We start from the raw sequence: 57,671 nt of genomic DNA, 5'->3' as shown, positions 1-57,671 counted from the left end.
CGGTGAATGATATCAACATCGACAGCAGCTCCGCCACGCAGATGGTGATCAATATTCCTGACGCCTCCACCACGGTAAGGGGCGTGGTGAACCTCCTCAGCGGACAAACCTTCGCCGGTTATAAGAGCTTCCGGGATTCGCTGGCAGTCGGCGTAGCGGAAGGCACCAAAGCCAACTCCAGTTTCCAGGTCAACGGCTCTATGTCTACCAACCTGACGAAGGTGACGAGCAGCTATGCCGTCACCGCGGGCGACAATACCATCCTCGCTGATGCTACCGGCGGCGCGCTGACTATCACGCTGCCCAGCCCTGGCACTATTGCCGGCCGCATTTATACCATCAAGAAAATCGGCAGCGGCGGTATCGACAAAGAAGTGACCATCGCCACCAGCGGGGGCACTATAGACGGTTCCAGTAACTATATTATTTACAACGACTGGACGTTTGTGACGCTGCAGACAGATGGCACAGACTGGTACGTGATTAAGAAGTAGTGATGTATTGCTACTGCTTTCATCATTCAACTAGCTGTTATGGGAAGTACATTTCATGTGTGCCGTCTGGTGGTTTTACTGCTGCTGCTGCCGCTGTTTGTTGTTGCGCAACAGTTAAAGCTGGGCAGGAACCCCGCCGTCATCAATAAATCATCTGTGCTTGAGCTGGAAAGCCAGTCACAGGGATTGTTGCTGACCCGGATACCGGATACGACAGTAGCTCCGTTGACCACAGCACCGGATGGTTCCATTCTCTTTTATCAGGGTGATAAGAGTCTGCGTGTGCGTAGCAGCGGCGCCTGGAGAAAAGCGCTTTTTGCGGTGGATACTACTGATATAGCAAATTTTTTTCTTAAAGTACGCTCCCTTTTTAGCGCCGGTAGCGGGATAGTTTACAATAATGTTACCGGGGTTATTTCGGTGTCAGGTTCTGCGGGAGGAGCGTGGCTGCTGGGCGGCAACGGAGTAGCAGCTTTGCAGAACCTCGGCACCACTACCAATTTTGACCTGCCAATTATCACCAACAATACCGAGAAAATGCGCATCAGCGCCACAGGCAGTGTAGGCATTGGTTCCAGCGCCTTCAATGCTACCAACCCGGAACGCCTCCTGGTGGACGGTGGAACATCTACTTCTAATAACCTCATACGCGGGCAGGGCAACGTAAACAGCAATTTGCAGCTTAGCATCCAGAATCTTCATGGAGGCCAGAGTGCCCGGACAGATGTTGTGGCTTATGCCAATAATGGTAACACTTCCAACAACTTCATTGACATGGGCATTAACTCCGGAGGATACAGCAATGCTACGATCATCGGCAGTACCAATACCGCTTACTTATATGCTACCGGGAATAATTTTGTGATCGGTAACGCCAGCAATAATAAGAGCCTGATATTTATTACCGGTGGTATCGCCGCTGCTAATGAGGCCATGCGGATAGACGGAAGCGGTAATGTTGGTGTCGCTAATACGGCTCCGGCAGCAAAACTGGATGTTGGGGGGAATTTCAAACTGGGCGCCAGTGGCACCGTCATGAGCAGTATGATCAAATCCAATTTTTCATTGTCAGACAATGTCACTAATATCACGAACACGGTCAGTCTTACGAAAACGGCAACTGTTACCGGCGCCAATCTCAATGCCTCAGTGATCGTGAACCCACGGAGCGCACTGCCACAGGGACTGGCCATCGCTTATGCCTTTGTGAGCGCGGTGAACACCGTTACCATCAATATTATCAACAGCGGCGCAGGTACCAGTGGTAACCAGAAGCTGGGTAGCGTCACCTTCGATGTAACCATTATCAATCCCTGATGCGTAACAGTATCATTCATATGGTTGTATGGCTCTTAACAGGAGCGAACGTATGCGTTGCGCAGACAGGCGTATATGTGCCGCAGGGAGGTGATATCAGCGTGCATGCACAGGATACGGTGGCCATCTTCAGTGATGTGAAAAATGATGGCCGTTTTGGCTCTTTGAAAGGAAGTGTGGTGAATTTCTACGGGAATAAATGGGAAAACGCCAACGGGGCGGTTTTACCGGACGAAAATGAATATAACAACACTCACCAGCAATATATGGGCGGTACCTTCCGCTTCCTGCAGGTAAAAGGTATTAACAACGGAGCACAGCATATCTACGGGGGCTACAGCGCCAGCGCCAACGCCGGTGCGAGCTTTCCCAACCTTAGTATTGGTAATGTGAATGATGTTTACCTGGATGATTTAAGCGACCTGAAAGTGCGCTATCATCTCAACTTTGAGACGGGACACCTGCTGCTGAACGGTTGGAACCTGGTGGTCGGGGATGGTCATCCCGGTGATATTACCGGTTATTCTGACAAATCCTTTGTCGTAACAGGTTCCCAGCCGGGCGGCGGTTTTCTGTTCCGGGAACAGATCGGCGCTGCGGACAGTATGGTAGTATTTCCTGTTGGCACCACGACCGGCAGTTATTCGCCCATGGCATTGAGGAACAATGGCAGTACACCGAAAACCATACAGGCCAGGGTGTTTGACAGCGTTTACCGTTACGCGCTTTCCGGGAATATGGACGCATCCGGGTTTGTGTTAAAAACGTGGCATATCAAACAGGACTCCGGCGCACTGAACAATGTAACCGTAGTGTTACAACATCAGGCGGCAGATGAAGGCAGTAATTTTTCGCTTAATCGCGACAGCAGTTATATCACCCGCTATGACAGCGGGGCCGGATGGGACACCGTGGCACCTTCCGGTGTGAGGACTCCCGGAACATTGACCAGCGGCACGCTGCAACGGAATACCTACCTGAATGGCCGTACTTTCCGTGATGGTGGAGAAATCAACACATACCTGTCGGTAGCGACATTTAAGAATTTCACTTCTGACGTGGCGCTCTTTTTTGAAGCTTACCGGGAAACCATTCAATGGGTAGGCACCCATTGGCGCTCGACGAAAGAACTGAACCTGGACCATTATGAAGTACAACGGCGACGGGAGAACGAAGACAGTTTTTATACCGTGGCAAGCGTTGCGCCACATAGCCTGAACGGTACCAGCAACGGTCCGCTGGACTATTATTACCGGGACGACGACATGTATGACAACTGGACCTACTACCGGCTTAAAATATTCGGTCGCGACGGCAAAATATCTTACAGCGCCATTAAGCCGGTACCATGGCTGATCCAGGTCAATATATCGCCTAATCCCAATGACGGTAATTTCCGGATAGAACTGGTGGGCATACATCATCAGCTGCGCATGGTGATGCATGATGTGGCCGGCCGCGAAAGGGACAGCCGGATTATTAACAGCAATATTACCATGATATCAAAGGCAGATTTGCCTTCCGGATTATATATCCTGACATTTTATGACATAGAAGACGAGAATCGTGAGGTAGTGACCAGCAAAGTGGAAATTGTTCATTAATCAAATGAATGTGCGGTCAGCGTAGCGCGGAGCCATCGTCTGACCTGTATTTTCAAAAATTAAAATAAAAACCACTCCTAGTAAAACCAGCAGTAAGCCCAAAAAAAAGCCTGTGTACCATCACAGGCTTTGCTTTTTTTGTAAATGGTTAGGAATGTTAACATTTATTTTTAAATCAATTTTTTGTTTTTAAAATTTATTCTATATTTAGAATGAACTACTATTCCGGATAATAGCCATTAATCAAGACTCAATAGCCCGATCATTGACGAAGCCCTTTTAAAATTTCCTGGTGAATCCCTCAAATGCACAACCCTCAAATGTCTGTCAAACTCAAGCAGGAAAGAGGTCCTCTTTCATGCATAATAAACATACACGCAGCCCCATTGTTTCTGCATCTTTCCGGTTGATTGTTCCGTACGCATGGACGGACGAATAACAATGCCTTTTTATTGCTTTTATGTCATGTGCTGCTGACGTGCAGCCGCAGGGTAGCTCATGCCCTGAAGGCGGCACTATTGGCTCCCGCCTGAATATCTCACCTATATAAATATCGCTTATGGACAAAACAACAGCAGGACTGAATGAATTCCTCGCTATTTCAGTACCGCTCACAGGCTACCCGCGGATATCCCTGATAGCCACCGGAATGGCGGATGCGTATCTGAGTACCGTTCGCCGTATAACCGGCGAGGAGATGACCAATGAGTATCTGACCCGGACAGCCGTCATTTTAGATGTTGTGGGCGGCAACGAACCGGCGCTTGACCGGGAGATCCGGCAGCAGTTACTCGCCAGCCTGAAATACGGGCCTCTCACCCGTAATATCATCCAGATGTGGTACTGGGGCGCGTGGCTGCCCTTACCGCCTGCATGGATGGCGAAGTATGGCAAGGACCACAAAGGAAATGAAAACCACTTTGTGTCCCCGGAAGCTTATCAACAGGGGCTGATATGGAACGCCATGGGCAGCCATCCTGAAGGCTCCAGGCAGCCCGGCTTCGCTTCATGGAGCATAGCTCCACTGCCGGAATAACGATCAGGTATAAACGGATACATCTTACTAAAATCACCACAACAATGGAAAACAAAGAATATGATGTAGTCATCGTAGGCTCCGGCATTGCCGGGTCTATCGTCGCCAAAACCCTTACACAGGCCGGTAAGCAGGTATTGCTGCTGGAAGCCGGTCTGGAAGCCGGAATGGCCTTCGATACCGAAGGCGCGTATAAAAATTACCAGGATTACATGCGGTCGTATTATACGGCGCTGGCCAAAGTGCCCAATGCGCCCTATCCGGACGTAAAAGACGCACAATCGCCCAACGTGCTGGACATGGCGCAGATCAACGGTACGCTGGACAAAGGATACTTTGTGCAGAAAGGCAAGTTGCCTTTTGCCAGCGATTACGCCCGTGCGGCTGGCGGCACCACCCTGCACTGGCTGGGCACCTGCCTGCGTATGCTGCCCAATGATTTTAAAATGCGCAGCGTATATGGTCAGGCGGTGGACTGGCCTATCAATTACGCCTATCTGAAACCTTATTACGAAATGGCTGAACGGGAAATCGGTGTCGCCAGCGATGTAAGTGATCAGCGTTATCCTAATGTGGGGGATGATTTTTTTGGCAAAGAGTATGTATTTCCCATGTATAAAATTCCCCAGAGCTATATTGACAAATCCTTTATAGAAGGGCTGGCTGGCCTGGAAATTTCCCTGAATGGCGATACCTACCTCCCATGGTGTACCAGTACGCCACAAGGCAGAAATTCCACGCCTAATGAAAAGTACCGTCATGCTGCCACCGTATGGAACACGACGACACAAAAGCTGGAGCTCCAGGCTTTCCCTAAAAAAAGCGATGTGTACGTTCCCGTGGGCGCCATCTGGGACCCTTACGCCGGGCAGCGCTGTGAGGGCAATGCCAGTTGTGTGCCCATCTGCCCTGTCCAGGCAAAATACAATGCATTAAAAACATTGAAGAGCGCTAAAAAAGAACATCTGACGCTCATTAGCCAGGTAGTGGCCACAAAAATTAATATCGATACCAGCACCGGCAACATCACGGGCGTAGCGTATAAAAAATATGAGCATCCTGACAGTAAGAACTATACAGAGGGTGTGGCCAAAGGCAAGATTTATGTGCTGGCAGCCAATGCCATCGAAAATGCCAAAATACTGCTGGCGTCAGAAGCTTGCAAAAACAGCAAAGTGGTAGGATGTAACCTGATGGACCATGCCGTATTGCTTACCTGGGGACTGATGAAAGACAAAGTATATCCTTTCAGAGGCCCCGGCTCCACTACCAACATTCCTACTTTCCGGGACGGTAAATTCAGAAAAGATCATGCTGCCTGGATATCACCTATTGACAACTGGGGTTGGGGATGGCCTACCGGTTCTCCTGACACGGACCTTGACCATGCCGTGTCCACGCTCAACTTGTATGGTAAAGACCTGCGGAAGCACATTGGTGACCAGTTGTCCAGGCAGTTACTGCTACATTTTGAATGTGAGCAGTTGCCGGAAAAAGCCAACCGTGTCACCATTGATAAGAATTACCTGGACAACATCGGCAACTACAGACCGGTCATCACTTATAACGTGGATGACTATACGCTGAAGGCGTTCAAAGCCTCCAAGTCGGTGTCTGACCAGATTTTTGCCGGCATGGGCGTGCAGGATTATACCAACTATCCGTCTAACGAGCCTGACTACACGACCTTTGATAAACAGGGATACGTTTTCCGGGGCGCAGGACATGTGGTGGGTACGCATTGCATGGGCACCACCAAGGAAAATTCCGTGGTGAACGATAAACAGCAGGCATGGGACCATCAAAACCTCTACCTGGTAGGAGCGGGCAATATGGCCACGCTGGGGACTTCCAACCCAACGCTTACGCTGGCGGCATTATCATTCGCAGCGGCAGAAAACATTTTGAAGGCACTTAAATAATTGTTTATCTAAATACCATTGATATGGAGACCAATCAACTCATTTCAGGCATCCGTCACCGGTTGATGCGAAGCGGAGAACCTACCCTCACGGGGTTTAACCAAATCACTACTATAAAAAGTTTACGTGAACATCTGCAAGTGGCCATTGAGCTGGAACATTCTACTATTCCGCCTTACCTGTTTGCTTTGTACTCTATCCGGGAAAACACTAACGACGCCTCCGCCCGGGCCATAAAAGGGGTAGTAATGGAGGAGATGCTGCACATGATACTGGCCTGCAATATCCTGAACGCTATCGGTGGAAAGCCAGCTATCTCGCATCGGGACTTTGTTCCGAAGTATCCTACTTATCTGCCGCACAGTAATGAGGCTTTTAAGGTGAGCCTGCAGAAATTCTCCCGCCCGGCGGTTGACACATTTCTGAAAATAGAAAAGCCCGGTGGAAAGGATGCTCGGCCAGAGCCCGACCATTATGCGTCCATCGGGCAGTTTTATGAAGCGATTGTAGATGGACTTAAAAGGCTGGCGGCCCAGGGGAACATTTTTACCGGCGACCGTTCCCGGCAAATCAGGCCGGAGCAGTTTTATGGGGGCGGCGGCGGCCTGATAGAAGTATACGATCAGGCAACTGCGGAAGAAGCGATCTTTGAGATAGTAGGACAGGGCGAGGGAATAGATGGTACCATTGAAGATAATAACCACAAGCTTTTTGGTGAAGATGTGGAATATGCGCACTATTTCCGTTTTAATGAGATCTATAAGGAGCAATATTACAAGCCTACAGATACACCAAAAAGCGGCCCTACGGGCGATAAGTTCCCTGTGGATTGGAACCAGGTGCATAATGTCAAAGAGAACATCAAAATGAGTGACTTCAAAGAAGGAACAGAGGAGAGGAATATGATGCATCAGTTCAATAAACGTTATTGCGACATGTTGCGGGTGATACATGAAACGGTAAACGGGAAGCGGGAAAAGCTGGAAGAGGCGGTGATGATCATGTACCAGCTGAAATACCTGGCACAGGGACTGATGAACGTGCCGATGGGCAATGGCCTGTATGCGGCGCCCAGTTTTGAGTATGTGGAATAACAGTCTGTTTGGCTGAAACGTCAGTAAATAAAGTGCCCCGGAAAGCATTCTGCTCTCCGGGGCCTTTTTGTGTTGCAGGTGTGGGTTGACTAGTTCCAGCCACCGCCGAGCGCGCGGTAAATATTCACCATGGCGTTCAGCTGTTGTTTTTTGGTTTCGATCAGTTCAAATTTTGACTCCAGTGCGTCGCGCTGTGTCAGCAGCACTTCCATGTAATCTGCACGGGCGAACTTGAACAGGTCGGTGGAAATGGTGATGGACTGCGTAAGCGCGGCCACCTGCTTCGACTTCAGGTCGTAGCTTTTTTCCAGGTTGTTGATCTTCGCCAGCTGGTTGGCTACTTCCACATAGGCGTTTAAGATCGTGCGTTCGTAGTTATAGACCGCTTGCAGTTGTTTGGCATTGGCACTGTAGTAAGTGGCTTTTATCGCGTTCCGGTTGACCAGCGGTGCCACCAGTTCCCCGGCTACGGAATACAGCATGGATTCCGGTGTTCTCAGCAGGTAGCCCGGATTAAAGGCGTTATAACCGAAAGAGGCGGTGATGCCCAGTGACGGGTAGAACTGCGCTTTGGCCACCTTGATGTCCAGCTGTGCTGCCGCCAGTCCCAGTTCCGCCTGTTTGATATCGGGCCGGTTGGCCAGCAGCTGCGAAGGCAGACCGGCATGGATAGAAGCCGGCACCAGTTCCTCGAAATGTTGTCCATCTCTTGGCACCGGCTGCGGGTACCGTGCCAGCAGGAAGTTGATCCTGTTCTCTGTTTCAGTGATCTGCTGCTGGATATCGTATTGCAGGCTTTGTGTTTTCAGCACTTCGGCCTCAAATTTACGTACAGCCAGCTCCGTTACACGGGTAGCTTCTTTTTCCAGTTTCACGATATCGAGCGCGTTCTGCTGGATGGCCATATTCTTTTTCACGATTTCCAGCTGGTTGTCCAGCGCCAGCAGTTCGTAGTAGGAGTTGGCCACTTCGGCCACCAGGTTGGTGATGACGAAGTTGCGGCCTTCCACGGTGGAGAGGTAGCGGGCAACGGCTGCTTTTTTAGCGTTATGCAGTTTATGCCAGATGTCCACTTCCCAGTTGGCGTACACCCCTAACAGGTAGTCGGGCAGCGGGTCGGGCATTTCCTTTCCTGGCTTGATTTCCGTGTTTTCTTCCGATGCGCCGATGTTAGTGTAACGGCCTACCTTGTCCAGGCCCGCGCCGGCCCTGAGGCCTACAGAGGGCAGGTATTCCCCTTTTCTGGCCCTTACTTCATTACGGGAGATTTCTATCTCCTGTAAGGTGATATTCAGTTCCTGGTTGTTCTTCAGCGCTGTGTCAATCAGGGCCACCAGGTGAGGATCGGTGAAATACTCCTTCCATTTCACCTGCGCGGTGTTGGTGCTGTCCTGCGAGTTGTTATAACTGTCAGGGACCTGTTTGTTGGCTGTCTTTCCCGTCAGCTCCGGCACCTTACAGGCCGCATAGGTGAGGGAGAAACAGATGAGTCCTATATATTGATATTTTTTTCCTGGCATATGATCAGTTTCTTGAGTGATAGCTGTCTTCTTCCATGATGAGGATCTTGCGTTCTGTCAGCGGTTTCTCATCTTCATCTTTGATCAGCTTGCGTTTGGCGGCGATGCTGCCGAATATGTAATACAGTCCCGGAATGAGGATGACCCCGAAGATGGTGCCTATCAGCATGCCTCCCAGGGAGGACGCGCCGATGGTGCGGTTACCGATGGCGCCCGGACCGGTGGCGAATATCAGCGGGATCAGACCGGCGATAAATGCCAGGGAGGTCATTAAAATGGGACGGAAACGGGTTTTGGCGCCTTCGATGGCGGCATCAAATACAGACACGCCTGCACGGTGTTTCTGTGCGGCAAATTCCACGATCAGTACCGCGTTTTTGCCCAGCAGGCCTACCAGCATGATCAGCCCTACCTGTGCGTAGATATCGTTGGAAAGTCCCATCACTTTGATCAGCAGGAAGGAACCAAACACACCGGCCGGCAGGGAGAGCACTACCGCCAGCGGCAGTACGAAGCTTTCATATTGTGCGGCCAGGATCAGGTATACAAAGAACAATACGATCAGGAAGATGTACAGCGCTTCGTTGCCACGGCCGGCTTCATCTTTGGAGAGACCTTCCCAGTCAATGCCATAGCCATGCGGCAGGGTTTTGGCGGCCACTTCCTGGATGACTTTAATAGCCTCGCCGCTGCTGTAGCCTGCTGCGGGCTCACCGCGGATGGCAGAGGAATTGTACATATTGTACCGGGTGATCTCATTGAGGCCGTGTGATTTTTTGATGCTCATGAAAGCGGAGTAGGGCACCATTTCGTCACGGTTGTTTTTTACGTAGAGGTTCATCAGGTCGTCTGGCAGCCGGCGGTACTCCGGTGCCGCCTGTACGTAAACTTTGAGGAAGTTGCCGAAACGTATGAAACCCAGTTCGTAGGTACTGCCGATGAGGATGGAGAGGTTGTCCATGGCTTTACCGATGGAGACGCCTTTCTGCATGGCGGCCTGATTGTCTATCTGCAGTTCATATTGCGGATAGTTGGCGCTGTAGAAGGTGAACAGGCCGGTCAGTTCCTTGCGTTTTCTCAGTGCGGCCATAAATTCATCGTTCACTTTCTCCATCTCTTTATAATCATCGCTGTTGGTTTTATCGAGCAGGCGGAGGGAGAAACCGCCGGCAGCGCCATAACCCGGTACGGCGGGAGGGCCGAAGAACTCGATGGTGGCGCCGGGTATTTCCTTACATTTCTCTTCCAGTTCGGCGATGATCTGGTTCACGGAGTGTTTGCGTTCTGACCAGCCTTTGAGGTTGATCAGACAGGTACCGGCGTTGGAGCCGCGGCCTTCCGTGAGCACTTCGTAACCTGCCAGCGCGGATACGGACTCGATGCCGTCCACATGTTCGGCGATTTCCTGTACTTTTCTGGCAAGATCGTTGGTGCGTTCCAGTGTGGAACCGGGAGGCGTTTGGATGATCGCGTAGATCATGCCCTGGTCTTCACTGGGAATAAAGCCGGAAGGCAGTACTGCGCTGACACCGAAGATACCCACGCCGAAAGCGATCAGCAGGCCGAAGGTGACTACCCTGCGGCTGACGATTTTCTCCATCAGCCGGGTGTAGCGGCCGGTGAGTTTCTCAAACCCTCTGTTGAAGGCGTCCAGGCCGTACTGGATGGGTGTTTTCTTCTTAGGCTGGCCGTGCGTGTTTTTCAGCAGGATAGCGCAGAGTACAGGCGTGAGCGTGAGTGCCACCACGCCGGAAAGCACGATGGACGTGGCCATAGTGATAGCGAACTGCCGGTAGAAAATACCTACGGGTCCGGGCATGAACGATACCGGGATGAACACTGCTGCCATTACAAAGGTGATGGCCACGATAGCGCCGCTGATCTCATGCAATACTTTTTTAGTGGCCGCATAAGGGGAGAGGTGTTCTTCTTCCATTTTTGCGTGTACCGCTTCAATCACCACGATGGCGTTGTCCACCACGATACCGATAGCCAGTACGAGGGCGAACAGGGTGATGAGGTTGATCGTGAGACCGAAGACCTGCATAAAGAAGAAGGCGCCCACCAGTGATACGGGCACCGCCAGGGTGGGAATGAGCGTAGAGCGCCAGTCGCCCAGGAACAGGAACACCACGATAGCTACCAGTACGAAGGCTTCACCGAGCGTGTGCACTACCTTTTCGATGGAGGCGTCCAGGAACGTGGACACGTCATAGCTGATCTGGTAGTCCATGCCCGGAGGGAAATCGGCTTTCATCTCTTCCAGTTTGGCTTTCACTTCCTTGATTACGTCGCTGGCGTTACTGCCGTAGGTTTGTTTCAGTACAATGGCCGCGGAGGGATGGTTGTTCAGGTTGGAATAGATATCATAAAATTCGCTGCCCAGTTCCACGTCCGCAATGTCTTTCAGGTGAAGGAGCTCACCGTTCGCGTTGGCGCGGATGATCACGTCCTTGTATTGTTCGGGCTGATTATATCTACCCTGGTAGGTGAGCACGTATTCGAGGGCTTCAGAGCGTTTACCGTCGCTGCGTCCGAGGCGGCCGGGAGAGCCGATCACGCTCTGGCTGCCCAGTGCTTCCATCACCTCGTCGGTGGATACGTTGTAGGCCCGCATCCTGTCAGGCTTCAGCCAGATACGCATGGCATACTGGCGGCTGCCGAGGATTTGTGCGTTACCGATACCTTTCACCCTGCTCAGTTCGCGGAGGATGTTTACGTTGGAGTAGTTGTACAGAAAGTTTTCGTCCGCTTTAGGATCTTTACTGTATACGTTCACATACATCAGCATGTTGGGCTGAAGGATGTTTACCACGATACCTTCGCGTTGTACCAGTTCAGGCAGACGGTTGGTCACCTGTTCGATACGGTTTTTTACATTTACCACGGCCTGATTGGGATCAGTACCCAGGTCGAAGACCACTTGTATATTGGCTTCACCGGCGCTGGTGGCGTCGGAGGTCATGTACTTCATGCCGGGAACGCCGTTGACCGACTTTTCCAGCGGGATGAGCACCGATTTTACCAGTACGTCTGCACTGGCCCCCGGATAGGCTACGCTCACGATCACCCTCGGCGGTGCGATGGAGGGGAACTGTGAGGTAGGCAGGGTATTGATGGCCAGGACGCCCATGAAGATAATGACAAGGGATATCACTATCGCAAAGACCGGCCGTTTCATGAATATATTAAACATCGCTTTTTCTTTTAGTGAAGGTTTACGTTATTCCGTTGGTAACTTCAGGTGGGACATCACCTTTGCCGGTTCTTCATAGTCGAAAGTGATTTTGTCTTTGTCTTTCACTTTCCGTAAACCTTCCAGCAGTATTTTGTCATTTTCGGCCAGGCCTTCCTTCACCACATACAGATCGGGCATTTCGGCGCCGATGGTAATGGCTTTTAAGGCCACCACATTGTCTTTGCCTACTACGAAAACATATTTTTTGTCCATGATTTCCATGGTTGCTTTCTGAGGGATGATGAGAGCGTTTTTCAGGGGCATGTCCATCAGGATGCTGCCGGTTTCCCCGTGTCTGAGCAGTTTGTCCGGGTTAGGGAAATTGGCCCTGAACGCGATGTTACCGGTTTCGTTGTTGAATTCTCCTTCGATGGTCTCCACTACGCCGGGATATTTGAACACCTGTTTATTGGCCATGAGCAGGTTCACTTTCATCTCTCCTTTTGATTTCAGGCTGGCCTGATAGTCGAGGTATTCCGGTTCGGACACGTTAAAATACACCCACATGTGGCTGTTGTCTGACAGGGTGGTGAGCAGGTCGCCGTCGCCCACGAGGCTGCCGAGCTTCAGGTGGAGGCGGTCAACGATACCGTCGAACGGCGCTCTGATCTCCGTGAAGCCAAGGTGTACTTTCGCCAGAGCCAGTTCGGCTTTTGCTTTTTGCAGTTTGGCATTGGCCAGCGCCAGTTCATTTTTGGACACTACATTTTTATCGGCGAGGCTTTTGGTGTTTTGCACTTCGATTTCTGCCGCCTGGGCTTCCGCTTCGGATTTTGCCAGTTCCGCTTCATAGAGCTTGGGCATGATCTTAAACAGCAGCTGGCCGGACTTTACCGCCTGGCCTTCATCTACGTTGATGCCCTGCAGGTAGCCTTTTTCCTGGGCCCTTAGTTCGATGTTGCGTATGGAGCGTATCTGGCAGACATATTCCCGGGTAATGGTGGTGTCCATTTTCATCGGACTGGTCACCAGGAATTTGGTAGCTTCTTCTTTTTCTTCTCCTTTGGACGATTTGCAGCTTGTATGGCACAATAAGGCATACAGGCCCATGAGCATGACGATTCTTTTCATATAAAATGATGCTTGGATTCAGGTCGGTTTGAACAGGCGTAACGGAAGGACATGACAATCCCGGTCGCATGGCGGATGTGCTATGCAGACAACCTGGTCAGCTGTTTTTTGTCAGTATGTAAAGAGGAATGAGGCGATGGTATTCGCCTATTATGTTGCAGGAATCAAATCCTGAAGACGCAGTTTACGATGAACTTGTCAGCAGCCGTAGCAGAAAAGTGAGAGAAATTGGGCCGGTGGCTGCTGAAGAGGATGGGAACAATACATCCGGGCTGAAGGGCATAAAAAGAGGTAATACGGCATATGCCGGTCTCCAGGAGTTTCCTGAAGGATTCCGAGTCGCTGTCCTCTTCGATTTCCGTTGCTTTTGACCTGTCGGTTATACTCTCTTTACCAGAAGGCATAGAACATACAAGGATATCGTAGTGTTGAAGGGATGACAACGTTGTCAGTACCGGGTTTTCGGTGGTCTGTTGACAAGGTTGGTCCAAACTGATTTCGTCCGCATGTGCATAGCTTCCCAATAAAAGAAAACATATTGACAGGAAATATCCTATTAATAGTTTCATATCAGATCTCAAAAATAGTATCAAAACAATTAAGTAGGTATAGTTAAAAATTAAATTTCGTTTAAAATCGATGGAAGCGGGATGAATGGCTATTAGCCGGGAATTGTGGGAAAATATATAACTTAGACCTGTATCGAACTTCTCCATTAAAGTTAACGACCATATGAAAAGACCAATTCATTTCTGGGTCATTGCCCTGCTGTTAACAGGTCTGACTGCCTGCCAACCCAAAAAGGCCATCCGGCTGAGAGCAGCTATCCTTCAGAAAGAACGGACAGCATTTAACATCCTCGTCGGCAAAGGAGGTGCGGAAGAACAGAAACTACAATGCCTCATAAAGAGCGACTACCAGGGCGCGCTGGCGGCGCTGGACAGAGAAGAGAAAGATTTCGACCGCCTTATTGACAGCATTAAATTATTACCGGCAACAGATATTAAGCAGGGTGAACCGTTGAAAGCCGCCGCTATAGATTATTATACCGCACTGAAAACATTGCAGCTTTTCGACCGGCAGGAAGTGTCTCAACAGGAAATTGCCCATCGCCTGAAAGGAGACGAGGCCATGGCGGCGCATGAAAAAATCTATGAGCTGAGTTTACAGAAGCAGGAACTGTATAAAAAGGTGTATGTAAAGGATTCAGTGTTTGAGCGGACGAAGGAGCAGTTTAATGCGGCGCATGGGATATAATTGATTCGGCGTATGGATGCGAAAAATATTTTTATTGCCAGCGGGCGATATCTGAAATATATTCAATGGGTTCCAGGCGACAGAACGGAATGGCATTATGTGGGAGTGGGAGATGACTATGATGAAAATAAAGTGGACGCCTTCATTCAATGTCACTTTGGAACGGTTGAACTTTTCCTGGTCCTGGACAGACATCGGGTGCAAATATGCCAGGCGGCCAATGCAGCACCGGTTATTGGATTACTTTTCTCTGAAAACGGACTTACTGTCTGCAACCGGGATTTTACCAAAATGATGGTGTTCAAGAAAATTGGGGTGATGAAATATGGAGAGAGACATGACTCACCATTGCATTAAAGAACCAGCATTGAATATCCATTCCGGAGTAATTAACTTGCCGCCGAACGCTGCATCATACCAGGGACTATGGGACGCCGGATTTTTCAGGATATGGATATCCTGCGCCGGCATATAACTTTGGGCGAGCAGAAACATTTTTTTGCCGGACCGATGCTGTGCTACGTCGATCACTATAACAGCATGGCCGGGGGAGCCTCCCTGGATAAAGACGTCTCCTGGTTGTATGTTTTGTGGGTTCCGGACCTGTTTCAGTTCACGGCTAAGCGAAATAGTGCCGGCATAAGTGAATACGGTTTCGAGATATTTTTCAAATAATGCTCTTCCTTGTCCGGGTGCGGCCATACGCTTTCGTAACAGTTTTCCCTGCTGTAACACAAAGCGGTCTCCCTTCAGCCAGCCACTGAAATCCATTTTGGTGCCATCTGTTGCTTTGAAAACAATTGTTTCGGTACGATTGCTCTTATACAGGTATTCTGCACGCAGGCGGATCACAGCATCAGCGCATTGTTGTAGGTCCCTTTTTCCTACAGGCACATCAAGTACAGCATATTGTGCTTGCTGATTTCTTTTGGGAGCGCCGTTATACAGGTATACTGTTTTGTCAGGTTTTAGGGTACAGTTTTGCAGCCATTCCCCAAAAGTATTCTTTTCCACTGTGATTCTTGTGTAACCAGCGGGCAATGGTATTTCTGAAACTTTCTGCTGCGCGTAAGTTGTAATCGCCAGTCCAACGGCCGGCAGCATGAAAAGAAAAGATTTCATATAAGCGGTTTCGAGGAAGATGCAGCTTCTGTGGAATTCCATAAGCTATTGGTAGCGTCGGGATACCTCATACAAATCCGGCTTAGCTGATGATTACCTGATTTTTTCATACGGAAACTCCTGTTTCCCGTTATGGGCCACAAATCCGGATATACCGCCTTTTTCGTTCCGGGTGTACTCAATCTGACTGTTATAGGATTTAAAGAAGAACCAATCTTTCTTTTCCGCGAATACCTGTTCGGGCGCGAAATTGGTCCAGGCTATATACAGGTTGCCCTCCCTTACTGTGACAGATGCCTTAAACGCTGGTTTGCCGGCAAGCTGGTATTCGCCGACATAAGCGGAAAGGCTATCGGCCGGGATAGAGATGCTTTTTCTGGGTATGTAGTAATTAGGGTCGTGTTGAATAATACGGTGAAGGCTCAGGGCATAGTCTTCAAATCCCAGCATTTCATTGCGCAACAAAATGATGCAGCCATGGTCCTGAAGGATTCGTTTGAAATGTGCCTGAAAGCCCCAGATACCGCCATTATGGGCTACGAACTTCATACCGGGTGGTTGTTCTATGTACCAGCCATAGCCGTAGGTGCCTTTATAAGGAGTAAATGCTTCCTCCAGGGAAGCCTGACTGACAATTTTATTCCCATATAAGGCGAGATTCCAGCGGTACAGGTCACCAGCGGTGGTATAGATGGCCCCGGCAGCATAGGTAGCACTGGAATCGGAGATGCGTGCGCGCTGATGAGTGGTTTCATTCAAAGCATCGTACCCAACGGATTTATACGGACTGGATAAATGGGCGTAGTCAAAACCGGAGTGCGTCATGCCAGCCTTATCGAATATCACTTCCCGTACCATTTGTTCATATGGTTTGCCGGAAACTTTTTCGATGATATACCCAAGTATCATATAGTTGGAATTACTGTAACTATGCATAGAATCGGGAGGGAATCCGAGCGGTTTGTCTGCAATATAATTCCAGAAGTCCGTCTGACGGAAAGGCTTTTCGGCCAGATCTGCCAGGTAGTGTGCGTCTGTAAAGTTGTAGATACCGGAAGTATGTGTCAACAGGTTTTTGATGGTGATTTTATCTGCATACCGGTACTTTGGGAAGTACTTACTCAGTTTATCTTGAATATTCAGCTGATGTTGTTCCTGCAGCCATAAGATAACTGTAGCGGTAAAGGTTTTGGTAACGGAGCCGATTTGGAATACGGAATTGGTGTCATGAGGAATTTTCTGTTCGTAATCACGCCAACCATATCCTTTAAATAACAGGATGCTGTCATGGCGGGCAACGAGAGCCACACCGTTGAAGATATTGGCATCTGTGGCGGCCTGCATCACTTCATTCAGTCTCTCGCTATCGGTTTGTGCTTTTAAAGAATTAATAATCAATGAAACGAATAAGAGGAGTATAGTTCTTTTCATGATGAGGATATTAAACCGGGAAGAAAACGACTATCCTTATAAAGATAAAACAGGTTTTGACGGATAGATGCGAGGTAACGTTAAATAAAATATAAAAGCAGCCGGTTACCAGCTTTGGGCGGATATCCGGCTGCTCATCACTTGTTATCAGCACTGTCGTTATTGGTTAACTGGTTGCTGGTACTGGTAGCTGTATTGCTTCAGTATCTTTCCGTTCTGGTCTTTGACCAGCAACAACCGTCCTACACTATCATATTCATAGTAGACGACTTTACCGCTGGGATCTGTTTCGCTGGTGACACCTACCTGTGGTTTGTAGGTATAGGTGCTTACCAATGCATTGGTCCCTTTCAGGCCTGTACGTATTTTATCCAGTTCTGCTCGAAGCTGCGCATCATTTTGCGGGTTCCGGATTATGGCCGGATCAATATAACTCATCGCTGTCTGATAGGTCGATCCGATAATTTTAGCGACCGGATATAAGTCATTGTATCCCCAGATATAAACTTCGTTGACATCATTGGTTTTGCGTTGCTCTTGTATGTTGCCGATGTTGTCATACAAGTTGAATTGAAGTACCTCTTCGTAGTTATTATCACGTTTCAGGTCGTTGTTGAGAATATACGTGGGTACAAAACCTGACAGTAGACCAGATGTATTGAGTTTATAGGAGGTGGCCATTACTGCGCTCTGGTTATTGGCTACAGGCAGTATTTTGTACTGTACCTGCGCGGCAGACAGGGTGGTGGCGGTTCCCCCTGCAACCTGCTGGGTGTACTGTTCAATCATAGCGTTGTGCATATTGCTGTCCTGCATAAACTTCAGGGCCTGTAAGCCTGCTGACAGGGTTCCCGCCGGGATGGTATAGTCTGTTGGGTATTTGTTGTATATCCACAGATCATCCATTTTGGATGTTGTCTTGTGGATGCGGGTGGGCTGTACATGTTGCAGGTTGTCATATGCGTATTCCGTAACATTGCTCAGTTCACCGGTGCCCAGATATTGTTTTTGCGTGGTTTTTTTCAATAATACGCCGGCGCTTTTATAGTCGTAGGTATTAGTGGCGAATTTTTCGAATGATGGTCCGGTAAAGTTGTATCCTTTCTCGCTATAGCCGGTTTTCCATCCCCGGACGCTGGCTTTTTCGTAAGTGTCGTATTCATTGATGGTCTCTGCCACCCGTTTGCCGGTATTATCAAAAGTCAGTTGTTGTTCCAGCATACCATTGGTGATATTTACATTGGTAGAAGGGCCGAAAGGATATATATTGAGGCCGCTGGCATTGTTATTCAGCTTGTAGATATACCGTATGCTGCCATTTTGCTTATTACTGCCGATGCTTTCCAGCACTTCGCGGTACACCACAGACCCTTGTCCTGATTCTATTTCGTTGTTAGGAGCAGAAGTCCGCATGGTCAGTGGGCAGGGAAAGCTGGGAACTTCAGCTCCGGTATTGCTGTTTCTGACTGGTTTCATGGCGACGTAGTGATAGTCGTATCTTGGCCTGTTGCAGAGATAGCCACTGGACAGTGTATCACTACCGAAGTTATACGTATATGTTTTGATGATGTCATTGCTGTGATTGATGCCATCGTAGGACGTGATTTTCCTTATCCGGAGGCCGCTGGCGGTTGCTATTTTCGTATAGCCAATAACGTCATCATAGGTAAGAGAAACGGATACCAACTCATCGGAAGCGGTTGGCTCAGCATGCTCTGCTTGAAGGACAATCATATGTTGACCGGCACTAAAATAAAGGTTTGGAGTAGTACTGGAAATAGCTCGCCGTTCTCCTGTTGCTATTTCAACTGCGTCTGCTGTAGCGATATTACCACAACATGATCTTACTATTGCGTTGATATTGGCATAGAGGCCACGGGAGAAGTTTAATTTAATAGTATCATATTTGGGCCCCCGATGCTGTGGAGTTGAGTTTGTAAATATACTCTTACCAACATTAATTGTTTGATAGACGGGGTCCTCTACAACGCCGGCACCAGCAAAATAACTATAGGTATGGTTTTCAAATTCGAAAGTTGTATATCCACCTGTTGGATATTCGATTTTTTCAAGAATCCCGGCTTTGGTATACTGGCTATTGGGTTCTCTGTTTCCACCCGGCAGCCCTTGGTTTCTGTCAGCTGGAATCAACGTGCTATTGTTCGCGTTGTTATAATATCCCCAATGGTCTTTTGATTTTGCATCGATGGCGGGGAGCCCCGTTTGCTCATAATACAGTTTATAGGCGGAAATCACCTGGTCACTCATATCCACCGTGCTGACGGACTGTAGCTTCAGGCGGTCAGGAGTGACGTAGTTTAATTTATACTTATTCACATCTGTATAGACGCCGCCTACATTGGACGATATCGTGATGTCGCTTAGTGCATATTGCCCTGTTCCCACATCTGTTCTTGGAAAAGCATAATTAAAGCTAATTCTACCACCAGGGTACTCAATTTTCTTTATTTGTTGTTGACTATATGACCGGGTGGTAATACAGGTGGAAAATACAGGTACGCTTCCTGGGCATCCCAGTACACCACCGCATGCCCCACCATAACACGCGTTCCGCGATTCTGTTTGTGATGTGGAGTTAACAGAAACACTACCTGAAATATATTCAAAGTTGATCGTACGTTTACTCACTGGTAATACAATCGAGGTAAGATACCAGGCTGAAGTATAGGAATCATATGAATCGCCGCAATTGCTGGTCGTCCAGGTGACATCGGTGGTTTTAAAAATGTATTTAGTGCCGTTTTCTGTTGTGATGGTAAAGGAGTTACCGGTTGCCCAGTCCCATTTTACCCGGATGTTTTTGTAAGGCATCAGTTGTACCACTCCGTTGGTGTCCACTACGAACTTCCCGCTGTAGTTGCCAAAGTTATAGGAAAATTCGTCCGGTTGGGTGTCTATGATACCCACGGCACTGGACCTGAATGTTTGAAAATTGCTGGAATCCATCTGCCAGGGACGCTTTGGTATCAACTTTCCATGTCCCTGCCCAACATAGCCATATTCATCGGGTGAACCATGCACAGTTCGGGTGATGGCTCCGCCTGCGTTTAATGCCCATCCCAGCCCCACGAAGGAGGCTACTTCATCCACCCGGTTTCCGGCTGCATGATAAGATAAGTTCACCGGCATATTAAATTCGTTGCCAACTACCACCTGGGAAAGCGGGATTTCAATATTAGGCAAACCGTTAAAGAGGTTTACCGGGATTTCTCCGTATTTCCCCAGGGCCGATGCATTGGGCGAAGGTGGAATCACATTGAACTTTGTTGGATTCAGTGGCTCTTCCTGAGCCCACAGGCTGTTACAGAACGCTACCAGCATTAATAGTGTGCATCTTAATACTTTCATCGATCAAAAAATTTCTGTCAGAACATAAGGATTTACAAGGGTGGGTATTATCCAGCAGAGAAACAGGTTACATTATTGGTTTCCGGACATCAAACTGGTAATGGCACTCCAAAGGCATTTAAATTGGTTAACATTTTCACAGGTACCTATTTTGGTATATGCAATATACTTATTTTATAATAAAGAGAGGGTGATTGGGGTGGGGTTAACAAACGCACAGGTCATCCGCTCTTAGCGGACAACCTGTATCTCATAATCTTCAGCCAGCCCGTAATCATACAGGTCATATTCATTTCCTGGCGGCTGTGTTTTGATATTGTACCATTTGCCCGGGTCTACCAGTCCGGGAACAGGTTTGTTGTAAAACGGCCCAAGCAGGTTTTTTAGGCTGCCGATTACGGTCACCTCTACTTTGTTGTTCCCTTTTCTGATCAGTTTCCCGATGTCCAGCCTGTTAGGTTCGGCGGTGATGATACCGGCAAATACATCATTGACTTTTACTGTGGCTACAGTGCCCTGCCATTTGCCGAGTACAACGGCGTATGTGCGGCCCGAGTCTGTAACGTCGAAAGTTTTCGTATAGGCGATGCCCTGACTGTATAACGGCAATCCCTGTTTGGTCCAGTAGCCGGTCTGTAAGGGCTGTGGCGGAACGATGCGCCATCCCTGCGCTGCGGCCTCCAGGTGGAAATCACCCAGGATATACACTGGCTCAATCTCCGCATAAACGCTCATAGGGGCAACGGTCACGGCCAGCTCATTATCCCCGGCTTTCAGGTAACTGCCAATCCGGTATACGCCAAAAGAGCGGTCGAGCCACCATTTGCCGGGATCGTTTTTGATGACGGTGCCGTTAATTTTCACTTCCTGCCAGAGGCCGGGTTGTTCAACGACTGCTTTGAAATTCCGGAAATCCACGCCGTCTTTCAGCTGGAAGTGATATACAGCCGTATAGCCGGTGCCGGTAGAGAAAGTGTCCCGTTTTACGATGGCGTCTTTGAACTGTGTGCGGTTGTTCCAGGGGTTACCTACGCCGTCTGTAAAGCCATGGTGTTTGAATGCGGTATTGGAAGCCTGGCCAACATGCAGGTGTTTGTAACTGGTATCCGGCCGGTGTAAATAGAGATCGCAGAAATCAATGGTCAGCGTGTTGTCTGCCGGCCTGGACACGCTGGTGGCGGAGGCATTGACAGTGGCCCATTCGCTGGCCTGTGGCGTCGACTGGTACCCCGGCAGTTTTTTATCCGAGATAAATAACATCAGGCTACCGGCGGGAGGAACGGTAACATCAAACTGTACAGCATTGTTGTTACGGGCATAAGGGTAACGGGAGATATTCCCGGAATGCATGTTCATCTCCAGTACGTCATTGCCCTGCGTACTGATGGTGCCGGAAGAAGCGCTGGTCATGCTGGCATTGGTCAGCAACAGTAACTCGCCGTCGGCCAGCCGGCGGCGCTGGTGATAAAGGTTGCCGCCAATGCTGTCGCCACGGGTGGCGGATATACGAAAATGTCCGGGTTGAAAGGGCGCTGTGTTCACAGCGATTATTTTATCCGACGGGAAGAGCGTGGCTAATTCCTGGTTCACGGCGCCGTCTACCAACCGTAATGGTTCAAAGCACACTACTTTCCCACCTGCTGCCACATAGGCCTTTAACAACCGGAAAGTGGCGCCGTTGATGTTTTCCATGCCGGGCGGTATCACCACCATTTTATAAGCCCTTTCTCCGATGATAAAACGATCGCCTTTCACCTGGCCATTGTCTTTGATAATGTTTTCTGAGCCGAGATCATATTCCAGGTGCGCCCGCTGCATCATGGTCACAAAGTCATTGAAGCTTTTGGTGATGTCGAAGAAACGTTTGTTTTCACCGTCTCTGGCATAGTACATCCAGGCGGAGGTAGTAGGCTCTATGATGAGGATATCATTGTACTGCTGTCCCTGGGACAACAGATAAGACAACCGCGTGAAATAATGGTTCATAAAGCGGTAATACGGCCACCATGGCTCATGGTAGGAGAAGCTGGGCGGATAGTCGTATTTACGTGCGCCCGTCAGCGTCATAAAAGACAAATGCTGGTTCATGAAGTTAACACCCAGTACAAACTGCCAGTCGGCCAGCCGTTTCATGTCTTTAAAGGTGAGCTCCCAGCCACCACCGCCGTAGGTCTCAGACAAGGTACGCGTTTTCCCGAGCTGATTGGCTACACTGCCCAGTTCCCGCACCGCGCGGATATTTCCAAACTGTACGGGCTTGTCTTCGTTGAATTGATTGAACAGCATGTCAATGCCCGGCATCTGGTGCCAGGCATACATGGCCATGTTGTCCGGACCGTGGTAGGGACTGGGCCAGCCATGTTCCCAATAGTGGCCTGTCCACACGAGCTGATGTTGCTGCATGTAACTGGCCACTGGTTTAGACCAACGGTCAACAAACAGTTGCAACAGCATCTCATAGTAGTTATGACGTACCCGTTTCCAGTCGCCGGTTTCTTTAAACAGGGAAGGCAGGTGAAGCCGGAGATCATATCCCCAGTTGTTATAAAACCGGTCGAACAGGTCAGGTGTCCAGCGTACGCAGTTGCGTCCTTCGTTGATAATAGTAGGTTCATCGGAAAACACGCCTTTGATGGTTTTACCGAATTCTTTTCCTACCACTTTCTCATAACTTTTGTAGGTCACATCGATGAACTTGTCTGTAACCCCTTTGGCCATGAGGTCTACGTAGGACACACCGATAGGGCCGGCTACTGATCCGCGGTTGGACCGCTGATAGTTTACTTTTTTGAATAACCGGTATTGGCCGGTCTTTCCGGATTCTTCCTGCAGATGGTCCGTGATATTGTTGTATGCGCCGTTTTCTTCCTTAAGGCATAAAAAGTAAGGAGATACGTCAACGGGTAAACGATTGGCTTCCTCCATATACAACATCTGTCCCTGGTTGTAGGCCTCGGGCATTTGTTCGCCCACCAGTCCGCCGGCAAAACCGGTAGGATAGGAGTTTTCGTCGTATATCCAGATGTTCAGTCCCAGTTTTTTCCCCAGCTGCACGGAATAGGCAAATAAATCGAACCAGTCTTCCGACAGGTATTCGGTAATTAATCCCGGGCGGGCGTGGATGATCACGCCGCCGAAATCATTTTTCCGGTAGTCATGCAACATGGAATCGATATTGCGCTTGGTGATTTTAGTGTTCCATACCCAGAAAGGTACTGTTCCATAGTCACGGCCAGGATTTTTGAATCCTGCGGCCACTGTTTCAAACCCTTGTAACCTTTGCTGCGCCTGAGTATGCGAAGAGGTGAATAAAGCGGCAATGATCAATGTACAGCATAAGAAATGGCAGATACGCTTTTGCATGGCTAATGTTCGTTTTTAGGTTTGTCACTATTGTCCAGTACTGTGCGGGTGATAATGCTTCGTCGGCCCGCAGGTGTGATCACCATGGTTTTGAGTGTGATCGTTTTCCCTTTGGGAATGGTGATGGTGACTGGTCCGGTGTACAGATGGTCGTAATCTCCGGGCGGGCGGTTGTTCAGCGTGTAGTATATGCGGGCGTCCGGTACCGGTGGCTGTGTTACTTCAAACAGGTAAGTGCCGGTAGTAATAGTAGTATCCACATAGTTAAAAACTGCGGGCACGCGGTAGTTCATTCCTGCTTTGTCGAAACGCCCCAGGTGCGCCGGTAGTGCGGTATTAGCGAATCGCTGAATGTCTTTGTTCTCAGCGGTGGTCCATCCTGTCTCTGCCAGTGCCAGCATTCGTGGCAGCAGCATGTATTGCAGTTTGGATATATCAGGAATATGTTCTGTCCAGATACAGGCTTCAACGCCCATGATGTGTTGCAGCTCTTGCGCAGAGAGTGCCGGATAGGCGGGGTTGTATTGGTATGCTTTCCATGCAGGCGCATCGCCACCATGACTGGAAGGTTCCTGTTCGGAAGTACTCTGTGCATAGTCAAAGTAGAGGCCGTTGCCGCCCGGTGCCAGTATGATGTCCAGTCCTTTCCTGATCTGTTCCACAGCGCCTTTTTCTCCAAACCGGTTCATCACTGCAATATCTTCTTTGAGGTCACCTTCCGCGATTTCATCCCATGCGATCATTTTTTTGTTTTTTGATTGAATGATTTTATTCAGCCGGGAGATAAAATAACCTTGTAGGGCATGACTATCGCGGATATGGTGTTGCCGCATGAACTGATGTACGCTGCTGTCCTTTTCCCAGAAGGCTTTATAACATTCATCACCACCGATATGGATATACGGATAGGGAAACAATGCCGCCACCTCACCGAATACTTTGTCCAGAAACTGGTATACCCTTTCGTCGATGGGGTTCAGGGAATTATCTACATACATTTCAAAACCACCGCTGGGGAACCATTTGGCGAAACTACTGCCGGGGTTGACTTTGATGGCCGTGTCGCGTGTTACGCACAGCCATGGGTACGATGCAATGGCGGCCATGGAATGTCCCGGCACGTCTATTTCCGGCAGTATGTCAATGTGTCTTTCCGCTGCATAACGGATCACTTCTTTCACCTCTTCCTGCGTGTAAAATCCGCCATCGGTGGCTTTTTCGCCGGGTTGTGGCGGCAGGGTGTTGCCACTGAAATCTATCCGTGGCACACGCCAGGCGCCTACGCTTGTCAGTTCAGGCAGGCTTTTTATTTCCAGTCGCCAGCCCTGGTCATCTGTCAGGTGCCAGTGAAAACGGTTCAGTTTATAACGGGCCATCAAATCCAGCAACGCTTTGATCTGGCTGACGGTAAAAAAGTGCCGGGACACGTCCAGCATAAGGCCGCGGTAGCCGAAGCGGGGAGCGTCTTCTATGCTGACGCAGGGTATGTTGGCGATGTCGGCTGTGGGCGCCGGCAGCAGCTGCAATAAGGTTTGCATACCGTAGAACAGGCCGGCATCGCGACCGGTGAGCACGATGCTGTCGGGCGTTACGTCCAGGCGGTAGCCTTCTTTTGGCAACGTGGCAGCGTTGCGTTCCGTGATGATCAGTGCTGGTGTATTCGTTTTTCCGGTGGTGATTTTATGGTGAAACGGTAACTGGCCGGCAAGCAGCGCTACGGCGCGTTTATCCTGCACATCCGTGCGGATAGGCGTGTGGGCGCTAAAAGTAAAACTGCCGCTACCCTTTTTTACGGATTGCGGCATGGGTATCAGCGACTGGGCGAAGCTGCCTGCTATACTGCTACAGAGAAAGGTCACACAACATGCATATATCTTCAGGTACATTATTGATAATTGTCGTAAACGATTTTTATTTTATAGAAACACGCGCCATTGACGGTCCTGGAGCCTTGCCATTGGCCGCCGGCGGTGTAAAAATCAATGGTGCTGGTAGACCAGTTGTTGAGCGAACAACTGACCTGTGGCCGTGGGTTTTTGTTGGCATCAGGGCGTACCAGCACAATTTGTCCGCTGGGTTGGTTGCCTATGCCTTTTACAAAAGTGAGATTATTGGTCGGCGCCATGGTCAATGCTTTGGTACTTTTGTTAAACACATATTCGCCACCGTTGGTAGTCACCCACAGCAGATTCTTATTTCCGTAGTAAGCGCTTATTTCGTGGCCCCAGGCGGTCGGCAGGGTGACGCGGTATTGTTTTAATTCGGTTAATTCAGGCTGGGCATCGGTGCCTCCTACGGACAGTGCAGTGAGGATATGGGCGTTGTTGGACTGGTCCTGGCCGGTTACCCACAATACGTTGGTTTCCGGGTCCCATAGCACGGCATGTGCGGCGCCTAGTGGGAACTCGGCGTAAGTGGCGTTGTCAGCGCCCTGTGAAGCCGCATACACCCTGACCCAGTTGCCGTCGGATGCCGCCAGTGCAATATTGCCATTGGGCAGCAGTTCCGCGGAGTGGAGGTTGCCGCTGATCACTTTCGACCAAACGCGTTGCCCGGCAGGATAAGTGATGATGGCCGCCACGTTATTGTCGCTGATAACAGCAATGCCTTTGCGAAGTTTAAAGTCCGTGCCGCCGCTAAAGCGGTTGATCTCATCAACGCTGAAACCCAGTGTGGTGGTAGGTGACCAGCTCCATTTTTTTGCTTCGGCGGTATTCCAGTCGGTGACAGTGGGATCATAGATTTCCAGTTTCTTATTGGAACCATTGGTAAGCGCCAGTGGCAGTCCCGGATAAGGTTCCGGCTTTTGTACGGCTGGTGGGTCAACAGGGGGCGCTGTGGCCCCCTGTTTTTTACTGCAGGCGAACTGAAAAATAATCAGTGCGGCTGCAGTGGTGATCAATATGATTCTCTTCATGATATCAATAGTAATTTGGGTCGAAAGTTTTTGCTTTGTAGATAGCGGAACCGCTTACTGTACGCGAACCGGTAGCGTTTCCATTGGAAGCATTGTAGAAATTGACCACGGAAGTGCACCAGGAGTTGATAGTGCAACCGCTGCTGGGCCGTGTTTCCACCAGGGTGTTCTGTCCGGGCTGACTGCTGATGGCTTTCACAAAAGTTTGTTGGGCCGCTCCCGGCATACTGCTGAAAGTACCGTTGGACACATGGAAGATATATACGCCACCGTTAGTGGACAGCAGCAGCTGGTCGGGATTGTTCACATCGGCGGAGAGATCGTGGCCCCATGCAGAGGGTAACACGTTGTAGGTGACCAGCAACTCCAGCTTAGGATTGGTGGTACTGCCACCGGAGTTGGGCGTGTTATAACCGTATTTTCTCAGCTGATTGCCCAGCGCCCAGAGCACCTGGTGGGTATTGTCCCACAGCACTGCGTGTGCCGCAGGGAAATAGTATTGTGTATTAACGCCGTGGTTGGGCACCGGCTGTGAGGAAGAGTAAATGCGTATCCAGCCCTGTGGCCATTCTTTGCCGGCGCTGGCCACAACGCAGTTGCCGTCAGGCAGTATCTCCATTGCATGCAGGCTGGTGGTGTCATTAAATCCCATCACCCACAGTTTCTGCCCGCGTGTGCCCGTGCCCGTGTATCGGGCAATAGTGGCCAGCCGGTAGGAGGTGGCGGTGATCACCTGTGCGGTATTGTCGAAAATAGCGTTGTTCCGCACTTTGATATCGGTAGGTGCTTCCCAGAGGGGTATCTCACTGGTAGCATTATACGAAAGCGCGGTGGTGGGCATCCACGACCATTTGGCGGTAGTCCAGGAAGCATCCGCGGGATCGTACACTTCAATTTTTTTGGTAGCCTGATTGGTGATGGCTACCCAGCAGCAGGTGGCTTCGGTCTGTGCCTGCCGGCCATCTTCCGCTGTGGTTGTTTTGTTTTCGGGTTGTAGCTGTTCCTGCTGCCGTGAGCAGGAGAGGGTGAATAAAACCAATACTGACACTGTCCAATGAACACAGGAAGACTTAAGGCAGGGGTTTCCTGCCTTCATCATGATCTTTTTCATGTGGGTGAGTTTTAGTTAGTAACCAGGGTTTTGTGTGAGTTTATCATTCAGCAGCATCTCTGCGTTCGGGATGGGGAACAACAGCCTGTTTTGCGTGACGTTGTAACTTCCCGATTGAAGGTAGCTGTACTGTGCTTTTTGTTTCACGCCGAAGTCGTTCATCACAGTTATTGCGTTGCCTGTGCGTACCAGATCGAGCCAGCGTTTATTTTCGAAGGCCAGCTCCACTCTTCTTTCTTTCAGCAGCACTGTCTGTAATGCGGTCTGGTCTGTGGTGGTGATATTGTGCAGGGCATCGCCGAAGGCGCGTTGTCTGACCATGTTCAGGTATGTTAGCGCTTCGCCTGATTTGCCTTGCTGGTTGAGGCTTTCCGCCAGCAGGAGCAGTACTTCCGAATAACGGTAAACCGGCCAGTTGTCGTTGGTTTGATTGCCGATGGTATGCGCGTGCAGGAATTTCTTCGGGAACGGTCGTCCTACTTTGCCGGCGGGCGGTGTGTAGTTGACAGCGGACTTCACGGCGGTGGCAGTAAAGTCATCTGTGGCGTTGAAAGTGCCTTCTGCTATAGCAATGGAGGCATCGAGGCGTTGGTCGCCTGCTTCGAAAGCGCTGATCAGGTCTTGCGTGGGCGTATTAAAACCGCCGGTATTGGTGATGCTGTTGTAGTTAACGCCGGTCACTACGGTGGTGTTGGCCATGCGCGGCAGGAAGTTGTAAACAGAAGCGTCAACATTGGCCTGCGGTATAGCCAGGCCGGTGTTGAACTGTATTTCAAAGATGGACTCCTTGCCGTTTTTGTTGTTTAACTGGAACGCATCTCCGTAGTTTTGAAACAAAGAGTATCCCATGGCTGTCACTTGTTTCAACGCAGCTTCTGCCTGGTCGTATTTTTTCAGGCTAAGGTATACGTCGCCGAGCAGCGTGAGTGCGGCGCCTTTGGTAGCGCGGCCGGTCTGCGGAAACGTTGTGGCAGACAGTTTGGTGGCGGCATCGGTGGCATCGGCAACGATCAGGTCATATACTTCCTGCACAGAGGCACGCGGAATATAAGTCTCCTCACGGGTAAGCGGCGCCCGTTTGTAAATGGGCAGTCCGCCGTAGAAACGCACCAGGTCGAAATAAGCGAGGGCGCGGATAAATTTTACCTGCCCTACAATGGAATTACGTGCTGATTCGGACAGCTGGATGTCATCAATATGGTCCATGATCACATTAACGGCGGAAATGGCATTGAAACCGGCATTCCATTTCCCGGGTGTCTGGTTGTTGTATTTATCATCCAGGAAATCCGCCACGTTATAGCGGTTCACGGTAGCTACCGCCTGATCGGAAGATTTATAATCGTAATGGGTGTTATCGGACCGCATTTCTCCCATCACCCACGCGCTTTTGTTATTATAAAGACCGCGCAGCTGGTTATAGGCGCCGTTGACAGCGAGATCAAAATCGTTCTGGTTTTTGAAATAACTCCCCAGCGTGGTCCTGTTGGGATCGTTTTCGCTAAGGAACTTTTTACAGGACGTTGCTGCCAGACTCAGTGTGACTAATATATAACAGGAAATCTTTTTCATTTTTGCTGATTTTTAAAGGCCAAGGTTCAAACCAAACGTGAAGGTCCGTTGCAGTGGATAAGCCCCCAGGTCTTGCCCCTGCTGTGTTACATATGCCAGTCCGCCGGCGCTTACTTCCGGGTTGCCGGGATAGCTGGTGAAGATGTACACGTTTTGAGCGGAAGCGTATATCCTTAAACTTTTGATAGCAGGTGTTCTGAATTTCGTCAGCGTATATCCCAGCGCGATATTATTGATGGTGAGATGTGAAGCATCGTGAATAAACAGTGTATTGTCTGTACGGTAGGCGGCGGTGGTGTTGGCTAAGGTCCTTGCTACGCGGCCATTTCCGGGATTGTCTTCCGAGCGCCAGCGATCGAGCAGTTCGGGCGGGCCATTGAACACACCGTCCAGGTTGTAGGTGCTTTCCTGCATACCATTTTTCAGCTTGTTGCCATAAGTGCCTGAGATGGCAATGCTCATATCGAAATGTTGGTACTGGAAGGTGTTTGTTAAACCAAAAATGAACTTCGGATTAGGATCGCCAATGACGGTCTGGTCTTCAGGGAAAGTGATTTTACCATCGCCGTTCAGGTCTTTGAACCGTACGGTGCCGGCCTGGGAGAGGGTAGTGGTGCCAGTTCCGTAATATTTAGGCCCGGCATCGGCTTCTGCCTGGTTTTTGAAGATGCCGTCAAAGATGTAACCGTAGAACTGTCCTACAGGTTTGCCTACCAGTGTGCGGTAGTCGGTGAACTCTGACAAGGTGGTAGTAGGATTGTCCGCGAAAGAAATGTTGTTGAGACCGATCCGTTTAACCACATTTCTGTTGAAAGAGATGTTAAAGTCGGTGTTCCATTTAAATTTGCCCACCATGTTTTTGGTGCTGACGATAATTTCATGTCCCCACTGGCTGATATCGCCGAGGTTGTCCTGCACGGTAGAAAACCCGGATGACTGAGGAACGGGCAATATAAACAACAGTCCTGCCGTCAGTTTATTGTAGTAGTCATAAGTCAGATTGACCCTTCCGTCAAACAACCCGATGTCAATGCCGGCGTCAAACTGCCGGTTACGTTCCCAGGAAAGGCTTTGGTTGCCCAGGCTGTTTTGCACTTTGCCCGGAGCGAGGCCACCAGGAAAAACATAGTTGGCGTTTCCTATGCCGGCCACTGTAGTATAGTTGCCGATCTCGTTCATGCCTGTCAAACCGTAGGTGGCCCTTACTTTCAGGAGGCTCAGCACAGGCATGTTTTTAAGGAAAGATTCATCGCTTACGATCCAGCTTGCACCTACAGACGGGAAGGTGCCCCATTTGTTCTGGTCACCGAAACGGGAGGAGCCATCTCTTCTGATGGTGGCCTGTAACATGTAGCGGTCTTTATAGCTATAGTTCAAACGGCCAAGGAGGGATGCCATTGTCCAGGCGGCGGCGCTGGAGGTGTTGGTAGTGAAGCGGGTAGCGGCGCTGAGGTAGGGAATGCTGTTGTCCGGGTAGTCGCGGCCTACCACATCACTGGCAAACCCGGTGGACCGCTGTATGGTAAAACCGCCTAATAAGTCCAGTGAATGGTCTTTACCAAACTGTTGGCGGTAGTTCAGTGTATTTTCGTTGAGCCAGGAGTAATCGTTGTTAACGCTGGTTTCGCCCAGGGCGGAGTTGTTGCCCGGCGGCGCGTTCTCAATAGGCAGGGCATTGAAGCCGCCGATAGAAGTAGAAGGGATAAACCTGTTGCGGGTCATGCTGGAGATATCGGTGCTGCCGGATGTGCGGAAGGTGAGGTGGTCTGTCAGTTTTACTTCGGTGAATATGTTGGCGAGTAAACGCAGGCGGTTGGCATCGTCTTTTATTTCGAGCAACTGACGCAGCGGGTTGGCCCATACAAACTGGTTGGTGAAGCCTGAGATGCCCAGTGCCAGTGAACCGTCAGGATTGTAAGGAGAGCCCATGGTCGGCATCATGGAGGCGGACGCAAAAATGGCCCGTTGTCCGTCCACGTTAAAGCCAGCGCCCTGGCGGTTGTTGTGTTCCAGTTGCAGGGACGGTGCTACGCCCACGCCGATTTTTATTCTTTTGGACGGGTTGAAATCGCCGTTCACGCGCAGGGCGAAACGTTTGTAGCCGGTGTTGAGCAAAATGCCCTGTTGATCAAAATAGCCACCCACCACGCTGACAGCGGCTTTCTCATTGCCGGCGCTGACGGACAGGCTGTAATTTTGCACCGGTGCGTTTCTGGTGAGTACGCTGAACCAGTCGGTGCCTTTGCCGTATTGTTCCGGGTTTTGATATACTGCGGGGATGCCGCCGGTATAACCTTCGTACTTGATTTTGTCTTCATAAAAACCTTTCATGTAGGTGGCCAGCTGAGTGGCGTTCATGACAGGTGGTATCAGTTCCCGCATCAGCGAGGCGGTGCCGTAATAGGAGTTGAAATTGATTTGTGTAGCGCCGGCTTTGCCTCTTTTGGTGGTGATTATCACTACGCCGTTGGCCGCGCGGGAGCCGTACAACGCCGTAGAGGAGGCATCTTTCAATACGGTGAAAGATTCTATCTCGTCCGGGTTGATGTTATTGATAGCATCGGGATTGCCCGTCATAGGCTGCCCGTCCACTACTATCAGTGGCCGCACGCTGGACGTGAGGGAGGCGGCGCCGCGGATGCGGAGGTCCATTCCCTGTCCTGGCCTGCCGGTGGTTTGCGCTACCTGTACGCCAGGCAGTTTGCCCTGTAATCTTTCCGCGAAAGTGCCGGTGGGCTGGTCTTTGATATCAACGGCCGACAGTTTGGCCACGGAGCCTACTATTTCGCGGGTGCTTTGTTTACCATAGGCCACCACTACTTCATTCAGCTGCGACGAGGTTTGTTCCAGCTGCACATTGATAACAGTCTGCCCATTAACAGCCACTTCCTTGGGTGTATAGCCCATGTAGTTGAATAACAATATCCCGCCTGCATCAGGCACAGTGAGTGTATAAGTGCCATCAGCCAGGGTGGTGGTGCCGGCTTGTGAGCCTTTAAGCCTGACGGCCACCCCGGGCAGGGGGTGGTTGTTCACGTCCGTTACGCGGCCTTTGATGGTAATGGAGATAACCGTTGTTGTTGTTGTTGTTGTTCGGGTGATGACGATCGTATTCTGATGAATAGCATAGGTATAGGGCTGATGGGCGAAACACTGTTTCAGCACATCTTCCACGCTGGCATTGGTAGCTTGTATCTCTACCGGTTTGGCGTCTTGCAGGATATCAACGTTCCATAATACGTTGTAGGCAGTTTGTTTGCGAATCTGACGGAATACATCGCGGAGGGAGATTTGTTTGGCAGATAATGTCACCTTTTGTGCATAGCTGGTGGCACTGACTTCCAATAACGCTGTGATCATTAAAACGACGGTCAGTTTCATTATCAACAGAATTTTTTTGCACGTGACGCCGGCTCTGTCAGGGCGCACGACAGGTATGTAAAATTTCATTACATTTGGATGTTTGTGTTTAATAAAAACTGTGATGACAGTAGCGATTGAAACTTGTTTTTCACAGGTAAGCTCAAACCGGCCGGGGGTGCGGGAACACTCCCGGTTTTTTATAGCTGCCTGTGTGTGCAGGTGTTTTATGGCATAACGATGATCCTCCTTCCATTGGTTTTAAAGTGAACAGTACCGGTTAATTCCAGCATATTTAATACTTCGGACACATTTTTTGAACGGGACAGGCTACCACCGATAGCTTTGCGGGAAACATCGCCCTGATAGGTGATTTCCACGTCGTACCAGCGACTGATCTGTCGCATGATGCTTTCTACTTTTTCGTTGTCAAATATGAAGTAGCCGTTTTTCCAGGCTATGGCTGATTCTGTGTCGCCATCGGCGGTATGCAGCCTGCCGGTGGTTTTGTTTAAGATGGCTTCTTTGCCAGGCGCCAGCAGCGCGTTGGACGGGCCATAGTCCACTTTTACGGCGCCTTCCAGCAGGGTGACGGTATTTTGTTGTTCATCGGGATAAGCGTTGATATTGAAGTGTGTGCCCAGTACTTTCACCGTCATAGGCGTTTCGGAGCCGGTGGTGGTTGTCACCAGGAAAGGCCTGGCTTTATCTTTGGCCACTTCAAAATAAGCTTCACCAGTGAGCGTAACGTTCCTTTCGTTGCCGGCGAAAGAAGCCGGAAAACGCAGCGAGGAACCGGCATTGAGCCATACTTTAGTGCCGTCCTGCAGGGTTATCTGGTACTGGCCGCCATAGGGCGTGGTAAGGGTATTGTAAACCACAGCGGAGGCGCCGTTGTCTGTTACCTGGTAGGAGAGCCGGCCACTATCTGTTTTATTGACGGAGGCATTGCCCTGCCGCGATATGACGCCATTCTGTACCTCCTCCAGTACCACCTTGTCGCCGTTGGCAAGTGTGAGCACGGCCTTGTTACCGCCGGGACCGATATCTTTAGAGGCCAGTGTTGTATTGGCCGGATGTGCAGGGGCATGTACCTGCGCGAAGTAATAATATCCGGCGAAACCCAGTAACAGCAGCACTGCTGCGGCGGCCGAAAGGTAGTATGCCATTCGCTTACGGCGGACCGGCGGCGCTGCCGGTATATTGATTTGCCGGCCCAGGCGCGTCAGCATACGCAGGCGCACCTGTTCTTCCTCATCTGCATTGTCAGACACCCATTCGATATCCGTTTGATTATGTTCCTGGTACCAGGCCATGAGCGCAGCCTCTTCTGCCGGCGTAATACTGCCGTCGAGGTATTTTTCAATGAGTTGATGTATGTTGTCCTTCAACGTGTAAGGTTTATCGTTATACAGAGATGTACCACAAGTATTGTTTTACCCTTAGTGGGTGACATAATTTTATTGTATAAAGAATTGCGCCAGCAGGAGCAACCACAGACAGGGCCGGTTCAGTTTCAGCTTCAGTACCTTTAAAGCCTTGGTGAGATGGGCTTCCGCGGTTTTTCCCGCGATGCCCAGCTGGTTCGCTATCTCGGGTATCGTCAGGCCTTCCGTTCTGCTCAGGCGGAATACCAGCCGGCATTGCGAAGGCAATGTTTCCACGATGTTGTTAATTTGTTGCTGTAGCAGCCTGGTATAGATTTTTTCTTCTTCCTGTGTGGACACTATCGTGGCGGTGGTCTGTTCTATGATGGCTGTTCTTCGTTTCTGCCGCAGGTACTGTTTAAAGACAGATAACTTCACGGCGGTGGCCAGGTAAGCTTCAATATTATCAATATCTTTTTTATGGCGTCTGTTCCAAAGGCCGATGAATACTTCCTGTACAATTTCTTCCGCAAGTGTTTTGTCCCTGCAATGATGATAGGCGATGGCCAGCAATGTTTTCCAGTAACGGTTATAAATTTCGGCAAAAGCGTGCCCGTTGTCCCTGCGCAGGGACATCATGATATCGGCGTCTGATGGTGGCCGGCGTTCTTTCATGTGACAGACCGGTCTCCCTCACCAGGCTTGTTGGCATAACTGTATACATCTTTCCCGCGGCGGGTAGATACGCTGTTGTTCATAACATGGATGGATGGTTACAAGAGTATGTACCATAAGGGTGGCCTTTACCCTTAGTGCCGGTAGAAATTTTTTTGGGGCCTTTTACATCAGGGCTTTGATAAGGAGGAGTACCCAGATATAGGGGCGGTTCAGCCTGAGTTTTAGCACTTTCAGGGCTTTGGTGAGATGCGCTTCTGCTGTTTTCTCTGCAATGCCCATCCGGAGGGCCACTTCAGGGATAGTAAGCCCTTCTTCTCTGCTGAGTTTAAATACGAGGCGGCATTTTTCCGGTAACACTTCCACTACGCCATTGATCTGTTGTTGCAGGAAACGGGTGTAGATCTGTTCTTCATCGAAGGACGAAGTATCTGTAACGGCTACCTGTTCTTTGATCTCGTCTCTGCGTTTTTGCCGTACCAGTTGTTTGAAAACGGATAATTTCACGGCTGTGGCCAGGTAGGCATTTACGTTGTCGATGTACAGCTCGTTACGTCTGTTCCACAGGCTGATAAACACTTCCTGCACAATTTCCTCTGCCATGGTTTTATCCCTGCTATGGAGATAAGCGATGGCCAGCAGTTGTTTCCAGTAACGGTTATAGATTTCAGTGAACGCGCCACTATTGCCCTCTCGCAGGGACATTATCAGGTCAGCGTCAGATGGTGGCTCGTACCGGGTCATTATGATTGATGTGGTACGCAACGTTATAAAAATAAATTCAGATTTTATATCAGAACAGGAAAAGATAATAATAAGGAAACAACATACCGGAAATCAAATATGATAAATTGATTTGTTTAATAATTTTTTGTATTTTAGATAAACAGAATATTGATCAGATTAACCCATGTCTTTATGTTTGTTTTTCCAAGTTATATCCGAACCCGAACGTGAACCCGAACATGACTACTGCTAACGCTATTTTCTCCTTTTTCCCAGGGTTGAAACCTCGGGCTACAGTTTGATTCAGGCTGTTTAGTGATTTGAATTCAAGATGCCCGGCCAGGGTGTTTTTGGGTTTAGGTACATTAAAACGTGCTGAATACAAGGAGCCTGTTATGATATTATTCCAAAAGTTTATGGTGCTGAACAACCCGCCCATGGCCATGTCCTTTGACTAAAGACAGGGAGGATTTACTATTAAATGTTATGAAAATGAAAACGAAAAAACCCTCATTGACCAAAAAACTGATGATCAACAAATCCACTATCGTTGCGCTGACAGACCAGAAAGACCAGTTAAAGGGACGCATTTCCTACCATACCTTCATCAATTGTGATGATGAAGCCCGCAGGAATGGCCAGTTCTGTTAAGAACGATTTTTTATTCCCAGGGCTTCAGCCCTGGGAATGCATTTATAATATCTCCACATATCCATCCGTTCCGTTTACGCGTATCCGTTGGCCGTCTTTGATCAGCCGCGTGGCGTTTTCCACGGCCACTACGGCCGGGAGGCCATATTCCCGGGCAATCACTGCGCCATGGGTCATCACCCCGCCGACTTCCGTGACCAGCCCTTTGATGGACACGAACAATGGTGTCCAGCTGGGATCGGTGTAGGCAGTGACGAGGATGTCGCCTTCTTCCAGGTTGGCATCGGCCATATTGAGGATAACGCGGGCGCGTCCTTCTATGATACCGGCGGAAACCGGTGTTCCAACGATGGCGCCTGGCGGCAGGTTTTCCCGTTTGTAACTGCCGTTAATGATTTCGCCGTCAGAAGTGATCATCCGTGGCGGTGTCAGTTTTTCAAATAGTTTATACTCTTCTTTTCGTTGACGGATAAGTTCGTCATCTACCTGCCGGCTGCGTACCACTTCGCGGAATTCCTGGAAAGTAAGATAATAGACATCTTCTTTTTCGCGGATAACGTTGGCCTGTACCAGTTGTTCCGCTTCTTTCAGCAAAGCCTGTTTATAGATAAAGTAGCGGTTCACCAGCGTGTATTTGGGGTACTCGCGGTAGCCGAGGAAGTTGCGCATCAGGCTGATCTTTTGTTGCGTTTCAGCGGCTTTTTGTTCTCCGTCGGGCAGGGACTTTAACCGTTGCAATAGTTCCTGTTCTTTTTGTAAGGCTTCCTGTTTGCCCTGTTCAAACTTCCGGATACCGGCGCCTGGCTCAAAGTTGCGGATGTTACTGAGAATAAGAGGGACGAGATTGAGCGGCTTTTCAATCCAGCGGGTTTTAGTGATGTCGATTTCTCCCACGCAGCGCATGCCATATTTCTGAAGATATGCTGTGATAGCGTCGTGGGCTTCCTGCCCGCCTTTCAACTGCGGTAACAGGTCCAGGAAATTGTCGGCGGTTGTTTGTTGCAGATAGGCCACCACTTCCGGGTAGGGACGGATCACGTCTGCTACGTCCAGCAGGGCCAGTCCCATTTCAGATGTGATGTTGTTGGGAACGGATTGGGAGAGTGTGCCTGCAACGCCTTTCTCGCCCAGCCATTCTTCTATATGTTCATTGATCCAGAATAGGGCCTCCACGGCGGCTATGACCACCCGCAGGCTTTTGGACTCAAAAGTGATTTTTCTGGATTGCTGTACATCTTCCGGGATAAAATCAAATAACTCCAGTCCTGATTTGGTTTGAATGTTTTGTTTTAATAGTTCGATCGAAGATCGGCTGTTGGCGATGAGTTCAGCAGTAATGGCCGGGTCGTTTTCCAGTGGCGGCTGTCCTTCGCTGGTAGGGAGAGGACGTTCCGTTTTATTGTCCGGCAATGGTTTGATGAAACCTTCCCGCCCCATGACGATGGTAAGGGCATCTCTGGTCAGTGGATCGGATTTGCCCAGTGTGTTCATAATGGCTTCCCTTCCCGATGGTGTTGCGAGGAAGTTGGAAATATCGATGAACAGTCTTCCGCCGGCGGGGTACATACGCCCTGATGTGGCCATCAGGAAAAAGGATAAGCCCAGTGGTTTCATGGCGTCGGTCATCATCTGGTTATGGCCAACTGACGCATATACGTGATTTTCGTTGTCCGGCGCCTGGGGTACCGGGTATAAAGTGGTGATAGGCCTGCTCTGTACGATATACCATGTGTCGTTGGCAAGACACCATTCGATGTCTTGCGGACTGCCGAAATGCGCTTCAATTTTTCTTCCAAGGCGACCGAGTGTCAGCACTTGCTGGTCTGTCAGCGATGCCTGCTGCTGCTGTTCCGGCGTGAGTGGCTGTGTATGTGTACCGCCGTTTTCAGCGGGAAGGACAGCCAGTTGTTTGTTCGATATTTTCCGGTCGATGATCCGGTCTTCGCGGACTTTGTAGTTGTCTGCGTTGACGAGGCCGGAGACCAGGGCTTCGCCCAGTCCGAAGCTGGCGTCGACGGAGAGCACTTTCCTGTTGGACGTTACCGGGTCTGCGGTGAACAGGATGCCCGATACTTTCGGGAAAATCATTTGTTGTACCACGACCGCCAAGCTTACTTTGCTTTGGTCAATTCCCTGTTGTAAGCGGTAGGTGACAGCCCTGTCTGTGTACAACGATGCCCAGCACCGGCTGATATGTTGCAGGATGGCGGTTTTGCCGGTGATGTTCAGATAGGTGTCCTGCTGGCCGGCGAAAGAGGCCGTAGGCAAGTCTTCCGCCGTGGCGCTGGAGCGTACGGCATAGGCTTTGTCCTCGCCCAGTAAATGAAGATGGTCCGCCACTGCTGCGGCAATATCCTCCGGGATGGCGATGCTTTCGATGGTAGCGCGGACGCGGGCGCTGATGTCACTGATGTTCTTCCTGTCATCTGCCTGCAGCAGGGCCAGCTGGTTTAGTAATGCCTGCAACGTTGCCTGGTGGCTGATCGCTGCCTGGTAGGCGGCTGTGGTGACACAAAAGCCAGGAGGCACCTGTATCCCTTCTATGCGGCATAGTTCCCCAAGGTTGGCGCCTTTGCCACCGGCCTGGGCCACCATCGTTTTATCTATTTCCTGAAAGTCGAGTATGTAGGCGCACATAATATTTATTGATTGAGTTTAGTAGTGGTTTCCTGCATGATTTCAATTGCCTGGGAAAAATAGCGTTCAATGACTTTAGCTTCTTTTTCGGAGAACGAAGCGGTCAATTTTTCCGATTTGCTCCGGAAATCCTTGTACAGCGGTTCAAACAGCGCCATGATAAGCCTGGTGTTAGGCTCAATGAGCACTTTTCTCCGGTCGCCTTCCGCAAATTTTCTCTTTACCAGGTCCTTTTTTTCGAACCGGTCAATCAGACCGGTGATAGCGCCGGTAGTGAGGCCGGTCAGTGTTGCCAGGTCGCCGGCTGTCATTTCGCCCCGTTCCAGCAGGAAGCCGAGGTATTTATGGTCAGTGCCGGAAAGCCCGGCTTTGCGGGCCACGGCTTCATGCATTTGCAGCGCGGTGTAAGCATATGCCTGGGTCAATTTTCTGATCTGTTTAATAATGTCCTGCTCCATTTTTATATCTTATTAAGTAAATATCTTAGTTGCTAAGATAAATTGTCTGGCGATAGTATCCAAATAAATTCCGGCTGAAAAAAGCCTGCGGCCGGGCGCGATAATCGTATAGGCATGCTACTCAGGACTCACGGCTGATGAGCCTGGCTGAAGAATTATTCGCATTTGTTGGTGGTAAGTCCGCAAATGATGCCCTATATGCCGCGGATGTCAATCGCCGTTTAAACTTCCGGTTTCTTTCCTCATTTTTGGGGGTATAAGATGGCAGTCGTAAAAAAAATGTTGTCCGGGTTGTGGAAATGGTGGGTAAAGGAGCATCCTATGGTTGGAAGAAGCTTCCAAAGCGAACAGCAAAACAAGATTTTCATCAATTAGCCGGTAACGGTACGGTATAAACTACTTTATGATGATCAGACAAATATGTTTAATCCTTTTAAGTTCAGGTTGTATGGCACAAGCGAAACCACAGGCGTCAGCAGATACCAGCTGGCTGCGTCCATCCTATGATCACGTTATCATGATTGAGGACAAGCATGTAGCGGAAGCCGCAGGCAATTACCTGGTGGACATTCCACTGGAAGAACATCCTGATTCAAACTATGTGTTTTTGGTGAACGCGCACATCCCGGTAGAGATGTTTAAAGCGACCAATACTTTTTATCCTTCGATTAAAGAATTGACGCTGATTGTGCCGGACTGGGAGTATTATCATAAAGTGGCCGAAGCTGCCACCCGGAATAACATGTGCGCGGAACCTGTCACCACCAATATTTATTATCATATCCGCAGAAATGAGGGGACCATGACGGTGGACAGTGTCCGTGTTGCGGGCGAGCAGCCGAAGCTGGAATTCGTTACTCCGCGCATACCTGAAGATACCCTGGTGGTATACCGGACAGAAAGTTTAGGGTCCGCTTGTTGCCCGCAAGATCCGCAATGGAAGCGGGGTGCCGAAAACGCCGCCATGATAAAGAATTTTGAACGGCAGCATAAAGTGGCCATCACCGACACCTACCGCCAGAATTCCGGCAAGGAAGGGGAGCATACCGATTACTACACATTACCCGGCCTTACTCGCCAACAACGGCTGGATTTTATATTAGCCAGGCGTTGGCAATGGATTGTCAACAAGGAAACAAAAAACATCGTGTTCAAGCCCCAGTTTTTTACGCCCACGCTGGTACCCGTTGTAAAAGAGGGTTTCAGGGCCATGAGGAAAGCAACTGCTGACGAATAAAAAACTTACGCAGGGTGATAGGTACGTGCAATAATTCCTCCGGGGAATACCTTCGTATTTACCAGTTTCAGGTCCAGTTCTTTAGAAAGGCCGTTGAATATCGGAAGTCCTGTGCCCAATGCTACGGGATGTGTCACCAAATGATATTCGTCTATAAGGCCGGTTGTTATGAGGCTCCGCATGAACCCTGCACCTCCGTGCGCTAAGATGGGTTTTCCCGGTTCAGCTTTGAGTGCTTTGATGTTTTCGGCGAGATCACCGCTGAAAATCCGGGCTTCGGCCCAGGATATTGCGGCAGGTGATTGTACCTCGTTGGCCACCACTCCACTGCCTGCATCATATTGCCTGGCGCTTTCCACAGCGTTGGTGGTACGTGAAGGGTCAAAACCTGCGACCCCTTTTTGGGTAAAGAAGGCTTTGGGTATCTCGTTCATCGGCCTTGCAATGGGAAGAGGCGAAGTGGGCCAATAAGATGCCATATCATGAAAGCTCTTACTGCCCATAATATGCAGCCCTGCCGATTCGCAAAGCCCGATCACCCAGGCTGTTGATGTTTCATCCGCAGACTTGAAGAGCCAGTCTAGCCTGCCATTGGAGGAGGCGACAAACCCGTCGACAGACATAGACATTTTCATCATTAGTTTTCGCATGATCAAAGGATTTATACACCAAATGTAAGGCGGCCGTTTAAAACACAAGAGGGGCCGCTACGACAATCCCCGGGTTGATTACGACATTTTTTCCGGTTGATACAATACTTGTCTGCAAAGGGTTTGATGACTGCTTTAGTTTGATTAACTTTAACAGGGAACGCCTTATGCCCTACTTTGATGCAATGTTTGCCATCGGCCATCTTAGCGCCCTACATAAAGAATTATACCGTTGTGACGATTGAGGAAGATCTCGATAACGAGGTGTTTTATCCCAGCGGGTATATCGATCTTGTTATAAATCTGTCCGGGGCCGCTGCCACGATCATTAATGGCAGAAAAAAAGACACGCCTTCCATAGAACTGTTGGGACATCTTACCCTGCCCACCAGGGTGACGGTTACCAAAGGCACCACCGTGTTGATAGCACGCATTTATCCACATGCCGGCGCCTTGTTTTTTTCCAACCCGCTGGCCGAATTCACCAATTATGCCACCGACCTGTACGATGTGCGTTCACGGGAGCACCGGGAACTATACAGCCGGATCATGGAAGCCGGTACTATTTATGATAAAATCAGGGTGTTGGAGCAGTTCCTGCTGGAACAATTAAAACAGCATGAAAAGCAGTTGAAGAAAGTGACTGTTGTACAACAGCTCTCTCAATTTTTTTTATTGGGAGATGATAAACTGGATTTGCCCGCTGTTGCCCGTAAATCCGGTATATCAGAGAGATATATCCAGAAACTCTGCCTGCAGCATGTGGGTCTCAGTCCGGCTGCGCTGGTGGCCGTGGTGCGGTTCAACAGAAGCCTGCGGCTGGTGTTGGATACCCCGGCGTCACTGACCGCAGTGGCCTATGACGCCGGGTATTATGACCAGGCGCATTTTATCAAAGAATTCAGAAAATTTACCGGTATCACGCCTTCTGAGGCGCGGCAGCGGCTGATCAAAAACGATGCAGCCTTTCAGCAGGCGGTGAACATCGGTTTTTAGTTTATTTCGCCGGGTGGTTGCTGCTGAACATGTCACGGTGCATCTTCCAGCCGTTGGCCGTTTTTTTCCAGATGACGATTACTTTGCCGTCATCCATTTTATTGCCTTTCATATCGGTCAGTTCGTAATGGCTTTCTTCCGTAACGGTTGTTTGTCCGTCGCCGTACAGGTGCAGGATGGTGAATTTGCTGTTGACTTTCGGACCGTCTTTAAAGAACTTCACAATATTGTCTTTTCCGCATACCGGCGCTGCATTGGGCGGATACAAACACGCATCGTCGGTATACCTTGTCAGGATAGAGCCATCGTTTTTATTGGCTAAATCGGAGTAAATGGCGTTGCTGGCTTCTATCGCCTTTCTGGCTGCTTTTAGCGGTTGATCTTCAGACTGGCCGTTGGCCGCGGAAAAAGCGAGGGCCATCAGGCTGAGCATAAGGAATTGTTTCATCTGTTTTTTCTGCAAAACAAATGGTTTTGGAGGGCGTGAAATTGTAAAATTGCGAACAACGGGGTTATTCCGGGGAGATAAACATCAAATAACGACATATGTGAGCTTTTTGCATTTAATAATAAAATCCGATTCTGGATTTTCCACTAATTCGTGGTTAAACATTAACGGAAAAAATCGAAAGTTATTTCATCGTTATTATGATTAAGCATTGCAGCATTAATCGCTACAGAGGAAGTATTCCTGTTTTCAATAAACCGAAAGCATGTCACTTCTTCAAAGACTAATTTAACCTTCTCCCATTCAAAGTCATTTTCACTATTCATACAATTAATAAGAATTTCAATTTTTCCTTTGCCGGAAGCTGAATGGACATTGCTCTCAAAAGAAAAGCTAAGAAGCAAGGCATCGGCGAAATGCCCGTATTTTCTAGTTATTTCGGTTATCATATCTTTAATCTTTACTGTCCTAAAGTACGGCATAGTTTATATTAGACGGAATGGCAAGATATGCCTTTAGCACCAAACTAAAAGGGGCATGGTTTTCATGCAAGTGGCCACTACCCAGGTTTCCTGGAATGGACATAACATGTCCATGTCCTGAAGAGAGTTTACCATGTTTCCCAAAATCAACCAGATAGCTAACTTTACGAAGACATCTGCGGAACATGTATACCACCAATTTTATCGAAGCCTTCCATCGGCAGCTGCGCGCCGTCATAAAATCAAAAGGCGCCTTCCAATCGGAAGGCGCCTTGATGAAACTCTTATTTCTCGTCCATGAGAATATCTGCGCCAAATAGAGCAAGCCAGTAGACAACTGGAATCAGACATTGGGACAATTGTCCATTATATTTGATGATAGATTAAACCTAGTCTTTAACTCTATTTATACACTTTATGTATACTACCATGTTTACTTTGAAGCTGCCGGTTTTTCGTAGTAGATCTTATAGCGCTTATTATCAATTACACTGTTGATCACCTCAAAAAGACCATCAAGGTCTTTCTGATAAAAATTTGACACGTCGATCGTTTTATTTTTTGTTCCAATTTTTAATTCAATTCTTTTCTGATCCCCATCTTCTACAAATTGATTAATATACGCTGATTTTAATGTGTCAATATCGAAAGTACTAAGATAGTTACATAAGCTTTGTTGCTCCACTTTTGTTAGTGCTTTACTAAATATCTTTTTGTTGGTGTCACCCACTACACCTCCGATAAATTCAATTGAAAGACTATCATTGTTGATCTTGTAATAATCTGTATATGCTTTGGAAGGATGTGCATTCCAGACGCATATCCGATACTTGGTATTGCATTCCTGCGGCTGTTTAATATCGCAAGCGACTAATAAAAAAAAGATCGTAGTTAAAAAAAGTCTCATATTAAGGTAGTATTCTGTGTGGAATCTTTTGTTCATCGCGAATGATGTTTTCAAATACTCTTGTCTTAGCTTCTTCTTTGCTGAGTTCTTTACCCTGTACCTCGGGGTCTGATTTTCCTGATGCCTTTCTATCCCTCTGTCCTGTCATCATATTCTGGCCATGCTTCATCTCATGTCCAAGCGCTATTGCAGTAGGCCTTTGCCGACTACCATTAACGTCGGTTCCTCCTTCTGTATCATAAGGGCTATATAAAATAAGGACATCAGACCCTTTGCCTTTTGTTCCATCTGATTTAAGGTCGGCTTCAGGATTGTCGTCTACGGCAGTTGTCTTATTCTCATAGATAGCTTCCTGTATCCATGCTGTCTTTGACGAATTTATTAAAGATCTCACTAATTCAGTTCCCACCGGTCTATTAGAGGTATTTAACATGTTGAAAGATGCACCTTCCCCGTTTTTTATTGACAAAGCAGCATCTTGTGAATTGGCAAAAACTACTTTCCCGCTAGGAAGTAAAGCCAATCTGTCGTTTGTAAGTTTTTGCAGATCTGCGAACGCCCTTTCCATGAATCGTGCATCTCCCTTTAAAATAATATCCGAAGGCCCCATTCCATCCGGGTCAGTAAATCTTATTGGGTTGTCAAATGCATAATTATATGGAGAGTGCCTACGCATCTCATCAGCCAAGGGGTCTAATACCTGCCATCTTCCTATTTGTGGATCATACATCCTCGCCCCATAATCATACCACTCCAATCCACATCCATCTTCAAACTCCTTACTTTGTAGCTCTTTTCCATTATATCTCATCTTATTCTCCGCATAGCCACCTCCCTTCAACGCATTTGAACTAATGCCCGCCATCGTCAATCCAAACGGATAATAATGCGTCTCTTCCAGTACCGGTCCGGAAGCTTGTGTCACCACTAAATTATCAAAGAACACGTCCTGCTGTGACTCATTGCTGGTGTATACATACAGAAAGCCGTTTTTCGTGATGGGCATTCTGTCTGTACCGAGGGTTTGCAGTTGATCTGCCTCACCGCTCACCTGTTTAACACCGCTGTTCTGGTCGACTAATTTAAACTGATCATCGAACAATACAAAATTGAGATAAGCTTTCGGTTTACCTTCCGGCTGAGACGGGCTCTTCTCTTTGAGCCGCTGGTAGTTGTTGTTGTAGAAGCTGATGTTGAAAGGCGTACCGTTGTTTCCTGAGGCGAAGCCGTGCTGACTGCCGCCTTCAGCTTGTCCGCCGAAAGCCTGCACCAGGCCAGCTACCATGTCTTCTGCGGGAGGAGGTGCGTTTTTCGCAACCGGGCCTTGTGATTTATAAAAGGCGCGGGCATTTACCTGGATGGTATCGCCGGCCATTACACGGAGCACCAGTGACGGCCCGATTTTATTCCCGCCGGGGTTGGCGTTTAACTTGGCCACGGCAGCGTTTTTGCTGTCTATGTCGTCATTAGGATAGCCTGCTGGCTTGGGTACACGGGTTTCGTTCACATTGCTGAACAGCGCCGTTTCAACCGCGGCACGGGCATTTTCCATGGTAGCGGCATACATGGTGAAATCTGTCTGTTCCGTCAGCAGCATACGTATATTGCCCAGATGGTCCTTAACGAAATAGTCGTATTTGTAGTCCAGCGGAGCACCAGCTTTAACGATGGTGCGGATACGGCCTTCTTCGTGACTGATGATGCGTAAGGTATCATTGGTATACTGAAATGCGCCGGTATAATCGGTAACAGTGGTCTTTCCCTGGCCGGATTGGTCCACGACTTTCTTCCTCAATTTATTTCCGCCGGCATCGTAAGTGTAGGTGATGTATCCCTTCCCTGTCACAACGATGCTGTCGGGAAGATTGAGATGATTATAGTAGATGGTCAGCTGTTTGTTCTGATCAAGGATCTGGTTGCCATTACGGTCATAGGCGTAATCCGGGGATTCATCGTTTTGTTTCTCCCGGAAATCGCCCAGCAGGGTATTGGGATTATTCTGTTTATCTGTAACGAAAGATAGTTTGTTGCTGTTGGGAAGATAGCCATATTTCAGGCTGTCAATCATCTTGACAGCGCCTCCTTCCATACCTTTCTGGCTCATGGACAGGATATTTCCATTGGCATCGTAGGTCAGATTGCTGACAGAGAAGTCCATTTTCGTTTTCGTCCAGGAGGTAGTTCCTTCCAGCTGACTGAAGTCGGCTGCGGTCACGCGATTAGCCTGATCATATTGATAACCAAACGCCCGCGCCAGTCCATCTGAGCGGCTTTTCCATTTTGCGCCGGCGATGTTGCCGTTGAACTGCTTACCGGTAAATCCGTAGTCATAGCTGAGCTCCTGGCCAAACCAGTTGTCACTTGTCTTTCCGGTGGCGAACTTTCTGTTAATGCCCTTTAACCAGCCGCGGATATTGTATTCATATTCGAGCGTTTCCAGCTGTCCGCCGGCGGTGACGCCAAGGCGCTTGGTTTTCATCAGCCCCAGCTCATTGTAGCTGTTGGCTACAATAGTTCGTTGCCAAGCCGGGTTGTCATTAATCTGTTTGATGATCTCATCCACCCGGCCTGCATGGTCGTAGTGCATCATGGTGAGCACTTTGGTTTCAGGTGTAGCGCTGCTCTGCTTGTTCCGGTGGGATACGTAGGTGCTCAGTACTTTTCCGCTGAAATCGTACATCATAGTGTTTACATCCTGTCCGCCGCTCAGATTGTCGCTGATAGTTTGTATCAGCCGGTTGTCATCATCGTAGTAGTTAGTGGTGGTCAGCCAGGTGTCAGTGCCTAAAACGCGTATGCGTGTTCCCGTTACCATTCCTTCAGCGAGCGTGTTGACCCGGATGGGCTGTGCATAAAGATTGCTGCCTGCCTGTGGCTTGCTGAAGTCTTCTGTGACTGCGGCTTTCTGGCCATCATTGGAATAATGGTCATAAAAAGTGAAGGTAAGCGGCGTTAACGCAGCCGGGGATATGTCGGGCAGCGGGTTAGTCACCGGTAGGTAGATCGTACCGGTTGATAAAGACGGATTGATCTGAAAATCCAGATTGTCCCCATTGCCAGAATCAAATTCGGGCTCGATGGTAATGCTTTCCCGTGCTTCATAAAGTTGCCGGTCGTTTGTTTTAACCACAAGGTGGGTTATTCCCGGAAAATCATATTGAACACTGCCGGCGCCGATGGAGGTGTTCAGCTTCTGTTGCAGTACCTCCCTGCTATAGGTGTTGGTATCGGCTGTGTACAATGCTGTTTCCACAACACGATTAAGGCCATCATAAAAAGACAGCAGCCATTGCTGTTTGCTTTTCAGGTTGCCGTCACGTGTCAATACCAGCCGGTCACGGATATCATATACCATTTCCACGGGGGTGGCGCCCGGGACTTTCTTTACAATTACCCGGTTACGTTCATCGTACTGATACTGGAAACAAAGCTCGGCGGCTACAGGCGAGAGGTCCCAGCTGCCGTTGATAAGCTGCGTGGGCCGGGGAGGTATGACAAACCGCAGGTTGCCGGAGTTGTCATACACGTAGTAGGTGCTGAGCCAGTCGTTGCCCAGTTGTACCTTCTTCAGTATTTGCCGGCCGTCTTTATCTGTAAAGGTGACGGTGGTCTGCCCCTGTTCATCGTAGGCGATATGTTTGTAGAGTTGTTTGGCTGCATAAGTGCCCGGGCTCACAGGTACGGCCTGGTCATCTGCTATCGTCCAGATGCGCACGGCATCTTCAGCGGTATTAGCGGCAAAATCTTGTCCTGTGGGGTGATTGCCGCCGGTTTGGGCCCAGCTGTTACCAGGGCTGTAAGTTTTTAGTACACGGTTCAGCGGAGAGCGTTCAAATTCAGTCTCGCTATAGTATACGGTTTCACCGGCTGTGCCGGGGTTTAAAGCCTCGTTCAGGTAAAAGTTCTTCTGGTCCGCAAATGGATTCAGCTTGAACTTACCGTCGCTGGTATTGCCGGTTTGGGCGGCATAAGGCAGGTATTTTAGTTTTTCCCGCCCCATCATGTCGTACAAAAACATGGACACGATGTCCTTTCCGGAACCACTCATTTGTTTGTTGACCGTTTGCAAGGGCCGGCCGATGGCATCAAAATATTGTGTGGTCAATTTCACTTCTGACGCCGGACGTGCGGCGTTGGCCACCTCTGCCGGATTGGTCAGTGGCATAGCGGGTTCCCAGCTGCAGATATAGTTCCGCAGGATACTGTCATACCCGGCTGCCGGCCATAGCGGCGCCGCTTCCGGTTGTTTGGCGGTTTCCACCGGTACGTTCTGCGCGGAAGCTATCTCACAGATGGTAAGTATAGGGATAACCAGTTTTATGATCAGGTTAACTGATTTGTTGAATTTCATATTGTATAGTATGCTACAAATGTTAGTAGAATAAGGATTTACGAACGTACGGACTACTTTGGCAGGCAATCAGTGGCCTGTCCGTAATAGTTATAACAGAGCATTTTCAGGATTCTGTTATCTGCGTCACGTATAATCTGTAATCGTCCCAGTTTGTCATAGGAGTATTTTCTCAGGATGTTGACCGGAGAATTCTCAGACGTCATCCCTACCAGCGGGAGATAGCTGAAAGTGCTTATCATCGCTCCTTTAGGATATATGGCAATATCGTCAACAGGATCTGTTGAACTTATTGTGGGATTGTTACCGGTTAAAGTCTGGACTACTTTTTTCCAGCTGCCGCCAATATACTTCCAGTAGGAGAGGAGGTATTCTTTATTATCTGGTTTTACAAAACTGATAGCCAGTGTGCCTCTGAAAGATCTGTTCCCCTGATGTGCTACATCGGCGGCTACGCCTGCCAGCGTGCTGTTTTCAAATCCTTCGTAATAGATTTCACCAGCTTCGGCGTTATCGGCTTTCATGACCGGATAGGCATCGTTATAGCCCCATACAAAGGAGGATGTGAAGCTGCTACCGGCACTCATAGACCTGATATTGCCCAAAACATCGTAGGATTTATAGATAACAGCGGGATACATGGCCTTACCCAGATTGGAGGTGAAAACGGTATCAGGCCTGATGATCCTGCCATTGTTATACCAGTCTTTGAAGCTGACGGTTGTTTTGCTCCGTTGTACACCGTTGACTACATTTTCTTCCTCTACCACCGGTAAGATCATATTCCGGTCTATCATCTTCCGGAAAATTCCTTGCGGGTCCTGTCCAGCCCATACTTTATCAGACGGGTATTTCAGACTGGTGACAGCGGTCTCGTTCCTGCTGTTGGTCCGTTCTTCCCTCGAAATCATCTGATTGGAAGAATTGTAGAAATAGTTCGTGGTGGTCGTCACACTGTCTTTCATCAGTGTTTTACTGGCCAACGTTACCCATGGTGAATTAACATCGTAGTAGCTATATCCGAATTCATAGATCCTGTTTTCGATTCTTTCTGCATCAGTATAGGTCCTGGCGCAACAAGTTTTCAGCGAGTCGGCCAGGCGCACTACTTTCAGGTACCTGGAAGTAACGAGGTTCGGATCATTCGGTTGGTCATTTAGATTGTATTTGTTGATTTCCTGTTCCACCACTTTTTCAGTACCTGTTGGTGAAATGGCAATGACATCTTTTTGCAGGAGCAGGCCTCTGGCATAACTACGGTCAATTAAAGGGAACTGAAGACCCCAGCCATCTCCTTCAAAACCATTGTAGATGCCGTTCATATTGACGCTGCTGTAGCCGTTGGAGGCGGTGCTATAATAATAATCTGTTCTTCCGGTCTTTCCGCTGCCGTCAACTACAGATTCCGTTACTTTATCGTAGCCTACATATCCGCCGCCGCTCATGCCTAATACATTTACCGGTGAGGAACTGAAAGTGCCGACCATGATCTGGGAAAAGCTGCAGGACTGTTGCCCGTTGGCATCGTACATTGGTCCGCAGGAGAATGCTCTTCTGCCAATGGAGTAATTGACCGGCGTGCTGATCATTGTACCAGAGGATATTTCCTGTGGCTTACCATCCTGCATAGCAGTTTTCGTATAGGTGTATTGCTTTTTAGTCAGTACTTCGTTTTTTTGATTATAGGTGGTCATTTCCTTTATCCTGATACCACCAGCGGTATTATACTGCGCCTGGGATTCTGTGGTAGGCGGATAATACTTCTGGTATTCGTAGGAAACAGAAATATCCGGCATCCTTGGGTATACTGGGCATCCTCCAAATCTTCTGATGCAGACAATTTCCAGCACAAATTTCATTTGACCCTCCGGAAAACTCGGGAAATATCCTTCTGACTGAAGATGGAGATTTTCTGTACCATCGTCGTTATAGGTTGGATTGCTCTGCAGTTTGTCGTCATGGGCGTTCCATGTATAGAATACGCTTTCCTTTCCCGTTTTATCAATGGAGTAAATGGTAAACCTTGGAAGCCAGGCATCTTCGGGTTCTACACCTCTTGTGTAATTATGTACGTCTATAAACATCCGGCATGCTCCGGCTACGCGCTCGTTCGAGTTAATAACAGCCACTGTGGACCGGGACCCTATAAACGTAGCAGTACTGGAAAAGCCTCCGGGTGCTACATAGCCGGGTATTTCCTTCGGTGGTTCGGCAGTACGGTCATAACGGTTTACCTCATAGGTGAAGGTGGTGGACCCGCCGGTAGGATATTTGATCCTGGTCAGGCTTCCGGTGGCCGCCTGGTTAGTTGAGATTCTGTCGGCCTTGGCTAAGGGGAACGGATTCCGGAATTTGGTCATGGCCGGATGACTTTCGATCAGGTTGGTATTGCTGTTGGCGCCGTTATAATATCCCCATCTGTCCTGCGCATCGGAAAAGCGGTTCGGCATGGCGTTTTTATCATATTCGAAGGAGTAATAATCCTGCGTCACTTCCGGTGCCGGCCGTTGTACGATGCTCATCAGATAGGGCCTGTAGGCGTTATTATCATATTTGAGCTCATATTTGTTGATAATATCCTGCTGATTATTGCGGACCACAATGCTGTCCAGTAACACGCCCGAAATATCCGTCCTTCTTGTGTTGGCATAGAAGTCGATCCGCCCGTCTTTCCAGGTGATGGCACTGAGCCTGGTTTTCCCGCTAACGGCGTTGGTGGCTGCACCCGGACCGTTAGTGCCATAATATCCGAAGCCGGCATTTTCCAGCATGGTCGTGGTCAGAAAATCGTTGGGGACTACTTGTGGCAATACCAGTGCCTGGGAGCCTTTTACGGAGTAATATTCGCTTTTGGCATCATAGGAGAAGACAATGCTGTCCTGCTTATTGGGAGAGACGATCTTATTCAGGTACCATCCGTTCAGGGTGCTTCTGCGGACCATTTTATCATCATCCTGGTAAACAGTGGTCTCCTGTGCCCCGTCCTGGCCGAGAAAATAGGTAACACCATTGTCATCCAGTATTTCCCAGTAACGCTCACTGAGATTCCCGGAAATGAACGCAGGATAGTGTACCACTTTCAGGTTGCTGACAGGCATAGATTTCATGCTGCCGTCTTTATCTATAAAGAACTTTCCGGATTTGCCGGCGAAGTTAAAGAAGTACCAGTCCGGCTCTGTGTCATAAGGTGTGACGCCGGTCTGACTGGCTTCACTTAAAATTTTGTAGTCCCTGGGCTGCCTGGCGTCAAACACTTTCGGAAAGTTGTCGAGTTCCGTACGCGTTCTCATATAGCCGTTCATTTCATCGTCAGGGATGCCCTGTACGGTGCGGGTGATCATCCCGCCGGCTTCCAGTGCCCAGCCGGTACCTACCCATGAAGCCACATCTTCCACTTTAATACCGGAAGCGTGGTACGACAACTGTACCGGCAATGACAGGTCTCGCTGTGAAATCGTGTAAAACGGAACGCTGATGTTGGTCGTGCCCGTATGCAGGCTGACCGGCCATTCCCCATACCGCCCCAGCGCTGATGCTTCAGGGGACGAAGGGATCACTTTTACAGGCTCCTTTAAGGGAGGTCGTTGGCCCTGGCCCAGGACAGATAAGGTTCCAAACAATGTGCTGCCACATAGCAGTATGCTCAGTATTTTTTTCATCGTACAAGAATATGTCCTGCTGCACATAGGTTTGCAGCGGACGCATAGCATGGTTATCAAAAATGTATTTCTACGAAAAAATAGGATACGCTATTTTTTCGGCGGCGTAAAGTACTCTCTTTTTTACACCCAGCCAAAAATGATGACTTTGATTATCAGGGGATAAGAAGGGCAATTAGTAATTACAGGAATACACATACTCCATACCGTCAATTTCATCCATCACTTCGTCCACTTTGGTGAAACCAAGGGACTGCACGAGGTTCATGGAAGGCAGATTATCCGGAGACACGGAAGCAATAAAACGGTTCACATGAAAATAAGTGCGTGCCCAATCAAAGGCTGCTGTCACGGCTTCGCGGGCGTAGCCTTTTCTCCGGTAAGGCGCCAAAATCTGGTAGCCTACTTCTACGGCGCCTTTCATATACTCCTTTGATGCATTGAGGTCAGGGGCGGCATGAAAGCGGATAAGGCCGATGGCCTTCATCTCCCCGGTAAGTATGATAGCCCTGGAAGACCAGGGAGCGTAGTGGGTGTTCGCTGCCAGTTGCTGCTGTTCGTGCTGCAGACTGCTGGGGTGTTCCAGGAAAGCCTCGGGCACAGCTGCTCCCAGCAGTTGGGATGCTTTGGCCAGGTCGGCGGCGAGGCAGGCGTTCCTGACTTCATTTCCCAATAACCGGAGCGTTAATCTTTCGGTGATAATATCATCTGATGCTGAAGGCATGCAATTATTGTTTTAGGCGGTTATTCCCGCAATGTAGGTATTTTGGACGGGATGCACAGCTGTGATCACTTTATGGATGGAGTTATCGCAGTCGCCTTCGCCATACATGGAAATCTGCTATAGGCATGACCGTTATAATATCTTACCTTTAAAAAATGAAAATGTTTAGCATTGCACCGGCAGGTAATGACATCGCGCAAAACAATATGCCGGCGGAATACAGAGAGTGTATAAAAGCTAACGGAGAAGAACTTTTTAAAGCATTAGAACAATATGGACATTAAAGATTTTGAAGCAGCCATCAAACCATTTTTTTGGGTGAAATATGAAGACACGTTTTCTGTGTGCCTGGATGCCGGAGAATATAAGGCTGCTATTTTTGACACCTGGGAAGAGGAAGGCATCGAAGGCGTTGAAGGCAATGGATATGACTGGGAATCCCTGGCAATAGGTTTTTTGGCAGAACGGCCGGCACTGGCGGGTGAGATTAGTTTCGATCCGGAAGCAGGTATGTTCTGTGCTTATTCATCCAACGAAGCGGCGTTACGGGAATTTATCCTCGGGTTTAAAGATGCCTTTGAAATAAAATTGAGGTGATACTGTGGCGATGAGGTATTAGTTGATACCGCAGAGATGGTGAAAAATGGAAGGGTGATATATCGACATGAAACCGGAAAAAAACAGACAATGAGTAATTGGAGCACCGCTATCTGTAAAGCCAATAATCTCCGGATACACTACACCAGGACAGGGGGGAACAAGCCTCCGGTGATACTGCTGCACGGCCTTATGACCAATGGCTTATGCTGGACAGGCCTGGCCCGTTCGCTGGAACGCGAATATGATGTGATTATGCCCGATGCCCGCGGGCATGGGCTTTCCGGTGTTCCTGACCATGGCTACCGTTATGATGATCTTGCCAGCGACGTTGCCGGTTTGATAGATGTTTTAGGATTGCCTGCTCCTGTATTGGTCGGGCATTCGATGGGCGGCATGACGGCGGCTGTGGTGGCTGGCCGTAAACCCAATCTGCTTCGCGGCGTAATTTTAGCTGATCCCACATTTCTAAGCCCGCAGGTACAACGTGAAGTGCGCGACAGTGATGTGGCCGATCAACACCGTAAGGTACTTGCCTTGTCGCTGGAAGAATTAATTGCGGATGCCCGGAGAAGACATCCTCACCGGTCAGCGGAAACGCTGGAACTGTTTGCCCGTGCCCGCCTTCAAACCAGCATGGCGGCATTTGACGTGCTGACGCCGCCCAACCCTGATTACAAGCAGCTGGTAAGCAGGATCGATATCCCCGCCCTTCTTTTGTTTGGTGACAGAGGAGTGGTATCTGCTACTGTTGCAGAAGCATTGCAGCGCGTTAACTCCGGGCTACAGGTGGCACAGTTGGAAAACGCCGGTCATAGCCTGCATATGGACCAACCGGATCGATTTGTTGTGATTGTCAAAACATTTTTGGACCAATTGATGTATTGATAAAGTCATGTGGCGATCGGTGTAGTAGATAACAGATCTTGTATACCGATTCATAGTTATGTTTTTGGGATTATTTCCCATTTTTAAAGTAAATGATTGATGATCAGGAGTAAGCATACTTATGGCCTGTAGTTTGTAGTGCTACATATTATCTTTAAAAAATATAATCAATGAAGCAATTTTTCGTTTTGATTGTCTGTGCAATATTTGGATGCCTTAATATAGCAGTTGCCCAAAGCAGATTGAGCAGGTCGGCACAAATACCCATTGTTGCCTGGTATGGGATACCCCCTGATGAAACCTCAGTGGAACGTTATCAGGAATTAAGGGCATCTGGGGCCAATTATACTTACATGTATTATCGAAGTTTGGAGAGTGCTGAAAAAGCATTAGATGCTGCCGCGAAAACGGATGTGAAATTGATGGTTCGGTGTGCTGAGCTTCAAAGTGCTACCGAGGCTACGGTAAGAAGATTCATGAATCATCCGGGGCTCGCAGGATATTATATTTTTGATGAACCTTCCACGAGGGATTTCCCGATGGTCGCCGAATTGGTGAGGAAAGTACGTAGTATTGATCCAAAGCACTTTGCCTACGTGAATTTATTGCCCAATTATGCAACGAAGCAGCAGTTGGGTATCGACAGCTATCGGGAATATGTGAGAGCATTTATCAGGGAAGTGCCTGTGCAGTGGTTGTCATTTGACCATTATCCCATTCTGGATACTGGCGTCCGCGATATTTGGTACGAGAACCTGGAAATTTTTTCCGCTGAAGCAAGGAATGCCGGCAAGGCGTTCTGGGCATTTGCACTGACAGTAGCACATGGACCCTATCCGATACCCACCTTGTCTCAATTGAGATTACAGGTCTTCAGTAATTTGGCATATGGGGCACAGGGTATTCAGTATTTTACTTACTGTACGCCCTATGAAGAGGGTATGAATTTTCGCAATGGTCCAATTACAAGAGACTTGAAGCGAAGTGATGTTTATTACAATATGCAAGCCGTTAACCGGGAAATAAAAGACTTATCAGGTGTTTTTCTTGGTGCCAAAGTAGTATCAGTGGCACATACAGGAGCCTCAATTCCCCAAGGAACCGTGCCGTTGAAATCATTGCCTGCGCCTATTAAACAGCTTGCTACAAAAGGAACGGGAGCCGTAGTGTCTGTATTAAAGAATGGTAAGACCAACTATCTGGTGATTGTTAACCGGGATTTTAGACAACCAATGGATTTAACGATACGCTGTGGTCCCGGCGTAAAACAGGTACGTAAGAATGGAACGCTGGTAAATGTAGGCACTAACATCAAAACTGTTAATGTAAGTCCGGGGGATATTGCCATTTATATGTTTTGATAAAACTGATTCTTTCTGTCTAACCGTTCAATGGAATGGCGTCTAAAGGGATATCAGGCCTATTGCCGCTTTTATGTCAGGGTCATTATGCGTAACAACATCTGCCGGTGTAAGGTGTATTATCTTGTCTGGTAATATTCCCTGTCCTTTCACCGGGTGTTTTAGCACAGACACGAGTCTTAGTAGTGGAAAATCGACTTGTATGCCGGTATTCGGTAGTGTCAGGTGTTGGATGGTGCCACCGCTGCAGCCCTCTGATCCGCCTCCTGTCTCGCGGCCAATGAATACGGCTTTGCGGCAGTATTGTTTAATCGCCGCCGCTGTATGAGCGCCGGATGAAAACGTGGCGCCGTCTGTCAGTACAAACAGGTTGCCCGTATAATGATCAGTTGGCGCAAGACGGGTGCTGCCCATCAAGTCGCCAAATACAGGCCGAAACCCGACAAGGTAATGCCCGTCTGTTTTTATGTCCCGCGGCTTAAAGCTTTGAGTGAAACTATTGGATATTTCAGGGTTGAAGTAACGTTCGAATGCTGTTTTCGTTGGGTCAGGCACTCTGGACCAGACATCTCCCACCATTTGGAAAGGTGCATCTGCGAGATAGGTCAGTAATTTAGCGGCCACCCTTATATCCCCTCCGGTATTGTGTCTCAGATCAATTATCAGGTTGTTGATACCTTTTTCATGTATCTCACGGAAAGCTTTCTGATAGATGGCGGTGTCTTCATATTGATAAGTATGGACTTCAAAACAGGCCAGGGAGGCGCCAGGTAAATAGCGCAATGGCAGGTATTCAGTTGCCCCGGATACCGCCCACCCATTGTAACTGTCAATTTCTTTCACCGGTTCTGCCTGTGGTATTTTGGAAGAAACCGTATCAACTGTTACGGCTTTCTCACTACCATCTTTCGTACGAATACGGATACGGTAGGGAGGCGCCCACCGGTAGCATTTATTACAGGCATCTTCAAACCCATCGTATTCGCTTAAAAACAGTTCCTTAAAAGTATGGTTGTTGCCATCCATAGCATATAAATCACTGCCGTGGCGAATGATGTCCGCCACAGGTACATCGTTCACGGACAACAGCTCATCGCCGGTATGGAGTGCCTCTACCTGGTGATAGGTAACCCAGGCTTTGTCGTCTTGCACTAAAACCTTGAATGGCAGATGGAATGTTTTATCTCCGGTGTATGGCTTGTAGTTAGCTGAATGTTTGATCTGGGTATGCCCGCATTTTAAAGCACTGACCAAAGGGGAGATTCTGGTAATAAATTCGTCTTCAGACACCGGCTGCCGAAGGGTGCCGGCAATACTGTGATACAGTTTGGCCACGCTGTCTGCCGGGGTATACAGGCCATAAGCCGGATGGATATCTTTGAAAGCCGTGAATAAGACCGACAGGTCCGCCTGCATGCTGTTTTCGGACAACAGCAGCCCGGTGCTATCATTGCCGGGCGTTTTGTCGTGTCCGTTTTGATGGTTGCAGCTTGTCAATACAACAAAAAACAGGGTGATACAAAGGATCACCTGTAGCGGAACTTTCGTTGTTGTTTTCATAATTGTCGGGTATCCTATATTCAGAGGGTAAGATACCTTATAAAGATATCAAGTATTTGTATAATAAAAAGAGGTCGTCTTAATATTAAGACAACCTCCTCTTTCAGTATCCGGTGTATTTAGTTAAAGGATTCGGTGAAGAATATACCAGCAGGAAATTTCGTGTGGTCTTTATAGTTAGCGCTTAAAATATCTTTATTGTTAAAGTTGAACACGCTGATATTATTAGTCAGGTAGTCTCTGCCATAAGCCTTCATGGTGTTCAGGTATACTTCTCCTGTGACCGGATGTACAGCGATATTGTTGTATACGATGTTGGCATTCTGAACGACTGTCTTTGCATCTGCCATAAATTCAGTTGCGCCCATGCTGAAAACGTGGCGGTATATTTTGGTACCGGCGCCGCTGAAATAAAGCGTGTCCCCCTTAGCCGTGATGCCCGGCGTAGCCCCAAAACCTGCGCTCACGCTGCCTGTGATGATATCATTGGCTTTTATCA

The 57,671-nt window shown here is 48.9% G+C and carries 41 protein-coding genes (2 of these 41 only partly in view); 14 read left to right on the top strand and 27 right to left on the bottom strand.

Annotated elements, in window-relative coordinates:
* From HGH92_RS04175 to HGH92_RS04150, 6 genes are all read left to right on the top strand, one after another.
* Window positions 1-494, top strand: the end of a protein-coding gene (locus tag HGH92_RS04175; protein WP_168869493.1) for a hypothetical protein. It extends 1,057 nt beyond the left edge of the window; 494 of the gene's 1,551 nt are visible here — the last part of the coding sequence; the start codon falls outside the window, past its left edge; the stop codon is at window positions 492-494.
* Window positions 495-533: 39 nt separating this feature from the next.
* Complete coding sequence (locus HGH92_RS04170) at window positions 534-1,811, top strand: hypothetical protein (protein WP_168869492.1); 1,278 nt, start codon at window positions 534-536, stop codon at window positions 1,809-1,811.
* Window positions 1,811-3,415, top strand: coding sequence for a T9SS type A sorting domain-containing protein (locus HGH92_RS04165; RefSeq protein WP_168869491.1), 1,605 nt, complete (start codon window positions 1,811-1,813; stop codon window positions 3,413-3,415). Before HGH92_RS04170 ends, HGH92_RS04165 begins: the two co-directional genes overlap by 1 nt.
* A gap of 559 nt (window positions 3,416-3,974) precedes the next feature.
* The gene (locus HGH92_RS04160; RefSeq protein ID WP_168869490.1) at window positions 3,975-4,451 is read left to right on the top strand and encodes a hypothetical protein; all 477 of its coding nucleotides are present in this window, start codon (window positions 3,975-3,977) and stop codon (window positions 4,449-4,451) included.
* Between the two features lie 44 nt (window positions 4,452-4,495).
* A complete protein-coding gene (locus tag HGH92_RS04155; protein ID WP_168869489.1) occupies window positions 4,496-6,373 on the top strand; it encodes a GMC family oxidoreductase in 1,878 nt (625 codons plus the stop codon).
* Window positions 6,374-6,396: 23 nt separating this feature from the next.
* The gene (locus HGH92_RS04150) at window positions 6,397-7,467 is read left to right on the top strand and encodes a ferritin-like domain-containing protein (RefSeq protein WP_168869488.1); all 1,071 of its coding nucleotides are present in this window, start codon (window positions 6,397-6,399) and stop codon (window positions 7,465-7,467) included.
* 89 nt (window positions 7,468-7,556) lie between these two features.
* Here HGH92_RS04150 and HGH92_RS04145 read toward each other — a convergent pair whose 3' ends face one another.
* The 4 genes from HGH92_RS04145 to HGH92_RS04130 all read right to left on the bottom strand — a co-directional run bounded on the left by HGH92_RS04145 (window position 7,557) and on the right by HGH92_RS04130 (window position 13,865).
* Window positions 7,557-8,987 (bottom strand): TolC family protein, encoded by a 1,431-nt coding sequence (locus HGH92_RS04145; protein WP_168869487.1) that lies wholly within the window; start codon window positions 8,985-8,987, stop codon window positions 7,557-7,559.
* Window positions 8,988-8,991: 4 nt separating this feature from the next.
* On the bottom strand, window positions 8,992-12,183 hold the full coding sequence (locus HGH92_RS04140; protein WP_168869486.1) for an efflux RND transporter permease subunit: 3,192 nt from the start codon (window positions 12,181-12,183) through the stop codon (window positions 8,992-8,994).
* 27 nt (window positions 12,184-12,210) lie between these two features.
* Window positions 12,211-13,296, bottom strand: a complete 1,086-nt coding sequence (locus HGH92_RS04135; RefSeq protein WP_168869485.1) for an efflux RND transporter periplasmic adaptor subunit — start codon at window positions 13,294-13,296, stop codon at window positions 12,211-12,213.
* Between the two features lie 164 nt (window positions 13,297-13,460).
* Window positions 13,461-13,865, bottom strand: a complete 405-nt coding sequence (locus tag HGH92_RS04130) for a hypothetical protein (RefSeq protein ID WP_168869484.1) — start codon at window positions 13,863-13,865, stop codon at window positions 13,461-13,463.
* 163 nt (window positions 13,866-14,028) lie between these two features.
* Here HGH92_RS04130 and HGH92_RS04125 point away from each other — a divergent pair, with 163 nt between their 5' ends.
* Entirely contained in the window at window positions 14,029-14,553 is a 525-nt protein-coding gene (locus HGH92_RS04125) for a hypothetical protein (protein WP_168869483.1), read from the top strand.
* Window positions 14,554-14,565: 12 nt separating this feature from the next.
* The gene (locus HGH92_RS04120) at window positions 14,566-14,910 is read left to right on the top strand and encodes a hypothetical protein (RefSeq protein ID WP_168869482.1); all 345 of its coding nucleotides are present in this window, start codon (window positions 14,566-14,568) and stop codon (window positions 14,908-14,910) included.
* On the opposite strand, the gene HGH92_RS04115 is transcribed toward HGH92_RS04120, so the two are convergent.
* The 12 genes from HGH92_RS04115 to HGH92_RS04060 all read right to left on the bottom strand — a co-directional run bounded on the left by HGH92_RS04115 (window position 14,896) and on the right by HGH92_RS04060 (window position 35,584).
* Window positions 14,896-15,675, bottom strand: a complete 780-nt coding sequence (locus HGH92_RS04115; protein WP_168869481.1) for a DUF4846 domain-containing protein — start codon at window positions 15,673-15,675, stop codon at window positions 14,896-14,898. The genes HGH92_RS04120 and HGH92_RS04115 overlap by 15 nt on opposite strands.
* Before the next feature lie 93 nt (window positions 15,676-15,768).
* Window positions 15,769-17,106, bottom strand: coding sequence for a serine hydrolase (locus tag HGH92_RS04110; protein ID WP_168869480.1), 1,338 nt, complete (start codon window positions 17,104-17,106; stop codon window positions 15,769-15,771).
* 159 nt (window positions 17,107-17,265) lie between these two features.
* Complete coding sequence (locus tag HGH92_RS04105; protein ID WP_168869479.1) at window positions 17,266-20,475, bottom strand: RHS repeat protein; 3,210 nt, start codon at window positions 20,473-20,475, stop codon at window positions 17,266-17,268.
* Between the two features lie 231 nt (window positions 20,476-20,706).
* Window positions 20,707-23,838 carry a glycosyl hydrolase gene (locus HGH92_RS04100; protein WP_168869478.1) on the bottom strand — a complete coding sequence of 1,044 codons (3,132 nt, stop codon included), beginning with the start codon at window positions 23,836-23,838 and terminating at the stop codon, window positions 20,707-20,709.
* A 2-nt stretch (window positions 23,839-23,840) separates the two neighbouring features.
* Entirely contained in the window at window positions 23,841-25,724 is a 1,884-nt protein-coding gene (locus HGH92_RS04095; protein WP_168869477.1) for a beta-N-acetylhexosaminidase, read from the bottom strand.
* Window positions 25,724-26,755, bottom strand: coding sequence for a DUF6528 family protein (locus HGH92_RS04090; protein ID WP_168869476.1), 1,032 nt, complete (start codon window positions 26,753-26,755; stop codon window positions 25,724-25,726). Before HGH92_RS04090 ends, HGH92_RS04095 begins: the two co-directional genes overlap by 1 nt.
* 4 nt (window positions 26,756-26,759) lie before the next feature.
* Window positions 26,760-27,866, bottom strand: coding sequence for a hypothetical protein (locus HGH92_RS04085; RefSeq protein ID WP_168869475.1), 1,107 nt, complete (start codon window positions 27,864-27,866; stop codon window positions 26,760-26,762).
* 15 nt (window positions 27,867-27,881) lie between these two features.
* Window positions 27,882-29,438, bottom strand: a complete 1,557-nt coding sequence (locus HGH92_RS04080; RefSeq protein WP_168869474.1) for a RagB/SusD family nutrient uptake outer membrane protein — start codon at window positions 29,436-29,438, stop codon at window positions 27,882-27,884.
* 12 nt (window positions 29,439-29,450) lie between these two features.
* Window positions 29,451-32,819 (bottom strand): SusC/RagA family TonB-linked outer membrane protein, encoded by a 3,369-nt coding sequence (locus tag HGH92_RS04075; RefSeq protein WP_168869473.1) that lies wholly within the window; start codon window positions 32,817-32,819, stop codon window positions 29,451-29,453.
* Between the two features lie 206 nt (window positions 32,820-33,025).
* Window positions 33,026-34,189 carry a FecR family protein gene (locus tag HGH92_RS04070; RefSeq protein WP_168869472.1) on the bottom strand — a complete coding sequence of 388 codons (1,164 nt, stop codon included), beginning with the start codon at window positions 34,187-34,189 and terminating at the stop codon, window positions 33,026-33,028.
* Window positions 34,190-34,258: 69 nt separating this feature from the next.
* On the bottom strand, window positions 34,259-34,840 hold the full coding sequence (locus HGH92_RS04065) for an RNA polymerase sigma-70 factor (RefSeq protein WP_168869471.1): 582 nt from the start codon (window positions 34,838-34,840) through the stop codon (window positions 34,259-34,261).
* Between the two features lie 165 nt (window positions 34,841-35,005).
* Window positions 35,006-35,584, bottom strand: a complete 579-nt coding sequence (locus HGH92_RS04060; RefSeq protein ID WP_168869470.1) for an RNA polymerase sigma-70 factor — start codon at window positions 35,582-35,584, stop codon at window positions 35,006-35,008.
* Between the two features lie 474 nt (window positions 35,585-36,058).
* Between HGH92_RS04060 and HGH92_RS04055 the strand changes: the two genes are divergently transcribed.
* Complete coding sequence (locus HGH92_RS04055; protein ID WP_168869469.1) at window positions 36,059-36,217, top strand: class I lanthipeptide; 159 nt, start codon at window positions 36,059-36,061, stop codon at window positions 36,215-36,217.
* A gap of 42 nt (window positions 36,218-36,259) precedes the next feature.
* On the opposite strand, the gene ppsA is transcribed toward HGH92_RS04055, so the two are convergent.
* Both ppsA and HGH92_RS04045 read right to left on the bottom strand, forming a co-directional pair.
* Window positions 36,260-38,854 carry a phosphoenolpyruvate synthase gene (gene ppsA / locus HGH92_RS04050; protein ID WP_168869468.1) on the bottom strand — a complete coding sequence of 865 codons (2,595 nt, stop codon included), beginning with the start codon at window positions 38,852-38,854 and terminating at the stop codon, window positions 36,260-36,262.
* 5 nt (window positions 38,855-38,859) lie between these two features.
* Window positions 38,860-39,312 carry a MarR family winged helix-turn-helix transcriptional regulator gene (locus HGH92_RS04045; RefSeq protein ID WP_168869467.1) on the bottom strand — a complete coding sequence of 151 codons (453 nt, stop codon included), beginning with the start codon at window positions 39,310-39,312 and terminating at the stop codon, window positions 38,860-38,862.
* A 448-nt stretch (window positions 39,313-39,760) separates the two neighbouring features.
* Here HGH92_RS04045 and HGH92_RS04040 point away from each other — a divergent pair, with 448 nt between their 5' ends.
* Entirely contained in the window at window positions 39,761-40,549 is a 789-nt protein-coding gene (locus HGH92_RS04040) for a hypothetical protein (RefSeq protein WP_168869466.1), read from the top strand.
* 5 nt (window positions 40,550-40,554) lie between these two features.
* Here the strand turns inward: HGH92_RS04040 and HGH92_RS04035 are convergent, their stop codons facing one another.
* Window positions 40,555-41,199, bottom strand: coding sequence for a dihydrofolate reductase family protein (locus tag HGH92_RS04035; protein WP_168869465.1), 645 nt, complete (start codon window positions 41,197-41,199; stop codon window positions 40,555-40,557).
* A gap of 180 nt (window positions 41,200-41,379) precedes the next feature.
* On the opposite strand from HGH92_RS04035, the gene HGH92_RS34135 reads away from it, so the two are divergent.
* Window positions 41,380-42,195 (top strand): helix-turn-helix domain-containing protein, encoded by an 816-nt coding sequence (locus HGH92_RS34135; protein WP_168869464.1) that lies wholly within the window; start codon window positions 41,380-41,382, stop codon window positions 42,193-42,195.
* Between the two features lies 1 nt (window position 42,196).
* Here HGH92_RS34135 and HGH92_RS04025 read toward each other — a convergent pair whose 3' ends face one another.
* From HGH92_RS04025 to HGH92_RS04000, 6 genes are all read right to left on the bottom strand, one after another.
* Window positions 42,197-42,643 (bottom strand): YybH family protein, encoded by a 447-nt coding sequence (locus tag HGH92_RS04025; RefSeq protein ID WP_211092532.1) that lies wholly within the window; start codon window positions 42,641-42,643, stop codon window positions 42,197-42,199.
* A gap of 164 nt (window positions 42,644-42,807) precedes the next feature.
* A complete protein-coding gene (locus tag HGH92_RS04020) occupies window positions 42,808-43,092 on the bottom strand; it encodes a hypothetical protein (RefSeq protein WP_168869463.1) in 285 nt (94 codons plus the stop codon).
* Window positions 43,093-43,558: 466 nt separating this feature from the next.
* Entirely contained in the window at window positions 43,559-44,032 is a 474-nt protein-coding gene (locus HGH92_RS04015) for a hypothetical protein (protein ID WP_168869462.1), read from the bottom strand.
* A gap of 1 nt (window position 44,033) precedes the next feature.
* Window positions 44,034-48,383, bottom strand: coding sequence for a DUF6443 domain-containing protein (locus HGH92_RS04010; protein ID WP_168869461.1), 4,350 nt, complete (start codon window positions 48,381-48,383; stop codon window positions 44,034-44,036).
* Window positions 48,384-48,436: 53 nt separating this feature from the next.
* Complete coding sequence (locus HGH92_RS04005; protein WP_168869460.1) at window positions 48,437-52,042, bottom strand: hypothetical protein; 3,606 nt, start codon at window positions 52,040-52,042, stop codon at window positions 48,437-48,439.
* A 175-nt stretch (window positions 52,043-52,217) separates the two neighbouring features.
* Entirely contained in the window at window positions 52,218-52,766 is a 549-nt protein-coding gene (locus HGH92_RS04000) for a GNAT family N-acetyltransferase (RefSeq protein ID WP_168869459.1), read from the bottom strand.
* Window positions 52,767-53,039: 273 nt separating this feature from the next.
* On the opposite strand from HGH92_RS04000, the gene HGH92_RS03995 reads away from it, so the two are divergent.
* The 3 genes from HGH92_RS03995 (at window position 53,040) to HGH92_RS03985 (ending at window position 55,612) form a co-directional block, all read left to right on the top strand.
* The gene (locus HGH92_RS03995; RefSeq protein ID WP_168869458.1) at window positions 53,040-53,363 is read left to right on the top strand and encodes an Imm51 family immunity protein; all 324 of its coding nucleotides are present in this window, start codon (window positions 53,040-53,042) and stop codon (window positions 53,361-53,363) included.
* 90 nt (window positions 53,364-53,453) lie between these two features.
* On the top strand, window positions 53,454-54,251 hold the full coding sequence (locus HGH92_RS03990) for an alpha/beta fold hydrolase (RefSeq protein WP_168869457.1): 798 nt from the start codon (window positions 53,454-53,456) through the stop codon (window positions 54,249-54,251).
* A 170-nt stretch (window positions 54,252-54,421) separates the two neighbouring features.
* Window positions 54,422-55,612, top strand: coding sequence for a hypothetical protein (locus HGH92_RS03985; RefSeq protein ID WP_211092531.1), 1,191 nt, complete (start codon window positions 54,422-54,424; stop codon window positions 55,610-55,612).
* 42 nt (window positions 55,613-55,654) lie between these two features.
* Here HGH92_RS03985 and HGH92_RS03980 read toward each other — a convergent pair whose 3' ends face one another.
* Both HGH92_RS03980 and HGH92_RS03975 read right to left on the bottom strand, forming a co-directional pair.
* Window positions 55,655-57,172: a S41 family peptidase gene (locus HGH92_RS03980; protein ID WP_168869456.1), complete on the bottom strand. Its 1,518-nt coding sequence runs from the start codon at window positions 57,170-57,172 to the stop codon at window positions 55,655-55,657.
* Between the two features lie 119 nt (window positions 57,173-57,291).
* Window positions 57,292-57,671 carry the 3' end of a DUF5074 domain-containing protein gene (locus tag HGH92_RS03975; protein WP_211092530.1) on the bottom strand. The gene runs 895 nt beyond the window's last position, so the window shows 380 of its 1,275 coding nt (coding positions 896-1,275); its start codon lies off the right edge, out of view; its stop codon occupies window positions 57,292-57,294.

This window comes from Chitinophaga varians (assembly GCF_012641275.1).
GTDB lineage: Bacteria > Bacteroidota > Bacteroidia > Chitinophagales > Chitinophagaceae > Chitinophaga > Chitinophaga varians_A.
Note: the sequence above shows the minus strand (reverse complement) of the source record. Positions and strands in the feature narration are given on the sequence as shown.

Bases quoted from the DNA above. Each gene is read 5' to 3' on its own strand.
- HGH92_RS04170 (WP_168869492.1), top strand. From the start codon at position 534: ATGGGAAGTACATTTCATGTGTGCCGTCTGGTGGTTTTACTGCTGCTG.
- HGH92_RS04165 (WP_168869491.1), top strand. From the start codon at position 1,811: ATGCGTAACAGTATCATTCATATGGTTGTATGGCTCTTAACAGGAGCG.
- HGH92_RS04160 (WP_168869490.1), top strand. From the start codon at position 3,975: ATGGACAAAACAACAGCAGGACTGAATGAATTCCTCGCTATTTCAGTA.
- HGH92_RS04155 (WP_168869489.1), top strand. From the start codon at position 4,496: ATGGAAAACAAAGAATATGATGTAGTCATCGTAGGCTCCGGCATTGCC.
- HGH92_RS04150 (WP_168869488.1), top strand. From the start codon at position 6,397: ATGGAGACCAATCAACTCATTTCAGGCATCCGTCACCGGTTGATGCGA.
- HGH92_RS04145 (WP_168869487.1), bottom strand. From the start codon at position 8,987: ATGCCAGGAAAAAAATATCAATATATAGGACTCATCTGTTTCTCCCTC.
- HGH92_RS04140 (WP_168869486.1), bottom strand. From the start codon at position 12,183: ATGTTTAATATATTCATGAAACGGCCGGTCTTTGCGATAGTGATATCC.
- HGH92_RS04135 (WP_168869485.1), bottom strand. From the start codon at position 13,296: ATGAAAAGAATCGTCATGCTCATGGGCCTGTATGCCTTATTGTGCCAT.
- HGH92_RS04130 (WP_168869484.1), bottom strand. From the start codon at position 13,865: ATGAAACTATTAATAGGATATTTCCTGTCAATATGTTTTCTTTTATTG.
- HGH92_RS04125 (WP_168869483.1), top strand. From the start codon at position 14,029: ATGAAAAGACCAATTCATTTCTGGGTCATTGCCCTGCTGTTAACAGGT.
- HGH92_RS04120 (WP_168869482.1), top strand. From the start codon at position 14,566: ATGGATGCGAAAAATATTTTTATTGCCAGCGGGCGATATCTGAAATAT.
- HGH92_RS04115 (WP_168869481.1), bottom strand. From the start codon at position 15,675: ATGAAATCTTTTCTTTTCATGCTGCCGGCCGTTGGACTGGCGATTACA.
- HGH92_RS04110 (WP_168869480.1), bottom strand. From the start codon at position 17,106: ATGAAAAGAACTATACTCCTCTTATTCGTTTCATTGATTATTAATTCT.
- HGH92_RS04105 (WP_168869479.1), bottom strand. From the start codon at position 20,475: ATGAAAGTATTAAGATGCACACTATTAATGCTGGTAGCGTTCTGTAAC.
- HGH92_RS04100 (WP_168869478.1), bottom strand. From the start codon at position 23,838: ATGCAAAAGCGTATCTGCCATTTCTTATGCTGTACATTGATCATTGCC.
- HGH92_RS04095 (WP_168869477.1), bottom strand. From the start codon at position 25,724: ATGTACCTGAAGATATATGCATGTTGTGTGACCTTTCTCTGTAGCAGT.
- HGH92_RS04090 (WP_168869476.1), bottom strand. From the start codon at position 26,755: ATGAAGAGAATCATATTGATCACCACTGCAGCCGCACTGATTATTTTT.
- HGH92_RS04085 (WP_168869475.1), bottom strand. From the start codon at position 27,866: ATGAAAAAGATCATGATGAAGGCAGGAAACCCCTGCCTTAAGTCTTCC.
- HGH92_RS04080 (WP_168869474.1), bottom strand. From the start codon at position 29,438: ATGAAAAAGATTTCCTGTTATATATTAGTCACACTGAGTCTGGCAGCA.
- HGH92_RS04075 (WP_168869473.1), bottom strand. From the start codon at position 32,819: ATGAAACTGACCGTCGTTTTAATGATCACAGCGTTATTGGAAGTCAGT.
- HGH92_RS04065 (WP_168869471.1), bottom strand. From the start codon at position 34,840: ATGAAAGAACGCCGGCCACCATCAGACGCCGATATCATGATGTCCCTG.
- HGH92_RS04060 (WP_168869470.1), bottom strand. From the start codon at position 35,584: ATGACCCGGTACGAGCCACCATCTGACGCTGACCTGATAATGTCCCTG.
- HGH92_RS04055 (WP_168869469.1), top strand. From the start codon at position 36,059: ATGAAAACGAAAAAACCCTCATTGACCAAAAAACTGATGATCAACAAA.
- ppsA (WP_168869468.1), bottom strand. From the start codon at position 38,854: ATGTGCGCCTACATACTCGACTTTCAGGAAATAGATAAAACGATGGTG.
- HGH92_RS04045 (WP_168869467.1), bottom strand. From the start codon at position 39,312: ATGGAGCAGGACATTATTAAACAGATCAGAAAATTGACCCAGGCATAT.
- HGH92_RS04040 (WP_168869466.1), top strand. From the start codon at position 39,761: ATGGCACAAGCGAAACCACAGGCGTCAGCAGATACCAGCTGGCTGCGT.
- HGH92_RS04035 (WP_168869465.1), bottom strand. From the start codon at position 41,199: ATGCGAAAACTAATGATGAAAATGTCTATGTCTGTCGACGGGTTTGTC.
- HGH92_RS34135 (WP_168869464.1), top strand. From the start codon at position 41,380: ATGCAATGTTTGCCATCGGCCATCTTAGCGCCCTACATAAAGAATTAT.
- HGH92_RS04025 (WP_211092532.1), bottom strand. From the start codon at position 42,643: ATGAAACAATTCCTTATGCTCAGCCTGATGGCCCTCGCTTTTTCCGCG.
- HGH92_RS04020 (WP_168869463.1), bottom strand. From the start codon at position 43,092: ATGATAACCGAAATAACTAGAAAATACGGGCATTTCGCCGATGCCTTG.
- HGH92_RS04015 (WP_168869462.1), bottom strand. From the start codon at position 44,032: ATGAGACTTTTTTTAACTACGATCTTTTTTTTATTAGTCGCTTGCGAT.
- HGH92_RS04010 (WP_168869461.1), bottom strand. From the start codon at position 48,383: ATGAAATTCAACAAATCAGTTAACCTGATCATAAAACTGGTTATCCCT.
- HGH92_RS04005 (WP_168869460.1), bottom strand. From the start codon at position 52,042: ATGAAAAAAATACTGAGCATACTGCTATGTGGCAGCACATTGTTTGGA.
- HGH92_RS04000 (WP_168869459.1), bottom strand. From the start codon at position 52,766: ATGCCTTCAGCATCAGATGATATTATCACCGAAAGATTAACGCTCCGG.
- HGH92_RS03995 (WP_168869458.1), top strand. From the start codon at position 53,040: ATGGACATTAAAGATTTTGAAGCAGCCATCAAACCATTTTTTTGGGTG.
- HGH92_RS03990 (WP_168869457.1), top strand. From the start codon at position 53,454: ATGAGTAATTGGAGCACCGCTATCTGTAAAGCCAATAATCTCCGGATA.
- HGH92_RS03985 (WP_211092531.1), top strand. From the start codon at position 54,422: ATGAAGCAATTTTTCGTTTTGATTGTCTGTGCAATATTTGGATGCCTT.
- HGH92_RS03980 (WP_168869456.1), bottom strand. From the start codon at position 57,172: ATGAAAACAACAACGAAAGTTCCGCTACAGGTGATCCTTTGTATCACC.